Origin of the sequence: Ramlibacter montanisoli (assembly GCF_013087525.1) — a bacterium.
Lineage (GTDB): Bacteria > Pseudomonadota > Gammaproteobacteria > Burkholderiales > Burkholderiaceae_C > Ramlibacter > Ramlibacter montanisoli.
In genome coordinates, this window is the sequence record NZ_JABFCS010000001.1 from 3,166,055 (window position 1) to 3,222,999 (window position 56,945).

General features: G+C 69.2%; 45 protein-coding genes, 6 pseudogenes and 1 riboswitch (2 of these 52 running past the window's edge). Of the genes and pseudogenes, 19 read left to right on the plus strand and 32 right to left on the minus strand.

The window, feature by feature from the left end; genetic code table 11:
- Nucleotides 1-478, plus strand: the 3' portion of a protein-coding gene (locus tag HK415_RS15615) for a fructosamine kinase family protein (RefSeq protein WP_171560981.1). The gene continues 410 nt to the left of window position 1, outside the view; 478 of the gene's 888 nt are visible here — the last part of the coding sequence; its start codon lies beyond the left edge, outside the window; the stop codon is at nucleotides 476-478.
- Between the two features lie 57 nt (nucleotides 479-535).
- Complete coding sequence (locus HK415_RS15620; protein WP_171560984.1) at nucleotides 536-1,129, plus strand: ATP-dependent Clp protease proteolytic subunit; 594 nt, start codon at nucleotides 536-538, stop codon at nucleotides 1,127-1,129.
- Nucleotides 1,130-1,225: 96 nt separating this feature from the next.
- Here HK415_RS15620 and metF read toward each other — a convergent pair whose 3' ends face one another.
- From metF to ahcY, 3 genes are all read right to left on the minus strand, one after another.
- Entirely contained in the window at nucleotides 1,226-2,053 is an 828-nt protein-coding gene (metF, locus tag HK415_RS15625) for a methylenetetrahydrofolate reductase [NAD(P)H] (RefSeq protein WP_171560987.1), read from the minus strand.
- Nucleotides 2,053-2,796, minus strand: a complete 744-nt coding sequence (locus HK415_RS15630; protein WP_171560990.1) for a TlyA family RNA methyltransferase — start codon at nucleotides 2,794-2,796, stop codon at nucleotides 2,053-2,055. Before HK415_RS15630 ends, metF begins: the two co-directional genes overlap by 1 nt.
- A gap of 65 nt (nucleotides 2,797-2,861) precedes the next feature.
- The gene (ahcY, locus tag HK415_RS15635; RefSeq protein WP_171560995.1) at nucleotides 2,862-4,298 is read right to left on the minus strand and encodes an adenosylhomocysteinase; all 1,437 of its coding nucleotides are present in this window, start codon (nucleotides 4,296-4,298) and stop codon (nucleotides 2,862-2,864) included.
- A gap of 61 nt (nucleotides 4,299-4,359) precedes the next feature.
- Nucleotides 4,360-4,432: riboswitch (S-adenosyl-L-homocysteine riboswitch) on the minus strand.
- An 86-nt stretch (nucleotides 4,433-4,518) separates the two neighbouring features.
- On the opposite strand from ahcY, the gene HK415_RS15640 reads away from it, so the two are divergent.
- On the plus strand, nucleotides 4,519-5,592 hold the full coding sequence (locus tag HK415_RS15640; RefSeq protein ID WP_171560999.1) for an ATP-dependent DNA ligase: 1,074 nt from the start codon (nucleotides 4,519-4,521) through the stop codon (nucleotides 5,590-5,592).
- Between the two features lie 7 nt (nucleotides 5,593-5,599).
- On the opposite strand, the pseudogene HK415_RS27180 reads toward HK415_RS15640, so the two are convergent.
- Both HK415_RS27180 and HK415_RS15650 read right to left on the minus strand, forming a co-directional pair.
- Nucleotides 5,600-6,162: pseudogene (locus tag HK415_RS27180) on the minus strand (DNA-3-methyladenine glycosylase I).
- A 35-nt stretch (nucleotides 6,163-6,197) separates the two neighbouring features.
- Entirely contained in the window at nucleotides 6,198-7,259 is a 1,062-nt protein-coding gene (locus tag HK415_RS15650; RefSeq protein WP_216369808.1) for a DNA polymerase domain-containing protein, read from the minus strand.
- A 264-nt stretch (nucleotides 7,260-7,523) separates the two neighbouring features.
- Between HK415_RS15650 and HK415_RS15655 the strand changes: the two genes are divergently transcribed.
- From HK415_RS15655 to HK415_RS15665, 3 genes are all read left to right on the plus strand, one after another.
- Nucleotides 7,524-9,164 carry a peptide chain release factor 3 gene (locus HK415_RS15655; protein WP_253261906.1) on the plus strand — a complete coding sequence of 547 codons (1,641 nt, stop codon included), beginning with the start codon at nucleotides 7,524-7,526 and terminating at the stop codon, nucleotides 9,162-9,164.
- Between the two features lie 63 nt (nucleotides 9,165-9,227).
- The gene (locus tag HK415_RS15660; RefSeq protein WP_171561001.1) at nucleotides 9,228-10,403 is read left to right on the plus strand and encodes a S41 family peptidase; all 1,176 of its coding nucleotides are present in this window, start codon (nucleotides 9,228-9,230) and stop codon (nucleotides 10,401-10,403) included.
- A gap of 24 nt (nucleotides 10,404-10,427) precedes the next feature.
- Complete coding sequence (locus tag HK415_RS15665; RefSeq protein WP_171563487.1) at nucleotides 10,428-11,207, plus strand: HAD-IIB family hydrolase; 780 nt, start codon at nucleotides 10,428-10,430, stop codon at nucleotides 11,205-11,207.
- A 1-nt stretch (nucleotide 11,208) separates the two neighbouring features.
- On the opposite strand, the gene HK415_RS15670 is transcribed toward HK415_RS15665, so the two are convergent.
- Both HK415_RS15670 and HK415_RS15675 read right to left on the minus strand, forming a co-directional pair.
- A complete protein-coding gene (locus tag HK415_RS15670) occupies nucleotides 11,209-11,952 on the minus strand; it encodes a gamma-glutamyl-gamma-aminobutyrate hydrolase family protein (RefSeq protein WP_171561002.1) in 744 nt (247 codons plus the stop codon).
- A 112-nt stretch (nucleotides 11,953-12,064) separates the two neighbouring features.
- Nucleotides 12,065-13,027: a Bug family tripartite tricarboxylate transporter substrate binding protein gene (locus tag HK415_RS15675; RefSeq protein WP_171561003.1), complete on the minus strand. Its 963-nt coding sequence runs from the start codon at nucleotides 13,025-13,027 to the stop codon at nucleotides 12,065-12,067.
- 341 nt (nucleotides 13,028-13,368) lie between these two features.
- Between HK415_RS15675 and HK415_RS15680 the strand changes: the two genes are divergently transcribed.
- Nucleotides 13,369-13,908, plus strand: coding sequence for a porin family protein (locus HK415_RS15680; protein WP_171561004.1), 540 nt, complete (start codon nucleotides 13,369-13,371; stop codon nucleotides 13,906-13,908).
- Nucleotides 13,909-13,971: 63 nt separating this feature from the next.
- Here the strand turns inward: HK415_RS15680 and HK415_RS15685 are convergent, their stop codons facing one another.
- Both HK415_RS15685 and uvrA read right to left on the minus strand, forming a co-directional pair.
- The gene (locus tag HK415_RS15685; RefSeq protein WP_171563489.1) at nucleotides 13,972-14,970 is read right to left on the minus strand and encodes a histone deacetylase family protein; all 999 of its coding nucleotides are present in this window, start codon (nucleotides 14,968-14,970) and stop codon (nucleotides 13,972-13,974) included.
- A gap of 47 nt (nucleotides 14,971-15,017) precedes the next feature.
- Nucleotides 15,018-20,881, minus strand: a pseudogene (uvrA, locus tag HK415_RS15690) (excinuclease ABC subunit UvrA).
- Nucleotides 20,882-21,044: 163 nt separating this feature from the next.
- On the opposite strand from uvrA, the gene HK415_RS15695 reads away from it, so the two are divergent.
- Nucleotides 21,045-21,353, plus strand: coding sequence for a hypothetical protein (locus HK415_RS15695; protein ID WP_171561005.1), 309 nt, complete (start codon nucleotides 21,045-21,047; stop codon nucleotides 21,351-21,353).
- 98 nt (nucleotides 21,354-21,451) lie between these two features.
- Entirely contained in the window at nucleotides 21,452-22,552 is a 1,101-nt protein-coding gene (locus tag HK415_RS15700; RefSeq protein WP_171561006.1) for an ABC transporter substrate-binding protein, read from the plus strand.
- Here HK415_RS15700 and HK415_RS26465 read toward each other — a convergent pair.
- The 8 genes from HK415_RS26465 to HK415_RS15740 all read right to left on the minus strand — a co-directional run bounded on the left by HK415_RS26465 (nucleotide 22,542) and on the right by HK415_RS15740 (nucleotide 29,568).
- Nucleotides 22,542-24,164, minus strand: a complete 1,623-nt coding sequence (locus HK415_RS26465) for a sensor histidine kinase (protein WP_171561007.1) — start codon at nucleotides 24,162-24,164, stop codon at nucleotides 22,542-22,544. The genes HK415_RS15700 and HK415_RS26465 overlap by 11 nt on opposite strands.
- A 64-nt stretch (nucleotides 24,165-24,228) precedes the next feature.
- The gene (locus HK415_RS15710; protein ID WP_171561008.1) at nucleotides 24,229-24,387 is read right to left on the minus strand and encodes a hypothetical protein; all 159 of its coding nucleotides are present in this window, start codon (nucleotides 24,385-24,387) and stop codon (nucleotides 24,229-24,231) included.
- Nucleotides 24,388-24,461: 74 nt separating this feature from the next.
- A complete protein-coding gene (locus tag HK415_RS15715) occupies nucleotides 24,462-26,141 on the minus strand; it encodes an MFS transporter (protein ID WP_253261907.1) in 1,680 nt (559 codons plus the stop codon).
- A gap of 234 nt (nucleotides 26,142-26,375) precedes the next feature.
- Nucleotides 26,376-27,014, minus strand: a complete 639-nt coding sequence (locus HK415_RS15720; protein ID WP_171561009.1) for a 2-hydroxychromene-2-carboxylate isomerase — start codon at nucleotides 27,012-27,014, stop codon at nucleotides 26,376-26,378.
- The gene (locus HK415_RS15725) at nucleotides 27,011-27,232 is read right to left on the minus strand and encodes a DUF1289 domain-containing protein (protein ID WP_171561010.1); all 222 of its coding nucleotides are present in this window, start codon (nucleotides 27,230-27,232) and stop codon (nucleotides 27,011-27,013) included. Before HK415_RS15725 ends, HK415_RS15720 begins: the two co-directional genes overlap by 4 nt.
- Complete coding sequence (locus HK415_RS15730) at nucleotides 27,229-27,732, minus strand: YbaK/EbsC family protein (protein WP_171561011.1); 504 nt, start codon at nucleotides 27,730-27,732, stop codon at nucleotides 27,229-27,231. The genes HK415_RS15725 and HK415_RS15730 overlap by 4 nt, the downstream gene beginning before the upstream one ends.
- Nucleotides 27,733-27,734: 2 nt before the next feature.
- Nucleotides 27,735-28,643, minus strand: coding sequence for a hydroxymethylglutaryl-CoA lyase (locus HK415_RS15735; protein ID WP_171561012.1), 909 nt, complete (start codon nucleotides 28,641-28,643; stop codon nucleotides 27,735-27,737).
- Between the two features lie 4 nt (nucleotides 28,644-28,647).
- A complete protein-coding gene (locus HK415_RS15740; protein ID WP_171561013.1) occupies nucleotides 28,648-29,568 on the minus strand; it encodes a 2-hydroxyacid dehydrogenase in 921 nt (306 codons plus the stop codon).
- Between the two features lie 86 nt (nucleotides 29,569-29,654).
- On the opposite strand from HK415_RS15740, the gene HK415_RS15745 reads away from it, so the two are divergent.
- Nucleotides 29,655-30,596: an alpha/beta fold hydrolase gene (locus HK415_RS15745; RefSeq protein WP_253261908.1), complete on the plus strand. Its 942-nt coding sequence runs from the start codon at nucleotides 29,655-29,657 to the stop codon at nucleotides 30,594-30,596.
- The gene (locus HK415_RS25925; protein ID WP_256373057.1) at nucleotides 30,593-30,724 is read left to right on the plus strand and encodes a hypothetical protein; all 132 of its coding nucleotides are present in this window, start codon (nucleotides 30,593-30,595) and stop codon (nucleotides 30,722-30,724) included. The genes HK415_RS15745 and HK415_RS25925 overlap by 4 nt, the downstream gene beginning before the upstream one ends.
- 124 nt (nucleotides 30,725-30,848) lie before the next feature.
- Here HK415_RS25925 and HK415_RS15750 read toward each other — a convergent pair.
- The 5 genes and pseudogenes from HK415_RS15750 to HK415_RS15770 all read right to left on the minus strand — a co-directional run bounded on the left by HK415_RS15750 (nucleotide 30,849) and on the right by HK415_RS15770 (nucleotide 36,983).
- Nucleotides 30,849-32,838: pseudogene (locus tag HK415_RS15750) on the minus strand (acetyl/propionyl/methylcrotonyl-CoA carboxylase subunit alpha).
- Nucleotides 32,838-33,479: a DUF4126 domain-containing protein gene (locus HK415_RS15755; RefSeq protein WP_171561014.1), complete on the minus strand. Its 642-nt coding sequence runs from the start codon at nucleotides 33,477-33,479 to the stop codon at nucleotides 32,838-32,840. The pseudogene HK415_RS15750 and the gene HK415_RS15755 overlap by 1 nt, the downstream one beginning before the upstream one ends.
- A 1-nt stretch (nucleotide 33,480) precedes the next feature.
- A pseudogene (locus tag HK415_RS15760) lies at nucleotides 33,481-34,267 on the minus strand (enoyl-CoA hydratase/isomerase family protein).
- A 9-nt stretch (nucleotides 34,268-34,276) separates the two neighbouring features.
- Nucleotides 34,277-35,416 (minus strand): acyl-CoA dehydrogenase family protein, encoded by a 1,140-nt coding sequence (locus HK415_RS15765; protein ID WP_171561015.1) that lies wholly within the window; start codon nucleotides 35,414-35,416, stop codon nucleotides 34,277-34,279.
- A 4-nt stretch (nucleotides 35,417-35,420) separates the two neighbouring features.
- Nucleotides 35,421-36,983 carry a carboxyl transferase domain-containing protein gene (locus tag HK415_RS15770; protein WP_216370006.1) on the minus strand — a complete coding sequence of 521 codons (1,563 nt, stop codon included), beginning with the start codon at nucleotides 36,981-36,983 and terminating at the stop codon, nucleotides 35,421-35,423.
- 162 nt (nucleotides 36,984-37,145) lie between these two features.
- Here HK415_RS15770 and HK415_RS15775 point away from each other — a divergent pair, with 162 nt between their 5' ends.
- Both HK415_RS15775 and HK415_RS15780 read left to right on the plus strand, forming a co-directional pair.
- Nucleotides 37,146-38,177 (plus strand): AraC family transcriptional regulator, encoded by a 1,032-nt coding sequence (locus HK415_RS15775; RefSeq protein WP_253261909.1) that lies wholly within the window; start codon nucleotides 37,146-37,148, stop codon nucleotides 38,175-38,177.
- A gap of 97 nt (nucleotides 38,178-38,274) precedes the next feature.
- Nucleotides 38,275-38,712: a hemerythrin domain-containing protein gene (locus tag HK415_RS15780; RefSeq protein ID WP_171561017.1), complete on the plus strand. Its 438-nt coding sequence runs from the start codon at nucleotides 38,275-38,277 to the stop codon at nucleotides 38,710-38,712.
- A 33-nt stretch (nucleotides 38,713-38,745) separates the two neighbouring features.
- Here the strand turns inward: HK415_RS15780 and HK415_RS15785 are convergent, their stop codons facing one another.
- The 3 genes and pseudogenes from HK415_RS15785 to HK415_RS26475 form a co-directional block, all read right to left on the minus strand.
- Complete coding sequence (locus HK415_RS15785) at nucleotides 38,746-39,450, minus strand: anaerobic ribonucleoside-triphosphate reductase activating protein (protein ID WP_309246715.1); 705 nt, start codon at nucleotides 39,448-39,450, stop codon at nucleotides 38,746-38,748.
- Entirely contained in the window at nucleotides 39,410-39,613 is a 204-nt protein-coding gene (nrdD, locus tag HK415_RS26470; protein WP_171561018.1) for an anaerobic ribonucleoside-triphosphate reductase, read from the minus strand. Before nrdD ends, HK415_RS15785 begins: the two co-directional genes overlap by 41 nt.
- Nucleotides 39,614-39,634: 21 nt before the next feature.
- A pseudogene (locus tag HK415_RS26475) lies at nucleotides 39,635-41,661 on the minus strand (ribonucleoside triphosphate reductase).
- A gap of 182 nt (nucleotides 41,662-41,843) precedes the next feature.
- Between HK415_RS26475 and HK415_RS15800 the strand changes: the two are divergent.
- Nucleotides 41,844-43,067, plus strand: coding sequence for an MFS transporter (locus HK415_RS15800; RefSeq protein WP_171561020.1), 1,224 nt, complete (start codon nucleotides 41,844-41,846; stop codon nucleotides 43,065-43,067).
- Between the two features lie 4 nt (nucleotides 43,068-43,071).
- Here the strand turns inward: HK415_RS15800 and HK415_RS15805 are convergent, their stop codons facing one another.
- Nucleotides 43,072-43,647, minus strand: coding sequence for a hypothetical protein (locus HK415_RS15805; protein ID WP_171561021.1), 576 nt, complete (start codon nucleotides 43,645-43,647; stop codon nucleotides 43,072-43,074).
- 461 nt (nucleotides 43,648-44,108) lie between these two features.
- On the opposite strand from HK415_RS15805, the gene HK415_RS15810 reads away from it, so the two are divergent.
- The 3 genes from HK415_RS15810 (at nucleotide 44,109) to nthB (ending at nucleotide 45,632) form a co-directional block, all read left to right on the plus strand.
- A complete protein-coding gene (locus tag HK415_RS15810) occupies nucleotides 44,109-44,288 on the plus strand; it encodes an RcnB family protein (protein WP_171561022.1) in 180 nt (59 codons plus the stop codon).
- Nucleotides 44,289-44,358: 70 nt separating this feature from the next.
- Entirely contained in the window at nucleotides 44,359-44,970 is a 612-nt protein-coding gene (nthA, locus tag HK415_RS15815) for a nitrile hydratase subunit alpha (protein WP_171561023.1), read from the plus strand.
- Complete coding sequence (nthB, locus tag HK415_RS15820; protein ID WP_309246716.1) at nucleotides 44,967-45,632, plus strand: nitrile hydratase subunit beta; 666 nt, start codon at nucleotides 44,967-44,969, stop codon at nucleotides 45,630-45,632. The genes nthA and nthB overlap by 4 nt, the downstream gene beginning before the upstream one ends.
- A 3-nt stretch (nucleotides 45,633-45,635) precedes the next feature.
- On the opposite strand, the gene HK415_RS15825 is transcribed toward nthB, so the two are convergent.
- Complete coding sequence (locus tag HK415_RS15825) at nucleotides 45,636-45,851, minus strand: hypothetical protein (RefSeq protein WP_171561024.1); 216 nt, start codon at nucleotides 45,849-45,851, stop codon at nucleotides 45,636-45,638.
- 74 nt (nucleotides 45,852-45,925) lie between these two features.
- Between HK415_RS15825 and HK415_RS26480 the strand changes: the two genes are divergently transcribed.
- Together HK415_RS26480 and HK415_RS15835 are read left to right on the plus strand one after the other, a co-directional pair.
- Nucleotides 45,926-46,633, plus strand: a complete 708-nt coding sequence (locus HK415_RS26480) for a Crp/Fnr family transcriptional regulator (protein ID WP_171561025.1) — start codon at nucleotides 45,926-45,928, stop codon at nucleotides 46,631-46,633.
- On the plus strand, nucleotides 46,630-46,995 hold the full coding sequence (locus HK415_RS15835) for a nitrile hydratase accessory protein (protein WP_171561026.1): 366 nt from the start codon (nucleotides 46,630-46,632) through the stop codon (nucleotides 46,993-46,995). The genes HK415_RS26480 and HK415_RS15835 overlap by 4 nt, the downstream gene beginning before the upstream one ends.
- Nucleotides 46,996-47,032: 37 nt before the next feature.
- On the opposite strand, the gene HK415_RS15840 is transcribed toward HK415_RS15835, so the two are convergent.
- The 5 genes and pseudogenes from HK415_RS15840 to HK415_RS15860 all read right to left on the minus strand — a co-directional run.
- A complete protein-coding gene (locus HK415_RS15840) occupies nucleotides 47,033-47,392 on the minus strand; it encodes a hypothetical protein (RefSeq protein ID WP_171561027.1) in 360 nt (119 codons plus the stop codon).
- Nucleotides 47,393-47,419: 27 nt separating this feature from the next.
- Complete coding sequence (locus HK415_RS15845) at nucleotides 47,420-49,090, minus strand: response regulator (protein ID WP_171561028.1); 1,671 nt, start codon at nucleotides 49,088-49,090, stop codon at nucleotides 47,420-47,422.
- Nucleotides 49,091-49,097: 7 nt separating this feature from the next.
- Entirely contained in the window at nucleotides 49,098-49,889 is a 792-nt protein-coding gene (locus HK415_RS25335; protein WP_309246717.1) for a response regulator, read from the minus strand.
- Nucleotides 49,781-56,099, minus strand: a pseudogene (locus tag HK415_RS15850) (HAMP domain-containing protein). Before HK415_RS15850 ends, HK415_RS25335 begins: the two are co-directional and overlap by 109 nt.
- A 292-nt stretch (nucleotides 56,100-56,391) precedes the next feature.
- Nucleotides 56,392-56,945: the final stretch of a sensor histidine kinase gene (locus HK415_RS15860; protein ID WP_171561030.1), read on the minus strand. The gene runs 952 nt beyond the window's last position; only the last 554 of its 1,506 coding nucleotides appear in the window; its start codon lies off the right edge, out of view; it ends in the stop codon at nucleotides 56,392-56,394.

Below are 56,945 nucleotides of genomic sequence, written 5' to 3' on the forward strand. Positions count from 1 at the left end.
GCCGCAGCGGAACACGCCGCTGCAGCCGGCGGGCCGGCTCGGCTGGCTGCAGTTCTTCTCGCGCGCGCGCCTGTGTGCCATGCGCGACCGGCTGCCGGAGGGCACCTCGGAGCTGCGCTACGCTGTGGATGCCGTGATCGAGGCACTGCCCGGCCTGTTCGCCGACGGCTACATGCCGCGCCCGGCGCTGATCCACGGCGACCTGTGGCAGGGCAACTGGGACATGCTGGCAGATGGCTCGCCGGTCATCTTCGACCCGGCCGTGTCCTGCTCCGACCCGCAGGCCGAGATCGCGATGATGGAACTCTTCGGCAGTCCGCCGCGCGGATTCCGGCAGGCCTACGAGGAAGCGGGCGGCAGCTGGCCGACGCCGCAGCGCCTGCGCCTGTACCAGCTGTACCACCTCCTGAACCACGTGGTGCTGTTCGACGGCAGCTACCTGCAGCAGGCCTTGCGCGTCGCCCGCACGCTGGCTTGAGCGCCGCGCGGTCGCAGGCCCGCGCTTTCGGGCATCATGCGCGTGCAAGGAGTGAGCATGGAGCATCCCGATCCCGAAACCCCGGCCGGCACGGCCGAACCCCGCAACGCATTTCTCGAAGAGAAAGCCTTCAAGTCCCGCACGGTGCTGCTGTTCGGCGCCATCACGGACCAGTCCGCGGCCGACATCGCCCGGCGGCTGGTCGCGCTCGACGCCGATTCCGCGGCGCCCATCGACATGCTGGTGAGCTCGCCCGGCGGCCACCTGGAGTCGGGCGACGCGATCCACGACATCATCCGCTTCATCACCGCGCCGGTGAACATGATCGGCACCGGCTGGGTGGGCAGCGCCGCCACCCACCTGTACCTGTCCGTGCCCAAGGAGCGCCGCTTCTGCACGCCCAACACGCGCTTCCTGATCCACCAGCCTTCCGGCGGCGCGGGCGGCCCGGCGAGCGACATCGCGATCCACGCGCAGGAGATCATCAAGGCGCGCGAACGCATCGCCCGCACGATCTCGCGCGAGACCGGCCGGCCTCTGGACGGCGTGCTGGAGGACATCGAGCGCGATCGCTGGCTGTCGGCGGAAGAGGCGATCGAATACGGCCTGGTCGGCCGCATCATCAACCACAAGACCGACATCAGGAAATGAATCGGGAGCTGGGGTTCGCTTGCGCTCACCCCAGCCTACGAGTCCCGGCACCTGTGTAGGCTGGGGTGAGGCGCAGCCGAACCCCAGCGCTTCGTTTCAGCAGCGCCCCAGCGCCTCGCACAGGTCCATCGTCGCCCTGGCCTGGTTCATCGTGTAGAAGTGCAGCCCGGGCACGCCCGCCGCGACCAGGCGCCGGCACAGGTCGGACACCACTTCCTGGCCGAAGGCCTTGATCGAGGCCGCGTCGTCGCCGTAGCTTTGCAGGCGCAGGCGGATCCAGCGCGGCACCTCGGCTCCGCACGCGTCCGAGAAGCGCAGCAGCTGGCTCGAGTTGGTGATCGGCATGATGCCCGGAACGATCGGCACCGTCACGCCGCGCCTGGCCGCCTCGTCCACGAAGCGGAAGTAGGAGTCCGCGTTGTAGAAGTACTGGGTGATCGCCGAGTCCGCGCCCGCCCGCACCTTGGTGACGAAGGCATCCATGTCGGATTGCGGGGTCTTCGCCTGCGGGTGCACTTCGGGGTAGCAGGCGACCTCGATGTGGAAGTCGCTGCCGCATTCGCTGCGGATATAGGCCACCAGGTCGCTCGCGTACTGGAACTCGCCGCCCATGCCGTAGCCGCTGGGCAGGTCGCCGCGCAGCGCCACGATGCGCTTGACGCCCATGGCCTTCAGTTGCGCGAGCTGGTCGCACACCTTGGCGCGCGTCGCGCCTATGCACGAGAAGTGGCTGGCCGCGTCCACGCCCTCGGCGAGGATCTCGCTGACGGTGGTGAAGGTGCCGGCGTGGGTGGAGCCGCCCGCGCCGTAGGTGACCGAGCAGAACTCGGGCTTGAGGGCATAGAGCTGCTGGCGCGTGACGCGCAGCTTCTCGCTGCCTTCCGCCGTCTTGGGCGGGAAGAATTCCAGGCTGATGGGAAGCATCAATGGCCTCGGTTCTGTGCGTGGAGGAAGAATTCGCGGTTGCCGTCGCCGCCCGCGATCGGGCTGTCGTGCCAGCCGGTCACGGCCAGTCCGAGCGAGGCGCAGCCATCGCGCAGCCGCTGCTCCACCAGGGGATAGAGCGCGGGATCGCGCACGACACCGCCCTTGCCCACCTGCCCCGGCTGCAGCTCGAACTGCGGCTTGGCAAGCATGAGCAGGTGGCCGCCCGGTTTCAGCAGCGGCGCCAGCGCGGGCAGCACCAGCGTGAGCGAGATGAAGGAGAGGTCGCCGGTCACCAGGTCGAACTCGCCGCCGACCTGCTCGCGCCGGAGATCGCGGGCGTTCAGCTTCTCGATCGCGACGACGCGCGGGTCGCGCCGCAACTTGCCGTGCAGCTGGCCGTGGCCGACGTCGACACCGGTCACCCGCGCGGCGCCGTGCTGCAGCAGGCAGTCGGTGAAGCCGCCGGTGGATTGGCCCACGTCGAGGCAATTCCAGCCGGTGACGTCGAGGCCGGCCGCGCGCAAGGCGCCTTCCAGCTTCAGGCCGCCGCGCGAGACGTAGCGCGACTCCGCGGTGTCCAGCAGCTCGATCCGCGCTGCGTCCGGCAGCTCGTCGCCGTTCTTGGCGACGCGCTTCCAGCCGGCGCCATCGAACCACTGCACGCCCGAGGCGATCAGCCGCTGCGCCTGCGAGCGGGAAACGGCGAGGCCGCGTTCGACGAGGAGCTGGTCGGCACGCATGGCAAATGACTTCGCTGCGCTTCGATGACAAATGACGAAGTCATTCGTCATTCGTCATGCGCAGCTTAGTAGCGGTAGGTATCCGGCTTGTACGGACCGGCCTTGCTCACGCCGATGTACTTCGCCTGGTCTTCGGTCAGTTCGGTCAGCTGCGCACCCAGCTTGGACAGCTGCAGGCGCGCGACCTTCTCGTCCAGGTGCTTGGGCAGCACGTAGACCTTGCCGTTCTCGTAGGCGTCCGGCTTGGTGAACAGCTCGATCTGCGCCAGCGTCTGGTTGGCGAAGGAGGAGGACATCACGTAGCTGGGGTGGCCGGTGCCGCAGCCCAGGTTCACCAGCCGGCCCTTGGCCAGCAGGATGATGCGCTTGCCGTCCTCGAAGATCACGTGGTCGACCTGCGGCTTGATCTCTTCCCACTGGCACTTCTTCTCGATCGTCGCGACGTCGATCTCGTTGTCGAAGTGGCCGATGTTGCAGACGATCGCCTGGTCCTTCATCTTCGCCATGTGGGCGTAGGTGATGACGTCCTTGTTGCCGGTGGCGGTGACGAAGATGTCGGCCTTGTCGGCTGCGTAGTCCATGGTGACCACGCGGTAGCCTTCCATGGCGGCCTGCAGCGCGTTGATCGGGTCGATCTCGGTCACCCACACCTGCGCCGACAGCGCGCGCAGCGCCTGCGCCGAGCCCTTGCCCACGTCGCCGTAGCCGGCCACCAGGGCGACCTTGCCGGCGATCATCACGTCGGTGGCGCGCTTGATGCCGTCCACCAGCGATTCGCGGCAGCCGTACAGGTTGTCGAACTTGCTCTTGGTGACGGAGTCGTTGACGTTGATCGCGCGGAACTTCAGCAGGCCCTTGTTGGACATGTCCTGCAGGCGGTGCACGCCGGTGGTGGTCTCTTCGGTCACGCCGATGATCTGGGCGGCCTTGCGGCTGTACCAGGTCGGGTCTTCCTTCAGCTTCTTGCGGATGGCCGCGTGCAGGATGCGCTCTTCTTCCGAGGAGTGCGTGTCGATCAGGGACAGGTCCTTCTCGCAGCGTTGGCCCAGGTGCATCAGCAGCGTGGCATCGCCGCCGTCGTCCAGGATCATGTTGGGGCCTTCGCCTTCGCTGCCCTTGGCGCCGAAGTCGAAGATGCGGTGCGTGTAGTCCCAGTAGTCTTCCAGCGACTCGCCCTTGATGGCGAACACCGGCGTGCCGCCCGCGGCAATGGCGGCGGCGGCGTGGTCCTGGGTCGAGAAGATGTTGCACGAGGCCCAGCGCACGGTGGCGCCCAGGGCCTGCAGCGTCTCGATCAGCACGGCCGTCTGGATCGTCATGTGCAGCGAGCCGGTGATGCGGGCGCCCTTGAGCGGCTGCGCCTTGGCGAATTCCGAGCGGATGGCCATCAGGCCGGGCATCTCGGTTTCGGCGATGCGGATTTCCTTGCGGCCCCAGTCGGCGAGCGACAGGTCGGCGATGGCGCAGTCCTTGGTGGGGACGGGCTTGAGAACGGCGTTCATGGTGGCTCCGGAACGTGAAGGTGGATCAGCCCACCCTTCCGGAGGTCTCACCGCACGGAAAAGTGGGTGAGCGTCGTTGCATGGATAGCCGAGCCTCGCGTCCGTGGCTGGACGCTGCAACGCTCCTCGGTTGGCCGTGATTCTAAGCGAAAGCCCCGCCGGCAGCCCGGCGGCGGCGGCTATCGCCCCACGGCAACCGATGCAAAGGGTAAAAAGGGGCATGCCTTCCGCCGGACCCCTCGCCCCGCCCATCGAGCCCATGCTCGCCAAGATCGCCGAGGCCCTGCCCTCGGAACCCGGCTTCCTGTTCGAGCCCAAGTGGGACGGCTTCCGGGCGCTGGTGTTCCGCGGCGCGGAGCAGACTTACCTGCAAAGCCGCGACCTGCGGCCGCTGAACCGCTACTTCCCCGAATTGGAGAAGGCGCTGCACGAGACCCTGCCCAAGGGCTGCGTGCTCGATGGCGAGATCGTCGTCGCCGGCCCGCGCGGCCTGGATTTCGACGCCCTGCAGCAGCGCATCCACCCCGCGCCTTCGCGCATCGCGCGGCTGTCGAAGGAGACGCCGGCCGGCTTCGTCGCCTTCGACCTGCTGGCCGCCGGCGGCAAGTCCACCATGGAACTGCCGCAGTCGGAGCGCCGGCTGCGGCTGGAGCGCCTGCTGGGCAAGCCCAAGCCGCCGCTGTATCTGACGCCGGTGACGCGCGACCGCGCCGAGGCGGAGCAATGGCTGGAGAAGTTCGAGGGCGCGGGCCTGGACGGCGTGATCGCCAAGCTGGAGACCGCGACCTACCAGCCGGGCAAGCGCGCGATGCTGAAGATCAAGCACGTGCGCAGCGCGGACTGCGTGGTGGCGGGCCTGCGCTGGTACAAGGACCGCGAGGACGCGGTCGGTTCGCTGCTGCTGGCACTTTATGATGAGGCCGGCGTGCTGCACCACGTGGGCGTGACGTCCTCCTTCACGATGAAGGTGCGGGAGGAGTTGGCGAAGGAGCTCGCACCGCTGCAGACGGGCGTCGAGAGCCACCCCTGGCGCGACTGGGCCGGCGCCCAGGCCGGCGACGCGCAGCGCATGCCCGGCGCGCAGAGCCGCTGGAGCGGCGGCAAGGACCTCAGCTGGGTGCCGCTGCGGCCCGAGCGCGTGTGCGAGGTCAAGTACGACCACCTGCAGGGCGACCGCTTCCGGCACGCCGCGGTGTTCCTGCGCTGGCGGCCGGACAAGCCGGCGCAGGAGTGCCGTTACGACCAGCTGGAGGTGACGACGCCGTTCGCGCTGGCGAAAGTGTTCGGGGCCTGAGGAGGGATCACGACGCCTTCCGGCGGAAGCAGGCGAGCGCGTGGTCGTTCACCATCCCCACGGCCTGCATCCACGCGTACACGATCACCGGCCCCACGAACTTGAAGCCGCGGCGCTTGAGTTCCTTCGAGATCTCCTCGGCCTTCGGGGTGCTCACGGGCACCGAACGGCCGTCGCCGTGCAGCACCTTGCCGCCCGTGAAGGACCAGCAGAAATCCGCGAAGTCCTCGCCCCGCTCCTTCATGTCGCAGTAGATCCCCGCTCCGGCGATGGTCGCGACGATCTTGGCGCGCGAGCGGATGATGCCAGGATCGGCCAGCAGCTTCTCGATCTCCTCTCCACGAACCGGGCCACCTTGGCGGGCTCGAAGCCGGCGAAGGCCCGGCGGAAGGCCTCGCGCTTGTGCAGCACGGTGCGCCAGGACAGGCCGGCCTGGAAGCCCTCGAGCATCAGCATCTCCCACAGCATGCGCGGGTCGTGCTGCGGCACGCCCCATTCCTCGTCGTGGTACTGCGCCATCAGGGCGTCGCCGCCTTCGGCCCAGGCGCAGCGTTGCGGTGGCTTGGTCATGCGTGCATGGTAGGGCCAGGCCCGCAACGACATCGTCACGCCTTCGGCTTGCCCTCGCCGGGAGCCTTCGGCCGCAGGCGCGCCGGCACATGCTCCAGGTTGATCCGCACGCGGTACCACGGCGAGGAACGCCCGCGCATGCGGTCCACCAGCACGTCCTGCGGCTCCAGGTGCGCCGCCGCCTTGGGGTGCTGCGCCTTCCATTGCCCCGCCGCCGCGACCGCTTCCGCTTCGCGCTCGGCACGCGCCACCTCGATCAGCGGCTTCCTGGTCCGCGCCGTGGAAGGCGGTGCCCGCTTCGGTTCGCCCGCGGCCTTGCGGTAGTGCGGGGGCCACGGCGCGTCGCCCTCGCCTGCCGCCTCCTGCTGGCGTGACAGCTCCAGCAGCGGCTCGAGCGAGCAGCGCCAGTCGTCGATCTCCGCGTGCGGATCGCCGATCCTCGCGAAGCGCTTGGGCAGGGTCCAGAGGGTGAAGTCGGCCGGGTTGCACTCGGCCAGCTCCTTCCAGTTCACCGGCGCGGACACGCGCGCGTCGGGCTTGGGCCGCACCGAATAGGCCGAGGTCACGGTGCGGTCCTTGGCGTTCTGGTTGTAGTCGACGAACACGCCGCGGCGCTCCTCCTTCCACCATTTGCTCGTGGCCAGGCCGGGAGCGCGGCGTTCGACCTCGCGGGCCAGCGCGAGCGCGGCCCGCCGCACCTCGTCGAAGGTCCATTTCGTTTCGATGCGCACCAGCACGTGGATGCCGCGCGATCCCGAGGTCTTGGGCCAGCCCTTGAGCCCCAGTTCCGTCAGCACCTCGTGGACCACATCCGCCACCTGCCGGATCTGCGGCCACTCGACGCCGGGCACCGGGTCGAGGTCCACGCGCAGCTCATCGGGATGGTCCAGGTCCTCCGCCCGCACCGGGTGCGGATGCAGCTCCAGGCAGGCCAGGTTCGCCATCCAGGCCAGGTCGGCGGGATGGCGAGGCACCACTTCCTCGGCGCTGCGACCGGACGGGAAGCGGATCTCGGCGACCTCCAGCCAGTCCGGGCGCTTCGCCGGCGCGCGCTTCTGGAAGAAGAACTCCTCGTCGATGCCGTTCGGGTAGCGCACGAGGACGCACGGGCGGCCGCCGGCGCCCTCAGCGCGCCCTCGGCGACGGCGAGGTAATAGTTCACGAGGTCGAGCTTGGTGACGCGCGCGGAAGGGATCAGCAGCTTCGCCGGGCTGGTGATCACGACCTCCCGTCCGCCAATCTCCAGCGTGGTCTCGTCCTTTGCCTGGGCCATGCGGATGAAACTACCCCGCCACGGCACAATACGGGGTCAGACGCGGCCGGCTTTCCAGGCCCGCCCGCCCTCTATTCCCGGAGTCCCCTTGTCCGCATCGCCCCTGGCCGCCGAAGTCCGGCGCCGCCGCACCTTCGCCATCATTTCGCACCCCGACGCGGGCAAGACCACGCTGACGGAAAAGCTGCTGCTGTTCTCCGGCGCGATCCAGATCGCGGGCGCGGTGAAGGGCCGCAAGGCCTCGCGCCATGCCACCTCCGACTGGATGGAGATCGAGAAGCAGCGCGGCATCTCGGTGGCCTCCTCGGTGATGCAGATGCTGTACCGCGACCACGTGGTGAACCTGCTGGACACGCCCGGCCACAAGGACTTCTCGGAAGACACCTACCGCGTGCTGACGGCCGTGGACGCGGCACTGATGGTGATCGACGCGGCCAACGGCGTGGAAGCGCAGACGCGGCGGCTGATCGAGGTCTGCCGCCAGCGCGACACGCCCATCATCACCTTCGTCAACAAGATGGACCGCGAGGTGCGCGAGCCGCTCGACATCCTCGACGAGGTCGAGCGCGAGCTGGGCATGCCCTGCGTGCCCATGACCTGGCCGGTGGGCAAGGGCAAGGCCTTCGGCGGCATCATGAACCTGCGCCGGCAGGCGATGACGGTGTTCGAATCGGGCAGCGAGCGCCGCCCCCAGGACTTCGACACCGTGCCGCTGTCGGACACCGACGAACTGCGCCGGCGCTTCGGCGCCGAGTACGACGCGGCGGCCGAAAGCATGGAACTCGCTTCCGGCGCTTCGCCCGAGTGGGACCACGCGGCCTTCCTGGCGGCCCGGCAGACCCCCGTGTTCTTCGGTTCCGCCGTCAACAACTTCGGCGTGATGGAAGTGCTGGACGCGCTGGTCGACCTGGCGCCGGCCCCGCAGGCGCGCAAGAGCACCGCGGTCGTCAACCGGCAACCGGTCGAGCGCATGGTGGAACCGGACGACACCGCCTTCTCCGGCGTGGTGTTCAAGGTGCAGGCCAACATGGACCCCTCGCACCGCGACCGCATCGCCTTCGTGCGCATGGCTTCCGGCAAGTTCACGCCGGGCATGAAGCTGAAGGTGCAGCGCACCGCCAAGGAGCTGCGGCCCACCTCGGTCGTGACCTTCATGTCGCAGCGGCGCGAAGCGGTCGACGAGGCCTATGCCGGCGACATCATCGGCTTCACCACGCATGGCGGCGTGCAGCTGGGCGACACCATCACCGACGGTTCGGTGAACCTGCAGTACACCGGCCTGCCCTTCTTCGCCCCCGAGCTCTTCATGGTGGTGGTGCTGAAGAACCCGCTGCGCACCAAGCAGCTGCAGCAGGGCCTGGCCCAGCTGGGCGAGGAAGGCGCGATCCAGGTGTTCCGCCCGCAGATCGGCGGCCCGATGCTGCTGGGCGCCGTGGGCCAGCTGCAGTTCGAGGTGGTGCAGCACCGGCTGAAGACCGAGTACGACTGCGACGTGCGGCTGGAAGGCTGCCCGTACACGGGGGCCCGCTGGATCACCGCCGACACGCCGGCGGAACTGAAGGCCTTCACGGACGCTTATCCGCAGCGGCTGGCGCTGGACGCCGCCGACGCGCTCGCCTTCCTGTGCACTTCGCCCTATGACGTGCGCCTGGCGCAGGAGCGCTTCCCCAAGATCCACTTCCACCTGCTGCGCGAACATGCGGGGCTGGCTTTACAAAGCGCCAACTGAGCCGGCACCCGCGCGCTTGCCGCACACGGCAAAATCCGCGGGTCGCTGGGTTGGAAGAACACCATGAAGAAGTCGTCCGTGTCGCGCTCGCTGGCTGCCGTCCTCGCCAGCACCCTGCTGCTCGCCGCCTGCGGCGGCGGTGGCGGTGGTGGCCCGCGGCCGCCATCGTCGGCCCGGTTCTCCGAGGCCGTGGCGGGCTGCGCCGTGCCCACGCAGCGGCAGTTCCTGCGGACCTACCTCGACGAGGTCTACCTCTGGTACCGCGAGATCCCCGCGGTGGACCCGAACCAGTTCACCACCGTCGCGAGCATCAACGACTATTTCGACGCGCTGACCAACCTGCCGCAGGACCGCTTCAGCGACGCGATCTTCACCGGCCAGAGCGCGGCGGTGCAATCCTCGACGCCGCTCGCGCAGCTCGACGCGGGCCAGCTGCTCGCCTCGCATTCCGTCCCCACGGCACCGACCGTGACCACCACCACGGGCGGACGCAAGGTGGGCTACCTGCGGCTGGCGAACGCGGCCGAGGGCTCCCAGGACGAGGTGATCGCCGCCTTCCTGCAGTTGCAGCCGCAGGGCATCCAGGACCTGGTGCTGGACCTGCGCGACAACACCGGCGGCTTCGTCTACACGGCGCTCACGACGGCGTCGATGATCACGGCCGCCGCGAACAACGGACGGGTGTTCGAGCGCCTCGTGTTCAACGACAAGCGTGGCGAGACCAGCCTCCTGTTCTCCGGCCAGGTGCAGTTCCCCGATGGCGCCAGCCCGCGTTTCCCGGTCGGCACCGCCCTGCCGCAGCTCGCGCTGCCGCGGGTGTTCGTGCTGACCGATCCGAACACCTGTTCGGCCAGCGAGTCGATCATCAACAGCCTGCGCGGCATCAACGTCGAGGTCATCCGCATCGGCGACACCACCTGCGGCAAGCCCTACGGCTTCACCGAGAAGCAGAACTGCGGCTACTCCTTCTTCGCCATCGACTTCCAGGGCTTCAACGCCGCGGGCTTCGGCGACTACCAGGGCGGCTTCGCGCCGATCTGCCGCGTGCCTGAAGCCGGCGTGCGCGGAACCGCCACCGACGCCGTGCTGAACGCCGCCTTGTTCTATGCGGACAGCAATTCCTGCCCGACCGGCACCGCGACCGGTGCGCAGATGGCGTCCTCCCCGATCGTGAGCGCGCCGCGCCAGCCGCCCGCCGGCGCCGCCCGCATCCTGCTGCCGGAGATGCTTCCCCGTTGACGGCCACCGGCCCCATGCTCCCCCCTGCGCGCGTGGCCCGCGGCCGCGCGCGCCCGCATCGCCGGCGTCCTCACCGACATCGACGACACGCTCACCACCGAAGGCGCGGTCACGCCCGACGTGCTGCGCTCGCTCGCGGCGCTCGCGCAGGCCGGCCTGCACGTCATCCCGATCACCGGCCGCCCGGTGGGCTGGAGCGAACCCTTCGCGCTGGCCTGGCCGGTGGATGCCATCGTGGCCGAGAACGGCTCGGTGGCGCTGGCGCGAACCGCGCCGGGACAGCTGCGCAAGCTCTACACGCAGGGCGAGGCCGAACGCACGGCCAACCACGCGCGCATGCAGCAGGTGGCGCGGCGCATCGTGCGCGAGATCCCCGGCGCCGCGATCTCCCGTGACAGCGGCGGACGCGAGACCGACATCGCGATCGACCACAGCGAGTTCACGCACCTGCCGCAGGATGCCATCGACCGCGTGGTCGCGCTCATGCGCGCCGAAGGCATGCAAGCCACCGTCAGCTCGATCCACGTCAACGGCTGGTACGGCGGCCACAACAAGCTGGAAGGCGCGCGCTGGGTGGTGCGGGAGCTGCTGGGACGCGAGCTGGAGGACGAACTCGATCGCTGGGTCTATGTCGGCGACTCCACCAACGACGTGCTGATGTTCGAGCACTTCCCGCACAGCGTGGGCGTGGCCAACATCCGGCGCTTCGAGGACCAGCTCGCCTTCAAGCCGCGCTACGTCACCGACGGCGAACGCGGCGCGGGCTTCGCCGAGGTGGCGCAGGCGATCCTGCAGGCGCGCTGACTCAGTCCGCGTCCCGCAGCTTGCGGTGCCCGCGGCAGGCCTGGGCGAAGGCCTCCAGCGTGCGCTGGTAGAAGGGATGCTGCTCGTGCCGCCACTCCGGATGCCACTGCACCGCATAGGCGAATGCGGGCGCGCCCATGACCCGCACGCCCTCCACCAGTCCGTCGGGCGCGTGCGCTTCCGCGACCAGGCCTTCGCCCAGCCGGCGGATGCCCTGCCCGTGCAGCGAATTCACCAGTGCGCGCTGGCCCCCGGCCCAGTGCGCGAACGCGCTGCCCGGTTCCAGCAGCACCTCGTGCCGCTCCGCGAACTGCACGGCAAGGTCCTCGTCGCGCGGCTCGCGGTGGTCCATCATCCCCGAGTGTTCGTGCAGGCTCTGGTACAGGCTGCCGCCCAGCGCGACGTTGATTTCCTGCAGGCCCCGGCACACGCCGAACAGCGGCACCGCGCGGTCCAGCGCCTCCCGCACCAGGCGCATGGTCAACTGGTCGCGGCGCGGATCGAGCAGGTCGGTGGGCAGCGCCGTCTCGCCGAAGTGCGTGGCCTCCACGTTGGACGGCGAACCGGTGAGCAGCACGCCATCCACCAGCGGCAGCAGGCAGGGGATGTCCCCGGCCTCGGCCATGGGGAACAGCACCGGCTGCAGCCCCAGTTGCGTGACGGCCGCCGCGTAGCGATCGGCCAGCACGGTGTAGCCGCCGGGATCGTCGAGATCGAGGTGGCGATGGCAGGCGGGGAGCCACACCAGTGGCTTGTGGGGATCTTGGGCATGCGCGATCTTCGCCGCCCATGGTGCCTGCGCCCCGGCGGCCCGGCTGGCCGCCGAGGCGCCTCCGCGCGTCGGACGTGGCCGACGCTCAGTTGGGCTTGGCCAGGCCCAGCTTCTCGACCAGCGCCTTTTCGCGCGCGAAGGTTTCCTGCGCGAACTTCGTGTAGCCGGCGGAGCTCATGTACATCGGCACCATGTCGTAGCGGGCCAGCGCCTGCACGTAGCTCGGTTCCTCCATCGCCTTCTTGAACGCGTCGTGCAGGCGCTTCACCACCGCGGGCGGCGTGCCCTTGGGCGCGCCGATGCCGAAGGGCGAGTTCTGCACGATGTCCAGGCCCAGCTCCTTGAGCGTGGGCGCGTCGGGGAATTTCTCCAGGCGCTTCTCGCCCCAGGTGTTCAGCACGCGCAGCTTGCCGGCCTGCACCAGCGGCGCGAAGCCGGTGGAGTCGGCCGCGGCCATGAGGTGGCCGCCGGTGATGGCCTGCGCCAGCTCCGAGCTGCCCTTGTACGGCACGTGCAGCAGCTGCAGTCCCAGCTTCTGCGCGATCAGCTCCGTGGTGAGGTGCGGGCTGGTCAGGGTGCCGGTGGAGCCGTAGGTCAGCTTGCCCGGATTGGCCTTGGCCCAGGCGACGAAGTGCGTCCACGTGGTCAGCGGCGAGTCCGCCGGCACGACGATGCCAAAGGCATAGCCGGTGACGTTGAGGACGTAGTTGATGTCCTTGACCGGGTCCCAGCTGATCCTGGTCGTGTACGGCAGGCGGAACACGCCCAGCGGGATCTGCGCCAGCGTGTAGCCGTCTGCGGGCGATGTCTGCAGCAGCTGCGCCGGCAGCGTGCCGCCCGCGCCCGGCTTGTTCTCGACGATGACCGGCTGGCCGAGGATCTTGCCGGCGTTGTCGGCCAGCTGGCGCATGGTGATGTCGGTCGGACCGCCCGCGGGGAAGGCGATGACCAGCTTGATGGGCTTGGCCGGGAAGGCCTGGGCATGGACACCCACGCTCGCGGCGGCCAGCGTGGCGACGGCGAACTGGATGAGATGGCGACGGCGCATCGATGCTCCTGGAGTTGTGCGAAAGAGGAAGCGCACATTGGACCGCGGCGCCGCGCCGCGTGCATCGGGAGCGACCCTCCGGCAGTAACGTGGGAGACATGCGCGGGGCGCGTCAGGGGCGCGTCAACATGTGCAAGTCACGGCCCATCTCTTTACGCTCCCTACACGTGTGTGCAACATCTCGTCACCTCTCATGTTGATCGAGCGCAGAAGACGCGCAGGGATGTGGCGCGAGCGACACGAACACACCCCTCCGGAGGTTGACGCACGCCGCGCGGGCCCGCGACACTCGATGAGGCCCCACCAAAGGGGCCACCAACGAACCAATCCAAGGGGAATAAATGAAACGTCTCGCCATCGCGGCTGCCTCCGTTCTTCTCATGCTGGGCACCGCCCAAGCGCAATCCCGTGCCCCGCTGTATGGCGAACTGGGCTATTCGTTCCTGGAATTCAAGGCCGACGGCTTCAAGACCAAGCCGCATGCCCTGCGTGGCATCGTCGGCTACGAGTTCCATCCGAACGTCGCCGCGGAAGGCATGCTGGCCTTCGGCGTGCGCTCCGACGACGTCAACGTCGGCGGCGTGAACGTGGACACCAAGCTCAAGCACGCCTTCGGCGTGTTCGTGAAGCCGAAGTACAACTTCGGCCCGGCCGAAGTGTTCGCCCGCGTCGGCTATGCGCGCGTCAAGATCAAGGCCACCGCCTGCGCCGCCGGCGTCTGCGCCAGCGACAGCGATGCCGACGGCGATTTCGCCTGGGGCTTCGGCGCCAACTACAACATCAACCCGCGCATGTACGTCGGCGCGGACTGGATGCGCCTGAACGACAACGACGGCGGCAAGATCCAGGGCCTGACCGTCAACTTCGGCTACCGCTTCTGATCCCTCCAGGATCCGCAAGCTTGAAAGCCCGCCGCAAGGCGGGCTTTTTCATGGAGACCGCGCTCAGCCCGGGACGCGCTGCGCGAAGCCTTCCAGCACGTTCGCCGCGTTGACCCCCACCTGCGCGACCGCATAGCCGCCTTCGAACACGAACAGCGTCGGCAGGCCGGCCGCCGCCAGGTCCTCGCCCACCCGCAGGTAGTCCTCGCTCGCCAGCGTGAAGCCCGCGATCGGATCGCCGGCGAAGGTGTCCACCCCCAGCGAAACCACCAGCGCTTCCGCGCCGAAGGCGGAGATGGCCTGCAGCGCCTGGCGCAGCGCTTCGCGCCAGCGCGGGAAGCCGGTGCCGCGCGGCAGCGGCAGGTTGAGGTTGCAGCCCGCGCCGGCGCCGCTGCCACGCTCGTCCGCGTAGCCCAGGTAGTACGGGTACTCGGTGTGCGGATCGCCGTGGACGCTGGCGAAGAACACGTCGGCACGCTCGTAGAAGATGGCCTGCGTGCCGTTGCCGTGGTGGTAGTCGATGTCGAGCACCGCCACCTTCGCGAGCCCCGCATCCCGCAGCACCTGCGCTGCGACCGCCGCGTTGTTGACGAAGCAGTAGCCGCCGAAGAAATCGTGCCCTGCGTGATGTCCCGGCGGCCGCGACAGCGCGAACGACACGCGGCTGCCCTGCAGCAGCTCGCGCGCGCCCGCCACCGCGCAGGCCGCGCCGTGCTCCGCGGCTGCCCAGGTGCCGGCCGTGAGCGGCGAGCCGGCGTCGAAGGAGAACAGCCCCAGGCGCGCGGGAAAGCTCGCCGGCAACACGTCGCTGCGGAAAGTGCGGATCGGCCAGTACGAAGGCAGCGCGTCGCGCTGCGCATTGGCCGGGTCCAGGGCCACCCACTCCTGCCAGGCGGTGGACAGGAAGGCGAGGTAGCGCGGCGCATGCACGCGCTCCAGCACCGACCTCTCCACGGCGGGCGGCGAAGCGATGGTGCCCAGGCCGCGCCGCTGCAGCTCCTGCAGAACGAAGTCGGCGCGCGCGGGCACCTCGAAACAGGGCACGAGCTCGCCGCGGAACATCTCGTGGCGCCCGTGGTGCAGGGCGTGGCGCTCGTTGAAGAAGATCTTCACGCGCGCTCCAGCACCGGCTGCAGCACCTTGCCGGTGTGCGTGCCCAGCCGCACCACGTCCTCCGGCGGCGCGGCCGCCACCACCTTGCCGCCGGCGGAGCCGCCGTCCGGCCCGAGGTCGATGATCCAGTCGGCTTCCGCGACGACGTCGAGGTCGTGCTCGATCACCACCACGCTGTGGCCGCCGTCCACCAGCCGGTGCAGCACGCGGATCAGCTTCTCCACGTCGGCCATGTGCAGGCCCACCGTGGGTTCGTCCAGCACGTACAGCGTGTGCGGCGCCTTCTGCCCGCGGCGCGTGATGTCGTCGCGCACCTTGGACAGTTCGGTCACCAGCTTGATCCGCTGCGCCTCGCCGCCCGACAGCGTGGGCGAGGGCTGGCCCAGCGTCAGGTAGCCCAGGCCGACGTCGCGCAGCAGCTGCAGCGGGTGGCTGATGTTCTGCATGGTGGCGAAGAACTCCACCGCCTCGTCCACCTCCATCTGCAGCACGTCGCCGATGCTCTTGCCGCGCCAGGTGACCGCCAGGGTCTCCGGGTTGAAGCGCGCGCCGCGGCAGGCCTCGCAGGGCACCTTCACGTCCGGCAGGAAGCTCATGCCGATGGTGCGCATGCCCTGCCCTTCGCACAGCGGGCAACGGCCCTCGCCGGTGTTGAAGGAGAAGCGGCCCGGCCCGTAGTAGCGCGCGCGCGCGCCTCCAGCGTGTCCGCGAACAGCTTGCGGATGGTGTCCCAGAAGCCGATGTAGGTGGCGGGGCAGGAGCGCGGCGTCTTGCCGATCGGCGTCTGGTCCACTTCCAGCACGCGGTCGATCGTCTCGTAGCCGGCCAGCGACTTGCAGCCCACCCACTTCGGCCGCTTGCCGGCCGCGTCGGCGTCGCGTCCCGCCTTGGTGGAGCGCTGCTGCACCACCGCCTGCACGTTGTGCAGCAGAACGTCGCGGGCGAGCGTGGATTTGCCGGAGCCCGACACGCCGGTGACCACCACCAGCCGGCGCAGCGGCACGTCCACGTCCACGTCGTCGAGGTTGTGCAGGTCGGCGCCCTTCAGGCGCAGGAAGCCGGTGGCCGCGCCCGTGTGGTCGGCCGGCAGCGCGGACGCCATCTGCGCCAGCAGCGAGCGCGGCTTCTTCTTCGCCTTGGTGACCGCCGCCGCCGATTCCGCCACCGGGATGCCCACCGGCTCGCGATCGTGCATGGCATCGATCAGGCGGCGCGGCTTCACCGGGTGCTTCATCGCGTGCAGCAGGTAGCGGCCGGTGAGCGACTCGCCGACCTGCGTCACTTGGTCCGCCGTGCCCTGGGCGACGACGCGGCCGCCGCGCTTGCCCGCGCTGGGACCGATGTCGATGATGTGGTCGGCGCGGCGGATGGTGTCCTCGTCGTGCTCCACCACCACCAGCGTGTTGCCCTTGTCGCCCAGCTTGTGCAGCGCGTCCAGCAGGATCTGGTTGTCGCGCGCATGCAGGCCGATGGTCGGCTCGTCCAGCACGTAGCACACGCCCTGCAGGTTGGAGCCGAGCTGCGCGGCCAGCCGGATGCGCTGCGCCTCGCCGCCCGACAGGGTCGGTGCGCCGCGGTCCAGCGTCAGGTAGCCCAGGCCCACCTCCTCCAGGAACTCCAGGCGCGACTTGATCTCGGGGATCAGGTCGCGCGCGATCCCCTGTTCGCGCACGGTCAGCACGTCGCGCACTTGCAGGCTCTCCACCCACCGGCGCACGTCGCGCACCGAGAGCGCGGCGATGTCGGCGATGCCGGTCTGGTCGAAGCGCACCGCGCGCGCCTGCGCGTTCAGGCGCGAGGCGCGGCAGGTGGGGCAGGCCTCGTCCGACACGTCCTCCACCTCGGGTTCGGCGAAGGTCCGCTCGCGGCCCTTGTCCTCGTCGCTGGCCACCGTGTCGTCGAAGGCGCGGCGCTGGTCGCGCGTCAGCTTCACGCCGGTGCCCACGCAGTCCGGGCACCAGCCGTGCTTGCTGTTGTAGGAGAACAGGCGCGGGTCGAGCTCCGGGTAGCTGGTCGCGCACACCGGGCAGGCGCGCAGCGTGGAGAACACCTCCAGCTTGCCGATGCCCGCGTGCGTGGCCTGCCCGGCGCTGAAGGCCGTGCGCAGCCCGTCCAGCGGGGCGAGCACGTGCACCACGCCCTTGCCGTGCTCCAGGGCCAGCGTGAGCTTCTCGCGCAGCAGCGCCTCGTTGGCCGGCGTGACGTCGAGGTCGCACACACCGGCAGCTCGATGGTGTGCTCCTTGAAGCGGTCGATGCGCGGGAAGCCGGTGGTGGGCAGGAAGTTGCCGTCCACGCGCAGGTGCGTGTAGCCGCGCGGCCGCGCCCAGTCGGCCAGCTCCGTGTACACGCCCTTGCGGTTGACCACCAGCGGCGCCAGCAGGCCCACGTGCTGGCCGCGGTAGCTTCATGACCTGCGCGACGATGCTGTCGGGCGTCTGCGGCCGCACCTCGGCGCCGTCGTTGACGCAGTGCTGCACGCCCAGCTTCACGTACAGCAGGCGCAGGAAGTGCCAGACCTCGGTGGTGGTGCCGACCGTGGACTTGCGGCCGCCGCGCGAGAGGCGCTGCTCGATCGCCACCGTCGGCGGGATGCCATACACCGCGTCCACCTCCGGCCGGCCCGCCGGCTGCACGATGGAGCGCGCATAGGCGTTGAGCGACTCGAGGTAGCGCCGCTGGCCCTCGTTGAACAGGATGTCGAAGGCCAGCGTCGACTTGCCCGAGCCCGACACCCCGGTGATCACGCTGAACTTGTTGTGCGGGATGTCGACGCTGAGGCTCTTGAGGTTGTGCTCCTTGGCGTTGACGATCTGGATGGCGTGCGGCCGCTCGGCGTTGCGCGCCGTGCGCGCGGCGTAGTCGGCCGCGGTCTTCTCGCTCACGGCCAGGCCTTCGATGCCCAGGGTCGCGTCGTAGTCGCGCAGCGCCTTCGCCGTGTGCGAAGTGGCATGCAGCTTCACTTCCTCGGGCGGCCCTTCGGCCACCAGCAGGCCGCCGCCGTCGCCGCCTTCCGGCCCCAGGTCCACCAGCCAGTCGGCCGCGCGGATCACGTCCAGGTTGTGCTCGATCACGACCAGCGAGTTGCCGCCTTCGAGCAGCTTGCGCAGCGCGCGCATCAGCTTGGCGATGTCGTCGAAGTGCAGGCCCGTGGTGGGCTCGTCGAACATGAACAGCGTGCCCTTCTTCGCCACGCCCTGGCGGGTGTGGGTGGAGGAGCGCGCGGCCTCCGCGAGGAAACCCGCGAGCTTGAGGCGCTGCGACTCGCCGCCGGAGAGCGTCGGCACCGGCTGCCCCAGCTTCACGTATTCCAGGCCCACGTCGATGATCGGCTGCAGCGAGCGGATCACGTCGCGGTCGTTGGCAAACAGCGCGGCGGCTTCGCTCACCGTCAGGTCCAGCACGTCGGCCACGTTCAGCACGCGCGGCGCCACGGCACCCACCGGCTGGCGCTCGATGGTCACCTCCAGGATCTCCGGCCGGTAGCGCTTGCCGTCGCAGTCCGGGCAGCGCAGGTACACGTCCGACAGGAACTGCATCTCGACGTGCTCGTAGCCCGAGCCGCCGCAGGTCGGGCAGCGGCCGTCGCCCGAGTTGAAGCTGAACTTGGCGGCGGTGTAGCCGCGCTGCCTGGCCAGCGGCGAGGTGGCGAAGATCTCGCGCACGCAATCCCAGGCACCGACGTAGCTGACCGGGTTGGAGCGCGCCGTCTTGCCGATCGGCGACTGGTCCACGAACACCACGTCGGACAGGTGGTCCGCGCCCAGCACGCGGTCGTGCGCACCCGGTGTCTCGGTGGCGCGGCCGAAGTGCCGCAGCAGCGCGGGCGCCAGGATGTCCTGCACCAGGCTGGACTTGCCGGAGCCCGAGACGCCGGTGACGACCACCAGCCGCTGCAGCGGGAACTCCACCGCCAGGTCCCGCAGGTTGTGCTCGCGCGCGCCCTCGACCACCAGCCGCGGCGTGGCCTCGGTGACCGCGCGCTTGAAGCCCATGCCCACGTGCTTGCGCGCACCGAGATAGGCGCCCGTGAGCGTGTCCGCGTGGCGCAGGTCCGCGGTGGTGCCGTCGAACACGATCTGCCCGCCGCGCTCGCCCGGCCCCGGGCCCATGTCGATGATGCGGTCGGCGGAGACCATCACCGCCGGATCGTGCTCCACGACGACCAGCGTGTTGCCGGCGTCGCGCAGGCGGTGCATGGCCTGCACGATGCGGTTCATGTCGCGCGGGTGCAGGCCGATGCTGGGCTCGTCGAGCACGAACAGCGTGTTCACCAGCGAGGTGCCCAGCGCCGTGGTCAGGTTGATCCGCTGCACCTCGCCGCCCGAGAGCGTGCGGCTCTGCCGGTCCAGCGTGAGGTAGCCTATGCCCACGTCCACCAGGTACTTCAGGCGGGTGTTGATCTCCTCGAACAGCAGCTTGAGCGCCTGCAGTTCGCCGCCGCCGGCATGCGCTTCGGCTTCCGGCTCCACCTGGTCGAAGAAGCGGCGCAGCCTGTCGATCGGCAGGATCATCAGGTCGTGCAGCGACAGGCCGGGCAGCGCTTCCAGCTGCGCGCGCGTCCACTGCACGCCCACCGGCAGGAAGCGGCGTGCCGGTTCCAGCACCGCATCCGCATCCGCCTTGCTGCCCAGGCGCCACAGCAGCGACTCGGTCTTCAGGCGCGCGCCGCCGCAGGCCTCGCACGGGGTGTAGCTGCGGTACTTGGACAAGAGCACCCGGATGTGCATCTTGTAGGCCTTGCTCTCCAGGTACTGGAAGAAGCGCTTCACGCCGTACCACTGGCGGTTCCAGTTGCCCTCGCGGTAGTTGGGCGCGCCGTGGAGCACCCAGTTTTTCTGCTCGGTGGTCAGCTTGTACCAGGGCGTGTCGCGCGGGATGCCGGCCGCTTCGGCGTGCCGCATCATGTCGTCCTGCGACTCGGACCAGGCCGGCGTCTGGAAGGTCTTGATCGCGCCCGCGCGCAGCGTGAGCTTGTCGTTCGGGATGACCAGGCCGTAGTCCACGCCGATCACGCGGCCGAAGCCGCGGCAGGTCTCGCACGCGCCCACCGGCGAGTTGAAGGAGAACATCGAGGGCACCGGGTCGCCGTAGCGGATGTCGCTCTCGGGGCAGTGCAGGCCGGTGGAGAACTTCCAGACCTCCTTCGCCTCCTCGTCGCCCGCATACACCGCCAGCCGCCCGGTGCCGCGCTTGAGCGCCACCTCGATCGCCTCGATCGCGCGCGCCTTCTCCACGCCCTGGATGCGGAAGCGGTCGGCGACCACGTCCAGCACCTTGCGCGGCCCGGTGGGCGTGGCGACCTCGCGTTCCGCCTGCACGCGCGTGAAGCCGCTGGCCGCCAGCCACTGCTCCACTTCCTCGGGCGTGGTGCCGCCGGGGAGTTCCACCGGGAAGGTCACGACCAGCCGCGGGTCACCGGCGCGCGTGCGCTCCATCAACTGCTCGTAGATGGTTTCCGGCGAGTCGTGTCGCACCTGCAGGGCGGTCTGGCGGTCGAACAGCTGCGCGGCACGCGCGAACAACAGCTTCAGGTGGTCGTTCAGCTCGGTCATCGTCCCGACCGTCGAACGCGAGGAGCGCACCGGGTTGGTCTGGTCGATCGCGATCGCGGGCGGCACGCCTTCCACGCGGTCCACCGCGGGCTTGTCCATGCGTTCCAGGAACTGGCGGGCGTAGGCCGAGAAGGTCTCGACGTAGCGGCGCTGGCCTTCCGCGTAAAGCGTGTCGAACACCAGGCTCGATTTGCCGGAGCCGCTGGGGCCGGTCACCACCGTCAGTTCACCGGTGCGCAGGTCGAGGTCGAGATTCTTGAGGTTGTGTTGTCTGGCGCCGCGGATGCGGATCGATCCCTGGGACATGGAGGCCTTCTGCAAGCAAGGCCCGACATTCTAGGGAGGGGGTGGAGTCCCTGCCGCCCGGCTGCACCATGCCCCTGTCCTACCACGGCCATCAACCTTGTCCTACAAAAACAGCTCAGCCGCAGAACCTATCGTGCCCTTCCCGCCCCACTCCGGACCGCCTATGGCCTCGTGGCAGCAATGGCTGCACAGCTCGCCCTTCGAATGGGAGTTCCGCCCCGTGCAGGCCGGCGTCGAAGCGGTGCGGCAGCAGCTGCTGTCCGTGCTGGACGACTGCGAAGGTTTCGAGTGCGATCGCCTGCGCTGGCGGCTGCACACCGCCGAATGCGCACAGGAACTGTGGCTTCTGCGGGACGCCGTCTACCAGGTGGTGGCCAGCCAGCACTGCCAGACGCAGGCCGCGGAGCGGATCAACGGTGTGGTTCCGGCGTTCCAGCGGATCCTGCCGGCGAGAGTGTTGCACCGCGTGTAATTCTTACGATTCCGCGGCCCGCCGCCTGTAGCTTTACCGCCCAGCTCCTCTTACACTTGGTCACGTTGGGGGCCGAGCACGGCCAGAGGAGACGGACCATGAAGAAGTGCATCGTTGCGGCGCTGGCCGCTCTGGCGCCTGCGCTGGCGCTGTCGCAGATCCTGATCGGTCAGACCGCCGGCTTTTCGGGGGTGGTCGCGGCCGGCGTCAAGGAAACCACCGAAGGCGCCAAGCTCTGGATCGACCACATCAACGCCAAGGGCGGGGTGCACGGCCAGAAGATCGAGCTGGTGCAGATGGACGACAAGTTCGACCCGCCCATCGCCAAGGCCAACGCCAAGGTGCTGATCGAGGAGAAGAACGTCCTGGCGATGTTCCTCAACCGCGGCACGCCGCACACCGAAGCCATCATCCCGCTGCTGGAAGCCAACGGCGTCGCCCTGGTCGCGCCGTCCACCGGCGCGATGGTGCTGCACTCCCCGGTGCGCAAGCAGATCTTCAACGTGCGCGCGACCTACCAGCGCGAAGCGGAAAAGGCCATCGCCCACCTGCACACCATGGGCATGACGCGCATCGCCGTCGTGCACGCGGACGACTCCTTCGGCCTCGACGGCCTGGAAGGCGCCAACAAGGGCTTCAAGAAGGCCGGCTTCCAGCCGGTGGCGGTGATCAAGGCGGATCGCCAGAAGCCCGACTACAAGTCGATCGTGCCCGCGATCACCGGCAAGGACTCGCAGGCCATCCTGTGGATCGCCTCCGGCAACGCGGTGGCCGAGGGCGTGAAGGCGCTGCGCGCGACGAAGTCCGCGGCCCAGGTGGTCACCCTGTCCAACAATGCTTCCGGCGGCTTCATCAAGAGCCTGGGCGAGCACTCGCGCGGCGTCGTGGTGACGCAGGTATTCCCCTACGAGCGCTCCTTCGCCTACGGCTTCATCAAGGAAGCCATGGTCCACGCCAAGGAGAAGAAGGTGGAACTGAGCCCGGCGATGCTGGAGGGCTACACGGCCGCCAAGGTCCTGGTCGAGGGCCTGCGCCGCGCCGGCCCGAATCCCACGCGCGCCAAGCTGATCGCCGCGCTCGAGGGCATCCGCAATTTCGACCTCGGCGGCCTGGAAGTGAGCTACGGCCCGGAGGACCACACCGGCCTGGACTTCGCCGACCTCTCCATCATCGGCCTGGACGGCAAGTTCAAGCGCTGATCGCGGCGCAGGGCAGGTAGATCTCCACGGCGGGGCCGGCCGGCACGATGCGGCCGGCCATGGCCTCGATGCGGCCGCGCGCCGACTCCAGCCGCGGGTCGCCCACGGGGAACACGCAGCCGGCATTGCCGGATGCGCAGCTGCCGCTGATGCGCACCGTGATCTCGCCCTCGCGCTGGCCTGTTTCCACCGCCAGCCGCGCGCCGGTGGTGCCGCAGGACTGGCAGCCCTGCTCGAAGGCCTGCAGCAGTCCCATCAGCACTTCGGTCAGGTGGTCGGGAACGCCGCGGCAGGCGGGCAGCCCTGGCTGCAGGCGCAGGTCGATCGGCGTGCCGTGGAAACGGCGGTCGAAGTACAGGAAATCGCACACCGACTGCACGAGCGCGTTGATGTCCAGCTCCTCGGGCGTGTCGCGGCCGGCGCTGGCGAAGTCGTTGATGCGGCGCGTCATGTTCGCGATGCGCGCGGTCTGCTCCACGATCATGCGCGGGAACTCGGGGTTGAGGTCGGCCGGCTCGCGCCACTGCCCGATCTCCTCGGCCAGCCCGGAGATGATGGCCAGCGGGTTGCCCACCTCGTGCGAGATGTTGGCCGCCATAGCGCCCATGGTGGCCATCTTGTCGCGGTGCCACTCCTGTTCGCGCAGCGCGGCCTGCTCGCGCAGGCGCGCGTCGCGGTCGATCATGCCCTGGCCGCGGCGCACCAGCAGCAGCAGTGCCGCGTAGGTCAGCACCAGCAGGCCGATGATGGTGAGGATGAAGCGGTTGGAAGCCGTTTCCACCGCCTCCTGGTTGCGCGCCGTCCCCTCGCCCATGCGTTCCTGGTTGCGCGCGCCCACCGCCGCCGTGCGCGCCGCCGCCGCATCCAGCTGCTGCAGCATGGGCGTGACGTCCGAATAGATCTCGAACACGCCTGCCAGCGCCCCGCCCGGCGCCGTGACCGGGATGTAGCTCTGGATCAGGTCGCGGTCGTGCACCACGCCCTCGAAGGCGCTGAACTGGTTGCGGTGCACCAGCTCGCTGGCCACCTTGCCCGCGGCGGCCGCCTTCCAGCCGGCGTTCTCCACCTTGTCCTCGCCGACCTGGGCGAGCTCGGACGAATACACCGTGAGGCCGCGCAGGTCGTAGACCTTGATCTTGAAGACGGCCGTGCCGCGCATCATGGACCGCACGGGTGGGTCGACCTGCGCGAAGGCGGGCAGCGCCATGATCCGCGCGTGCACCTTTTCGATGCAGGCTTTCTGCGCGTCCTGCACGGCGGGGCCCGGGCCCGCGCGTCCCTCCGTGGGGCGGCAGGGTTCGATGGCCACGGACTGCGCCTGCGACACCAGCGGCGCGAAGTGCGAGGCCCAGAGCGCGTTGGCGAACACGCGCGTCAGCGTGACATGCCCGGCCTCGTGCACCGACACGAGGTTGGCGCGCGCCGCGTCGCGCTGCTCCTGCAGCAGTTCGGCCTGCACCCTGGCGAAGAAAGCGGTCTGCTCGCGCTGCACCGCGTCGAAGTATTTCTCTTCGCCGCGCTGCAGGAAGAATAGCGCCGCCCCCAGCACGGCGAAGGCCGCCAGGCTCGTCAGGGTGAAATAGCGGGTGAGCTGGAAGCGCTGCGAGGCCACCAAACCAGTCTAGCCCGCCCCCGCCCGCCCAGCAATCGCCAAGGGGCGGGGCACTTGCGCCAGATCAGTGCTTGGCGCCGGAAGCGGGGGTGCTGCCGGCAGCGGGCGTGACGGCCTCGGTGCCGTGCTTCTCACCGCTCATGTCGACCTTGTCGCCGGCCTGGAAGATCACGAACAGCGAGATGGCGGCGAAGATGGCGAAGCCGACGGCGAGTTTCCACATGTGAGTCTCCTGGGGATCCGGGTTGCTTGGCAAAGGGCCCCCCCTTGGAAGGGCCCTTCACCCAGCAGGCTGGATCAGTCGCGGGCGTAGATGTCCACGTCCTTGGTTTCCTTGATGAAGATCGTGCCGATCACGACGGTCGCGCCGGCGATGATGATCGGGTACCAGAGGCCGTTGTACATGTTGCCGGTCTGGGCCACGATGGCGAAGGCGGTGGTGGGCAGCAGGCCGCCGAACCAGCCGTTGCCGATGTGGTACGGCAGGCTCATGGAGGTGTAGCGGATGCGGGTGGGGAACAGTTCCACCAGCATGGCCGCGATCGGGCCGTACACCATGGTCACCAGGATCACCAGGTACACCAGGATGGCGATCACCATCAGCTTGTTCATCTTGGCGGGATCGGCCTTGGCGGGGTAGCCGGCGGCGCGCAGGCCATCGGTCACTTCCTTCTTGAAGGCGGCGATCTTCTTCGTGCTGTCCTCGTCGAACTTGCTGTTGGCGACCACGGCGGTCGGGGCCACGATCACCTTGTCGCCGATGGTGATGGTCGCGGGCTTGCCGCGTTCGCCGACGGCGTTGTCGTAGCTCACCGAGTTCTGCGCCAGGTAGCGCTTGGCGATGTCGCAGGAGCTGAAGAAGTCGATCTCGCGCGCCACCGGGCTGCCCTGGAAGGAGCACTGCGCGGAGTCGGCGGTCACCACCACCTTGGCGTTGGCTTGCGCGGCGGCCAGGTCGGGGTTGGCGGCCTTGGTCAGCGCGCCGAACACCGGGAAGTAGGTCAGCGCGGCCAGCAGGCAGCCCGCCATGATGATCGGCTTGCGGCCGATCTTGTCGGAGAGCGCGCCGAACACGATGAAGAAGGGCGTGCCGATCACCAGGGCGGCGGCGATCATCAGGTTGGCGGTGGCGTTGTCCACGCGCAGGGACTGCGTCAGGAAGAACAGCGCGTAGAACTGGCCCGAGTACCAGACCACGGCCTGGCCGGCGGTCAGGCCGACCAGCGCCAGGATCACGATCTTCAGGTTCTTCCACTGGCCGAAGGACTCGGTGAGCGGCGCCTTGGAGGTCTTGCCCTCGGCCTTCATCTTCTGGAAGGCGGGGGATTCGTTCATGGACAGGCGGATCCACACCGAGATGCCGAGCAGCAGCACGGACAGCAGGAAGGGAATGCGCCAGCCCCAGTCACCGAAGGCCTGCTCGCCCATGGCGGTGCGCGTGCCCAGGATGACGATCAGCGACAGGAACAGGCCCAGCGTCGCGGTGGTCTGGATCCAGGCGGTGTAGGCACCACGCTTGCCGTGCGGTGCGTGCTCGGCGACGTAGGTCGCGGCCCCGCCGTACTCGCCGCCGAGGGCCAGGCCCTGCAGCATGCGCAGCGCGATCAGGATCACGGGGGCGGCGACACCGATGCTGGCGTAGCTGGGGAGCAGGCCGACGATGAAGGTCGACAGGCCCATGATCAGGATGGTGACCAGGAAGGTGTACTTGCGGCCGATCATGTCGCCCAGGCGGCCGAACACGATGGCGCCGAAGGGACGCACCAGGAAGCCGGCGGCGAACGCGAGCAGCGCGAAGATGAAGGCGGCGCTGGGATCCAGGCCGGAGAAGAACTGCTTGGCGATGATCGCGGCGAGCGAGCCGTACAGATAGAAGTCGTACCACTCGAACACGGTGCCGAGGGAAGAGGCGAAGATCACCTTCTTCTCTTCCGCCGTCATCGGGCGGTTGGCGGCTGCGGGAAGGACTGCGGCCATGTCTTGTCTCCTGGGGTCGGGGGTGAATGAGCGGCGGATTCTTTGGGCACGCTCTGACCCTGCTCTGACGCGTAGCCAACGTTGACTTGCGTCAAACTTGCGGCGGCCTGACCGTTTCAGGTGAAACCCGCGCAGTTGGTTTCACGATGCGGATTCCAGCGCGTCCTTGGCCCCGATCGCGCGGGTTAACCCGCGCCCGGCGTGCAAGGGAATCTCCTCGGTGTTTTCCCGTAGTCAGGAGCGCGTCTTGCCCGCCGGCACGCCGGCAGCGGCTTCCCAGGCCCCCGAAGCGAACCAGGCGTGGCCTTCGAGGTACTCCCGCAGCATCGGCAGCCCGTCGAAGCCCCAGAACAGCCTGCCGTCCACCTCCATCGTCGGCACGCCGAACAGGCCGCGGGCGATGGCGGCATCGGTGTTGGCCTTGAGTTCGGCCTTCACTTCGGCGCTGTCGGGATCGCGCTGCGGCTGCAGCTCGGCGCGCAGCTGCGCGAGGCGCTGCGCATCGGCGGCATCGGCCCCGCCGCGCCACACGTGGCGGAACACGCTCTCGGCCACGTAGCGGTTCACGCGCCCTTCGCTGCCGCAGGCCAGCGCGAGCCGCAAGGCACCCAGCGGGTTGAAAGGGTGCGCCGCCGGCATCTGCAGCGGGATGCCGTGCGCGTGCGCCAGCCACAGCACCTGGCGGTAGGTCCAGTCCCGCTTGGGGGCGATCTCCGCCGGACCCAGCTGCCCGTGGTGCTTGAGGAAGCCGGCGAACAGCACGGGCCGGTACTCGACCTCGTAGCCCAGGCCCTTGAGCGCCTCGGGCAGCTTCTCGAACGCGAGGTAGGCGTAGGGCGAGATGAAGTCGAACCAGAAGGTGATGTGCTTCATGCCCCTTGCGCCCTTTCGACCAGCAGCTTCCAAACCGCGCGCTTCTCCTCGTCGGAGGCCATGGCCCAGGAGGCGACCTCGTCCAGCGTGCGGAAGCAGCCTTCGCACAGCCCGCTGGACGCGTCCATGCGGCACACCGAGATGCACGGGGACGGCACGAAGCCGCCGGCTTCGAGTTCACGCGCGTGTTCCAGCAGCAGCTCGCGCGCCGAATTCATGCGGCGTCCTGCCGCACCACGTCGGCCACCGGCGCGCCGGTCAGCTTCTCCAGGTCCTGCGGCCGCAGCTTGAACACGCCGTGCGGATGGCCGGCCGCCGCCCAGATCTCCTCGAAGCGGAACAGCTCGCGGTCGATCAGGGTCACGGGCGCCTGCGCGTGCGCGATCGGCGACACGCCGCCGATGGAAAAGCCGGTCCTGGCCTTCACGAACTCGGCGTCCGCGCGGCCGGTCTTGCCGACGATGGCATCGACCTTCTTCTCGTCGACGCGGCGATCGCCCGAAGCGATCACCAGCACGGCGGCGTCGTCGGACTTGCGGCGGAAGATGATGCTCTTGGCGATCTGCCCGACCTGGATGCCCAGCGCGTCGGCCGCCTGCTGCGCGGTGCGCGCGGCGTCATCCAGCATGCGCGGCGCATGCGGATGGCCGGCATCCTGCAAGGCCCGCGCGACGCGCTGCACGCCTTCGGGAAGGGAGCTGAGTTCGGCGCCGCACATCGTCAGCCGGCGCGCTTGTTCAGGATCGCCGTCGCCGCCCGCGAGTTCGGCTTGCGGCCCAGGTAATCGCTGATGTACTTGCCGGCGTCGATCAGCTTGTCGAGGTCGATGCCGGTGTCGATCTCCATCCCGCGCAGCATGTACACGACGTCCTCCGTCGCCACGTTGCCCGTCGCGCCCTTGGCATAGGGGCAGCCGCCGAGGCCGGCCACCGAGGAGTCGTACTGCCAGATGCCCAGTTCCAGGCAGGCCATGGTGTTCACCAGCGCCTGGCCGTAGGTGTCGTGGAAGTGGCCCGAGAGGTCGTCGATCGCGTAGTGCCTGAGCGCCGCCTCCATCGCGGCCTGCACCTTGCGCGGCGTGCCGACGCCGATGGTGTCGGCCACGCCGCAGTGCTGCACGCCGATTTCCTTCATCAGCCGCGCGACCAGTTCCACGCCCTGCGGGTCCACCTCGCCCTGGTAGGGGCATCCCACCGCGACCGAGATCGCGCCGCGCACGAAGATGCCCTGGGCGCGCGCGGCCTGCACCACCGGCGCGAAGCGTTCCATGCTCTCGGCGATCGAGCAGTTGATGTTGCGCTGGCTGAAGGCCTCGCTGGCCGCGCCGAACACCACGATCTCGTCCGGCTTGCTCGCCACCGCGGCCTCGAAGCCCTTCATGTTGGGCGTCAGCACCGAGTAGCGCACGCCCGGCTTGCGGCGGATGCCAGCCATCACCTCCGCGTTGTCGGCCATCTGCGGCACCCACTTGGGCGACACGAAGCTGGTGACCTCGATCTCGGTCAGGCCGGCGTCCTGCAGGCGGTGCACCAGTTCGATCTTCACCGCGGCCGGCACCGGCTCCTTCTCGTTCTGCAGGCCGTCGCGCGGGCCCACGTCGACGAGCTTCACTTTGCTGGGGAATTTCATGGCTTCAGTATCCTTTGTCCCGGTCAACCACGCCGGCAATGGGTTCTCCGCGCTCCAGCGCGCGGATCTTGCGCGCGATCTGCGCGATGCTCTCGTCGCGCAGCGTGCGCGCCGAGGTGTGGGGCGTCACCACGACTTTCGGGTGCTGCCAGAAGGGGTGGCCGGCGGGCAGCGGCTCCTCGCGGAACACGTCCAGCACCGCGCCGGCCAGGTGGCCGCTGTCGAGCAAGGACAGCAGGTCCTCGTCGACCAGGTGCGCGCCGCGCGCGACGTTGATGACGAAGCCACCGGGCTGCAGCCGCGACAGCACTCGGCGGTCGAGGATGTTTTCGGTCTCGGGGGTCAGCGGCAGCAGGTTCACCAGCACGCGCGTGCCGGAAAGGAAGGCATCGAACTGCCCTTCGCCCGCGAAGCACTCCACCCCCGCGACCTCCTTGCCGGAGCGGCTCCAGCCACGCACCGGGAACTCGAAGGCCGCCAGCGCCTGCGCCACCCGCTGGCCCAGCACGCCCAGGCCCATCACGCCGACGGGGAAGCCGGCGCGCGAGCGCGGCTTGCGGAAGCTCCACTTGCCGGCCGCGGTATCGGCCTCGTAGCCGTCGAGCTCGCGGAACTGGCGGATCACGTAGTGGCAGACGAACTCCGCCATCTGCGCCGACATGCCGGCGTCGTCCAGCCGCACCAGCAGCGCGCCGGGCGGCAGGCGCAGCTTCATGAGCGCGTCGACGCCGGCGCCGATGTTGAAGATGCCCTTGAGCCCCGGCTGCTCGTCCAGGAACCGCTGCGGCGGCGCCCAGACCACCGCATGGTCCGCCTGCGGCGCGCCCGGTTGCCATTCGGCGACCTCCGCGCCGGGCAAGGCGGCGCGCAGGCCTTCCAGCCAGGGCGGGATCTTGGTGTCGGTGCAGCAGACGGTGAGGCGCATCGTCCTTATTGTGGAGGAGTCTTGACGCTGGGGCGCCGGGAGTGCGAAGCTGGGACGGCTGCATTTCCACCCAGACAGGAGACAACATGAAGCGCTTCCTCCCGCGCGGCCTCTGGCTCGCCCTTGCCTGGCTGCTGTTCGCCTTCCAGGCGATCGCTGCCGATTACCCGGCGCCCAGGCACGGCGTTTGGACGGTGAAGGACTTCCGCTTCCACACCGGGCAGGTGCTGCCCGAACTGAAGCTCGCGTACAGCACGGTCGGCGAGCCCACGGGCGAACCGGTGCTGGTGCTGCACGGCACCACCGGTTCCGCAGCTTCCATGCTGAACCCCAACTTCGCGGGCGAGCTGTTCGGCGCCGGCCAGCCGCTGGACGCGAGCAAGTACTTCATCATCCTGCCGGATGCGATCGGCACCGGCCGCTCCAGCAAGCCCTCCGACGGCCTGCGCATGGGTTTCCCCAAGTACAACTACGAGGACATGGTAGAGGCGCAGTACCGCCTGGTGCGCGAGCACCTGGGCGTCAAGCACCTGCGGCTGGTGATCGGCAATTCCATGGGCGGCATGCAGACCTGGATGTGGGCGCAGAAGTACCCGGGCTTCATGGACGTGGCGGTGCCGATGGCGTCGCTGCCCACCGGCATGTCGGGCCGCAACTGGATGCTGCGCCGGCTGCTGACCGAAGCGATCCGGCGCGACCCGGCCTGGAACAACGGCAACTACACGACCCAGCCGCCCAGCCTGCAGTTCGCCTCGGTGTTCTTCGCCACGGCCACCAACGGCGGCAACCACTCGTACATGCGCAACGGGCCGAACCGCGAGCGGGCCGACGCCGCGCTGGACGCGCGGCTGAAGGGCCCTTCAACGGCGATGCCAACGACCACCTGCTGCAGTGGGAATCGTCCGCCGACTACAACCCCTCGGGCGGCCTGGAGAAGATCACGGCGACGCTGCTGGCGATCAACTCCGCCGACGACGAGCGCAACCCGGTCGAACTCGGCATCCTGGACCGCGAGATCAAGCGCGTGAAGAACGGACGCGCCTACATGATCCCGGTGAGCGAGCAGACGCTGGGGCATGGCACGACGGCGAATGCGAGGTTCTGGAAGCAGGAGCTGGAAGCGGTGTTGAAGGCGGCGCCGCGGATCGGGATGTAGCTGGGGTTCGCTTCGCTCACCACCAGCCTACGAACGGATCTCCCCGTAGGCTGGCGGTGAGGCGCACGCCGAACCCCAGCGCATGTAGGTCGGGGTGAGCGGCGAAGCCCGAACCCCGACATTCTCAAGCCGCCAGCTTCAGCAGCTCCGCCCCCTCCGCCACCTGGTCCCCCGGCGCATACAGCACCTCCGCCACCGTCCGTCCGTCCGCCGGCGCGGCGATGGTGTGTTCCATCTTCATCGCCTCCATCACGGCCAGCGCCTGGCCCTTGCTCACCTTGTCGCCCGCCTTCACCGCGAAGGAAACCACCTTGCCCGGCATCGGCGCGGTGAGTCGGCCGCTCTCGGCGGCATGGTCGCCGGCATGCGCGAGCAGGTCGATCGCCACGATCTGCGCCGCGCCCGCGGCGGTGAACACGTGGTCCGTCTCGCCCAGCGTGTACACCACCGCGCGGGTGTGCTGGTTGCCGTAGCGCACCTCGATCGCCTCGCCCGCCACGCGGAAGGACAGCCGCGACGGCTGCCCCTCCACCGCCAGCAGCAGCGAGCCGTCGTGCAGCGTGGTGAGCTCCGCCTTGGTGTGGCGGCCGTGGAAATCGAATTCCAGCCGCCGCACGGCCGTGCCGTGCGAGCGCCAGGCATCGCGCCGGCTGAACGGATCGTCGCCCGCCTGCGCGCGTTCGTCGCTCAGCGTCTTGGCCACCGCAGGCCGCGGCGAGCTCGAAGCCCACCGGCTGCTGGTGGAACAGCACCGCCGCCTCCCGCTGGATCAGCGCCGTGTCCAGGTCCGCCTGCGCGAACGAGCGGCTCTTCACCACCTGGCGCAGGAACTGCACGTTGGTGCTCAGGCCCACGATGTGGGTCGCGGCCAGCGCCTCGTCCAGGCGGGCCAGCGCTTCCTCGCGCGTGGCGCCGTGCACGATCAGCTTGGCGATCATCGAGTCGTAGAAGGGCGAGATCGCATCGCCCTCGCGCACGCCGTCGTCCACCCGCACGCTCCCGCGCAGGAAGGCCGCGGCCGGCGGCTTGCGGTACACGTGCAGCGTGCCGGTGGCGGGCAGGAAGTTGTTGTCGGGGTTCTCGGCGCAGATCCGGGCCTCGATCGCGTGGCCGCGGATGCGCAGGTCCTCCTGGCGCAGCGGCAGCGGCTCGCCGGACGCCACGCGCAGCTGCCACTCGACCAGGTCGAGGCCGGTGATCGCTTCCGTCACCGGATGCTCCACCTGCAGGCGGGTGTTCATCTCCATGAAGAAGAAGTTCATCTCGCCATGGCGCTGCTCCACGATGAACTCCACGGTGCCGGCGCCGACGTAGCTCACCGCGCGTGCCGCCGCGACGGCGGCCTCGCCCATGCGGCGGCGCATCGCTTCGGTCATGCCCGGTGCCGGCGCTTCCTCCAGCACCTTCTGGTGGCGCCGCTGCACCGAGCAGTCGCGCTCGAACAGGTACACGTAGTTGCCCTGGGTGTCGCCGAACACCTGGATCTCGATGTGGCGCGGTCGGGTGACGTACTTCTCCACCAGCACGGCCTCGTCGCCGAAGCTGTTGCGCGCCTCGCGCTGGCACGAGGCCAGCGCCGCGGCGAAGTCCTCGGCCTGGTCCACCGCGCGCATGCCCTTGCCGCCGCCGCCGGCGCTGGCCTTGATCAGGACCGGGTAGCCGATGCGGTCGGCCTCGCGCTGCAGCAGCGCGGGATCCTGGTCGGCGCCGTGGTAGCCGGGCACCAGCGGCACGCCCGCCTTTTCCATCAGCTGCTTGGACTCCGCCTTCAGGCCCATGGCCTGGATGGCGGAAGCCGGCGGGCCGATGAACACCAGGCCCGCTTCCGCGCACGCGGCGGCGAAGCCTTCGTTCTCGCTCAGGAAGCCGTAGCCCGGATGGATCGCCTGTGCGCCCGTGGCCTTGGCCGCCTCGATGATCCGCTCCCAGCGCAGGTAGCTGTCCTTGGGCGCGCTGCCGCCGATGTGCACCGCCTCGTCGCAGGCCTGCACGTGCTTGGCGTGCGCGTCGGCGTCGGAATACACGGCGACCGTCTGGATCGCCATGCGGCGCGCCGTGGCCGCGACGCGGCAGGCGATTTCGCCGCGGTTGGCGATGAGAATTTTCCTGAACATCAACCCAGCTCCCGCGGCAAGGGCCGCCCCTTGAAGAACTCACCCAACCCGCGCACCACCGTGCGCAGGAACTTGAACAGCACCACGAGCAGGATCACCGCGAGCACGATGCTGATCACCAGCACCATCGCGAAGATCACCGGGTGCGTGGCCGACAGCCACAGCATGAACACCACCAGCCCGTCTTCCAGCAGCGACACGCCGATGTTCGAGAAGGGCTCGGGCGAGGTGTTCACCGCCGCCCGCGTGGTCATCTTGGTGGCGTGGCTGGTCGCGGCCAGGCTGCCGCCCAGCAGCGCCGCGATCCAGGTCATCGCCTGGCTGTCCGCACCCAGCGCGCCGGCCGCCAGCGCGGCGCCGGCCGGGATGCGGATCACCGTGTGCACCGCATCCCACATGGAATCCACCAGGGGGATCTTGTCGGCGAAGAACTCCGCGAACAGCATGAAGCCGCTGGCGAACAGCACGCCGGGATGCTGCAGCACCTGCAGGCCCGGCGGCAGCGGGATCCATCCGAGCCAGCCGGCCATGCCGGTCAGGAACACGGCGGCATAGAGCCGGAAGCCGCTCGCCCAGCCGAGCGCCGCCGCCAGCGCAACGAGCTGCGGCGTGTCGACCAGGTTGCCGAGCGATTCGAGCATCTCAGCTTCCCAGCAACCAGTTGGGCTTGCGCTTGCCCAGGAAGGACTGGATGCCTTCGCGGCCTTCGTCGCTGGCGCGGATGTCGGCGATGCCTTCCACCGTGCGGCGCACCAGTCCCGCGCTGATCTCGTGGCCGGCCACGTCGTGCAGCAGCTTCTTGCAGGCCTTCACGGCCTCGGGGCCGGCGTTCACCAGCGCCTGCGCGATGTCCGCGGTCTTCGCGTCCAGCTCCTCCGCCTTCACCACCTCGTGCACGAAGCCGATGCGCAGCGCCTCGGCAGCGCCGAAGCGCTCGGCGGTCAGGAAATAGCGGTGCGCGGCGCGCGCGCCCATGGCACGGATCACGTAGGGGCTGATGGTGGCGGGGATCAGGCCCAGCTTCACTTCGCTCAGGCAGAACTGCGCGCTGTCCACGGACACCGCCATGTCGCAGGCCGCCACCAGCCCCGGTGCCGCCGGCGTACACGTCGCCCTGCACCTTGGCGATGGTGGGCTTGGGGCAATGGAAGATCACTTCCAGCATGCGCGCGAGCTGCGAGGCGTCGGCCAGGTTCTCCTCGCGCGTGTAGCCCGCCATGCGCTTCATCCAGTTCAGGTCGGCGCCGGCGCAGAAGGCCGGCCCGTTGGCCGCCAGCACCACGCAGCGCACTTCCGCGCGCTTGCCGAGCTCGGCGAACACCGCCGTGAGTTCGGCGATGACCTCGTCGTTGAAGGCGTTGCGCACTTCGGGCCGGTTGAGCGTGACGGTCTCCACGCCGCGGTCGAACTGCAGTTCCAGGTGTTTCATCGGTACTTCCTAATAGCGCTTGGCGACTTCTTCCAGCATCACTTCGGTGGCGCCGCCGCCGATGGCCAGCACGCGCGCGTCGCGCCACAGCCGCTCGATGGCGGTCTCGCGGATGTAGCCCATGCCGCCATGGAACTGCTGGCAGGCCTGCACCACCTCGTTGACCAGCTCGCCCGTGAGCGCCTTGAGCATGGACACATCCTGCACGATCTCGTGCCCTTGCGTGACGCGCCAGGCGCAGTGGTACATGAACTGCCGGGCTGCGCGCGTCTTCGCGTCCAGCATCGACAGCCGCTGCCGGATCACCTGCTGGTCCCACAGCGGCCCGCCGAAGGCCTGCCTCTGCCGCACGTAGTCCAGCGTGAGCTTCAGGGCCTGCTGGCAGTGGCCCACGGCCATCGCGGCCAGGGCGATGCGCTCGGTCTGGAAGTTCTTCATCACCGAGTAGAAGCCCCTGCCTTCCTCGCCCAGCAGGTTGGCCGCGGGAATCCGCACGTTGTCGAACACCAGCTCCGCGGTGTCCGAGGACAGCCAGCCGGACTTCTTCAGGGCGCGCCCGACGCTGAAGCCCGGCGTGCCCTTCTCGACGATGAACATCGAGACCTCGCGCTTGCCCGGCCCGGATTTCGCGGCGACGAAGTACAGGTCCGCGTGCACGCCGTTGGTGATGAACATCTTGCTGCCGTTCAGCACCCAGTGATCGCCCTCGCGCCGCGCGCTCGTGCGGATGCCCGCCACGTCGGAGCCCGCGCCGGGCTCGGTGATCGCCACCGCGCAGATCTTCTCGCCCGCCGTCACCTGCCGCAGGTACCTGTCCTTCTGCGCCGCGCTGCCCGCATGGTGCAGGTGTGGCCCGGCCATGTCGGTGTGCACCAGCACGGTGATGATGAAGCCGGCAAAGGTGGACTGCGACAGGGCCTCGGCGAACACCACATTGGTGAGCGCGTCCGCGCCGCCGCCGCCGTAGGCCGGCTCGAACATCAGGCCGAGCATGCCGGCCGCGCCCATGCGGCGCAGCACCTCGCGCGGCACGAAGCCCTGCTCCTCCCACTGCTGCCCGTGCGGCTCGACCTCGCGGGCGATGAAGCGCGCCACCTGGTCGCGCAGCAGCTCGTGCTCGGGGGTGTCGTAGATCGAGGCGTTGCTCACCGCGTCACATCCGGAACACGCCGAACTTCGGCTCGCCGATCGGCGCGTTCATGGTGGCCGACAGGCCCAGCGCGAGCACGCGGCGGGTGTCGGCCGGGTCGATCACGCCATCGTCCCACAGGCGCGCGCTCGAGTAGTAGGGATGCGACTGGCGGCCGAACTGGTCGAGGATCGGCTGGCGGAAGGCCGCTTCCTCCTCGGCGCTCCACTGGCCGCCGCGCGACTCGATGCCGTCGCGCTTGACCGTCGCCAGCACGCTGGCCGCCTGCTCCGCGCCCATCACGCAGGTGCGCGCGCTCGGCCAGGTCCAGAGGAAGCGCGGCGAATAGGCGCGGCCGCACATGCCGTAGTTGCCGGCGCCGTAGCTGCCGCCGATGATGATGGTGAACTTGGGCACGCTGGCCGTCGCCACCGCCGTCACCATCTTGGCGCCGTGGCGCGCGATGCCCTCGCTCTCGTACTTGCGGCCGACCATGAAGCCGGTGATGTTCTGCAGGAACACCAGCGGCACCTTGCGCTGGCAGCACAGCTCGATGAAGTGGGCGCCCTTCTGCGCCGACTCCGAGAACAGGATGCCGTTGTTGGCGATGATGCCCACCGGCATGCCTTCCACGTGCGCGAAGCCGCACACCAGGGTGGTGCCGTAGCGCGCCTTGAACTCGTGGAACTCCGAGCCGTCGATGATGCGGGCGATGATCTCGCGCACGTCGAAGGGCTTGCGGTTGTCGGTGGGGATCACGCCGTAGAGCTCGCGGCCCTCGTACTTCGGCGGCTGCGGCTTGCGCAGCTGCACCGGCGGCTGCTTGGCGCGGTTGAGCGTGGCCAGCACCTGGCGCGCCAGCGCCAGCGCGTGCTCGTCGTTCATCGCCAGGTGGTCGGCCACGCCGGACAGGCGCGTGTGCACGTCGCCGCCGCCCAGGTCCTCCGCGCTCACCACCTCGCCGGTGGCGGCCTTCACCAGCGGCGGGCCGCCCAGGAAGATGGTGCCCTGCTCCTTGACGATGATGGTCTCGTCGCTCATCGCCGGCGGCACGTAGGCGCCGCCGGCCGTGCAGGACCCCATCACCACCGCGACCTGGGCGATGCCCTGCGCCGACAGGTTGGCCTGGTTGTAGAAGATGCGGCCGAAGTGCTCGCGGTCGGGGAAGACTTCGTCCTGGTTCGGCAGGTTCGCGCCGCCCGAGTCCACCAGGTAGATGCAGGGCAGCCGATTCTGCGCGGCGATCTCCTGCGCCCGCAGGTGCTTCTTCACCGTCATCGGGTAGTAGGTGCCGCCCTTCACGGTGGCGTCGTTGCACACGATCATGCAGTCCACGCCGCTCACGCGGCCGATGCCCGCGATGATCCCGGCGCAGGGGGCGGCCATCACGCCGTCCTTCTCCAGGTACATCCCGTGCCCGGCCAGCGGCCCGATCTCCAGGAAGGGCGTGCCGGGGTCCAGCAGCATCTGCACGCGCTCGCGCGGCGGCAGCTTGCCGCGCGCCTCGTGCTTCCTGCGCGCCACCTCGCCGCCGCCGGCCGCGTGCAGCGCCACCTGCGCATTCAGGTCGTCGACCAGGGCCTGCATGGCGGCCGCGTTGGCCTGGAAGTCGGCGGAACGGGGATTGAGTTGGCTCTCGATGACGGGCACTGCGGCAGTCTCCTGGTGTTGGCCGGAGCTTAAGCCACTGCTGCCGTTCCGCTACTGCCCGGTGGGTTGCAAATCCTGCCAGCGCGCTAGACTTGCGCCATGCCCACCGCCGCCCGCCAGCGCACCCACACCGCCGCCACGCCGATGGCGTTCGCACGAGCCATAGCGGCAGCCTACCGGCGGCATGGGGCGAGCCCCGACGCGGCCCTGCAGATGGCACAGATCACGCCAGCCCAGCTGCAAAAGGCGGACGGGCGGATGACCGCGCGCCAGATGGAGATCCTCTCCGGCGCGGCCATGCAGGAACTGGACGACGAAGGGCTGGGCGCCTTCGGCCGACGCCTGCCCTGGGGCAGCTACGGCATGCTGGCGCGCGCCTCGCTGACCGCGCCCAACCTGGGCGTCGCGCTGGGCCGCTGGTGCCGCCACCACGGGCTGCTCACGGACGACATCCGCCTGGCGCTGGCGGTGAACGGCAGCGCCGCGGAGATCACGCTGGAAGAAAGGCAACGGCTGCCGGCGGAGGTGCGCGAGCTGGGCATCGCCTTCATCCTGCGCAACATCCACGGCCTGGCCTGCTGGTACATCGATTCGCGCATCCCGCTGCAGGGCGCCTTCTTCCCCTTCCCGCAGCCGGCGCACGCCGATGCGTATGCGCACATGTTCCCGGCCCCGCTCGCCTTCGACGCCCCGCTCGCGGGCGTGCGCTTCGACGCCCAGTACCTGCGCCTGCCGCTGCGGCGCGACGAGAAGGCGCTGGCGCAGATGCTGCAGCGCGCGCTTTCGATCACGGTGCTGCAGTACCGGCGCGACCGGCTGCTGGTGCCGCAAGTGCGGCAGGCGCTGGCGGCCCATCCGGAACGCAGCCACAGCGCCGAGGCGCTGGCCCAGCTGCTGCACGTGTCGGCGCGCACGCTGCACCGCCAGCTCAAGGAGGAAGGCGCGAGCCTGCAGCAGCTCAAGGACGAAGTGCGCCTGGAGCGCGCGAAGGACCTGCTGTATCGCAGCAGCCGGCCGGTCAAGCAGGTCGCCGCAGCGGTGGGCTTCCGCAACGAGAAGAGCTTCGCGCGCGCCTTCCGTGCCTGGGCTGGCGTCAGCCCCGGCGAGTTCCGCGCCCGCTCCGCCGCGTAGCCGGTAGGCCGCCGACTACATGAAGCGCCGACGCCGCTTGCTCGTGTCGCACGGCAGGGCGCGCTAGCGTGGTGGCTTCTCACGAACGGACCACACCATGCCCCAGCAAGACGCCTGCACCCTGCTCGACGAAGACCACAAGAAGGTCGAGCAACTCTTCAAGGAATACCAATCGGCCGACACCGCGCGCAAGCAGCAGCTGGCCCAGACGATCGCCCAGGAACTGAGCGTCCACATGCAGATCGAGGACGAGATCTTCTACCCGGCCTTCCTGGACGCCACCGGCGACGACGACATGATCGAGGAAGCCGAGGACGAGCACGACGAGGCCCGCGAGCTGATCGCCAGGCTCGAAGGCGGCAAGGCCGACGACGAAGTGATGAAGGATCTGCAGAAGGCCATCGAGCACCACGTCGGCGAGGAGCGCCGCGAGATGTTCCCCAAGGCGCGCGAGACTTCCGGCCTGGACCTGGTGAAACTCGCGCAGGAGCTGGAAGCGCGCAAGACCGAGCTGATGTCCGACCACCCGGCATGAAGCTGGCGACGGCGCCGTGGGCGCAGGGCCGCGTCAGGCCGCGCGCAGCTCGAAGCGTTCGAAGCGCGCGCTGAACGCGGCGATCTCCTGCGCCCCCGGCGGTGCCGCAGGTGAGGGGCCACGGCACTGCTGCAACGCCCAGTGGCGGACACCCAGGCTGGCCAGCTGCTCCGACAGCGCGTGCAGCTCGCCGACGGCGAACAGCTCCTCGCCCCAGGTCGTGCGGCACTCGAAAGCCACGCCGCTGTCGATCAGGTGGCACAGCGAGGCCTTCACGCGCGGCGAGCAGCCGCGCGTGCCGGTGATCTCGTCGATGCGTTCCCAGGGGCCCTTGATGTCCAGCCCCACCCAGTCCAGCCGCGGCAGCAGCTGCGCCAGGCGCTCGGGATACATGCCGCCGGTGTGCAGGCCGGTCTCGAAGCCCATGCTCCGCACTTCGTCGAGCGCGTCACACAGGCCCGCCTGCAGCGTGGGCTCCCCGCCGGAGAAGACGACGCCATCGAGCAGGCCGCGCCGCGCCCGCAGGAAATCGCGCACCTCGGCCCAGGGATGCCGGCCCTCGTGGGTGGCATCCAGCAGCTCGGGGTTGTGGCAATAACTGCAGCGCCACGGGCAGCCCTGCAGGTACACCACGGCCGCCAGCCGGCCGGGGAAGTCGATGCTGGTCCAGCGGGTCAGCCCGCCGATCCGCAGCCGGTCAGCTGCGCTCGGCAAAGAACTGGCGCTCGCGGTGTTCACCCTTCTTGCCGGTGTTGAAGCTCGCGACCGGGCGGTGGTAGCCCATCACGCGCGTCCACACCTCGCAGGGCTGGCGCTCTTCGTCCGAAAGCTCCACGCATTCAGGTGCGAGCTCGACGAGGTCGGCGAAGTCGGAGTCGTTGGCAGGGGCGGGAACGTTCATGTCTTCTCCTCGGGTCGTTGTTCAGGCAATGGCGGCCAGGCCGGCGCGCTTGCGCGCGAGCCGCTCCTCGTCGCACTTGGGGCAGAAGGCGTGCTCGCCATCCAGGTAGCCGTGCGTGGGGCAGATCGAGAAGGTCGGCGTGACCGTGATGTAGGGCAGCCGGAAGCGCGTCAGGGCGCGCTGCACCAGCGCCCGGCAGGCTTCGGCACTGGACAGGCGCTCGCCCATGTACAGGTGCAGCACGGTGCCCCCGGTGTACTTGGACTGCAGCTGCTCCTGCCGCATCATGGCCTCGAAGGGATCGTCGGTGAAGCCCACCGGCAGCTGCGAGGAGTTCGTGTAGTAAGGCTGCGTGTCGCTGCCGGCCTGCAGGATGTCGGGCCAGCGCTTGCGGTCCTCGCGCGCGAAGCGGTAGGTGGTGCCTTCGGCCGGCGTGGCTTCCAGGTTGTACAGGTGGCCGGTCTCCTCCTGGAAGGCGACGATCTGCTCGCGCACGTGGTCGAGCAGGCGCAGCGCGAAGGTCTCGCCCCATTCGCTGGTGATGTCGTGCTCGCCGCCGCTGAAGTTGCGCACCATCTCGTTGATGCCGTTGACGCCCAGCGTGGAGAAGTGATTGCGCAGCGTGCCCAGGTAGCGCTTGGTGTAGGGGAACAGGCCCTGGTCCATCAGGCGCTGGATCAGCTTGCGCTTGGTCTCCAGGCTTTCCTTGCCCAGCACCAGCAGGCGGTCGAGCGCGCGCAGCAGGCCGGCTTCGTCGCCGCGGTGCAGGTAGCCCAGGCGCGCGCAGTTGACCGTCACCACGCCGAGGCTGCCGGTCTCCGCTCCGCGCTGCCGAACAGGCCGTTGCCGCGCTTGAGCAGCTCGCGCACATCCAGCTGCAGGCGGCAGCACATGGAGCGCACCATGTTCGGCTCCAGCTCGGAGTTGATGAAGTTCTGGAAGTACGGCAGGCCGTACTTGGCCGTCATCTCGAACAGGCGCATCGCGTTCTCCGACTCCCAGGGGAAGTCGGGCGTGATGTTGTAGGTGGGGATGGGGAAGGTGAAGACGCGGCCCTTGGCGTCGCCCTCGGTCATCACCTCGATGAAGGCCCGGTTGATCATGTCCATCTCGCGGGACAGGTCGCCGTAGCAGAAGGGCATCTCCTCGCCGGCGATCACCGGCACCTGCTCCTTCAGGTCGTCGGGGCAGGTCCAGTCGAAGGTGAGGTTGGTGAAGGGCGTCTGCGTGCCCCAGCGCGAAGGCACGTTCAGGTTGTGCACCAGTTCCTGGATGCACTGGCGCACCTGCGCATAGGTCATCGCATCCTTGCGGATGAAGGGCGCCATGTAGGTGTCGAAGGAGGAGAAGGCCTGTGCGCCCGCCCACTCGTTCTGCAGCGTGCCCAGGAAGTTCACCACCTGGCCGACGGCCGAGGACATGTGCTTCGCCGGGGCCGCCTCCACCTTGCCCGGCACGCCGTTGAGGCCCTCGTGCAGCAGCGTGCGCAGCGACCAGCCGGCGCAGTACCCGGAGAGCATGTCCAGGTCGTGGATGTGCAGGTCGCCGCTGCGGTGCGCCTCGCCGATCTCCGGCGTGTACACGTGCGACAGCCAGTAGTTGGCCGTGACCTTGCCGGCCACGTTGAGGATCAGGCCGCCGAGCGAGTAGCCCTGGTTGGCGTTGGCGTTGACGCGCCAGTCCGAGCGCGAGAGGTATTCGCCCATCGACGCCTCGACGTCCACCACGGTCTGGCGGCCGCGCCGCAGGGCCGCGTGCTTCTCGCGATAGACGATGTAGGCGCGGGCGGTCTTGAGGTGGTTGGCCGCGATCAGAGTCTGCTCCACCACGTCCTGGATCTGCTCGATGTGCGGTGCCTGCCCGTTGAAGCGGAACATCAGGACCTTGCGCACCTGGGCCGAGAGCAGCGCGCCCTCGTCACCGTCGAATTCACCGGTGGCGGCACCGGCGCGCTGCAGCGCGTTCTCGATCTTCCTCGCATCGAACGGGGCGCGCTCGCCGTTGCGCTTGATCACCTCGCGCGGGGCGAGTTGCATGGGGGTGTTCATGGGTCCCTCCTTCTTGTCCAACACACTACATATAGGGCCCGGAGTATGTTTGGACCCCATATGTAGTGTTTGACGCCGGTCAAGGTTCCGCCGCCGCGCAGCCGGATGCGGGTTTCCACCTGCAACCAAGGTCCTACGGCGTGGTCGCTACACTCGAAGGCGCATTCCACCCCCGTGCCTTCTTGAAACTCTTCTACGGCTGGCGCATTTCCTTCGCGGGCGCCGCGCTCCAGTTCCTCCACTCCGCGCTGCTGGTGCAGGCTTTCGGGGCCTACGTGGCCATGCTTTCGGAGGAGAAGGGCTGGAGCAAGACGGCGCTGTCCGGCGCCGCGGCGCTGCAGTCGATCGAGGGCGCGCTGCTCGGCCCCGTGCTCGGCTGGCTGGTGGACCGCTTCGGCCCGCGCGCCATGGTGCAGGTCGGCGTGGTGCTGCTGGCCCTCGGCTACTTCGCGCTGAGCGCGGTCGGATCGCTCGGCGACTTCTACGGTGCGGTGCTGGTCATCGCGGTCGGCGCCAGCCTGTGCGGCTACTTCCCCTTCTCGGTGGCGCTGGTGCACTGGTTCGAGCGGCGCCGCGCGCGTGCGCTGTCGCTCATGAGCCTGGGCCTGGCGGCGGGCGGGCTGGCCGTGCCGCTGGTGGGCTGGGTGATGCAGAACCACGGCTGGCAGCGCATGGCGCTGTACTCCGGCGCCGTGCTGCTGGTGCTCGGCCTGCCGCTGGCGCGCATCATCCGGCGCAATCCGGCGGAGATCGGAGAGACCATGGACGGCCTGCCGCCCGCGCCGCCGCCCGAACCCACGTTGGGCGGCACCCTGCCGGCACCGGCGCGCTCCTTCACCGCCGGCGAGGCGCTGCGCACGCGCGCCTTCTGGCTGCTCGGGCTGGGCCACGGCTTCGCGCTGCTGGTGGTCACCGCCGTCAACGTGCACGCGATCTCGCACATGAAGGAAGGCCTGGGCTACACGCTGCCGCAGGCCTCGCTGGTCATCATGCTGATGACCATGGCGCAGGCATGCGGCGTGCTGCTGGGCGCGGCGATGGGTGACCGCTGGAACAAGCGCCACGTGGCCGCCGGCTGCATGCTGGCGCACGCGCTCGGCCTGCTGATGCTGACGTGGGCGGTGCACCCGGTGATGCTGGGCGCCTTCGCCGTGCTGCACGGCGTGGCCTGGGGCCTGCGCGGCCCCTTCATGCAGGCGCTGCGCGCGGACTACTTCGGCCTGCAGGCGATCGGCATGATCCTCGGCCTGTCGGCGATCATCATCTCGCTGGGACAGGTGGCGGGGCCGCTGATCGCGGGCGCCTTCGCCGACGTGACCGGCAACTACCGTGCGGGCTTCACGCTGCTGGCGCTGGTGGCGGGGTCGGGATCGGTGCTGTTCCTGCTCGCGCGCAAGCCGCGCTGAGCGTTCAGCGGCGGCAGCGCAGCGGCTTGTCGCGCGCCACCGGCGTGAGCTCGCGCTCCACGCACAGCAGCGTGAGCGGGGACGGCGTCACGCGCCGGTCCGCATCCACCACCGCCTGCACGCGCCGCGCGCCGTTTTCGGCCGTCACCCAGTAACGCTGCGGCGCGCCGGTGAGGTCGGGATTGGGTTGCGAGAGCGTGACCTGTCCGCTGGCCTCGGGCCCGAGCCAGGACTTCACGCCCGCATCGGCGATCACGAAACGCGTGATGCGTGCCTCCTCGGCGATGCGCTCGTCCTCCTGCCGTTCCCAGGTCATGCCGCTGGCGAACAGCAGGATCACCATGGGCACCACGATCAGCAGGATCTTGTGCTGGCGCCAGGGGTCGTGCCGCCGTTCGCGCGACACCATGATCGCCTCGGCGAACATCAGCGTCATGAAGCAGGCGGGCACCGCGCCGACGGACCACCAGAGCAGGGCGCCGGTGGGCTCCGCAGGCGCGACCGGCTGCGCCAGCAAGGCGTAGCCGATCAGCAGCCACAGCGGCAGCAGCCCGAGGCCGCCGTACAGGAGGAAGCCCATCCACGCAGTGTAGCCACGCCGGCGGGGGTCCGCACGGGGAAACCCCTGCCCCGGCGTGCCAGCCGCGCGCGACCTTCCCGACGCCGTGTCGCTCGCAGGTCCTACACCGCGCCGGCGCTGGCTGCCGAATAGTTGGGCTGACAGTCACTGGAGCCCAAGACATGAACACCTCGAAGAAGACTCTCCTTGCCGCCCTGCTGGCCACCATGGCGCTTTCCCCCGCGTTCGCGGACAAGGGCGGCCACGGCAAGGGGGCGGCAAGCACGACCGCGTGGAGCACGTCAGCGCCACAACGACCGCCACGACGGCGACCGGCTTGAGCGCCATGGCCGCGACGGCCGGTTCGACCGCGACGACCGCGTCGTGATCCTGGACCGCCACCACGACCGCAGCTGCCCGCCCGGACTGGCGAAGAAGCACAACGGCTGCCTGCCCCCGGACAGGCGAAGAAGGCCAACCGCGTGATCATCGGCCAGGCGCTGCCGCCGGGCGCCGTGTTCACCGTGCCGCGCCGCACCCTGTCGACGCTGCCGCCGCCGCCCGTGGGCTACCGCTACGCCGTGGTGAACAACCAGGTGGTGCTGGTCGGCAACAACAGCAACATCGTGGTCGACATCATCCTGCGCAGCCTCCTGGGCTGAGGACGCTCCGGCAGTGGCGCCGCGCTGAAGGGCCTTGAATCCCCGTGGGCGCAGCGGCACACTGCCGCGGATGGCCCAGGATCACGATCACGACCACCCACACAGCGAGCTGGACCCCACCGAGCTGCGCGTGCGGGCGCTGCAGAGCGTGCTCACGCAGAAGGGCTACATCGACCCGGCCGCGCTCGACGAGATCATCGACACCTACCAGACGCGCATCGGCCCGCGCAACGGCGCGCAGGTGGTGGCCAGGGCGTGGAGCGACCCGGCCTTCTTCGACTGGCTGGTGCGCGACGCCTCCGCGGCCATCGCTTCGCTGGGATACACCGGCCGGCAGGGAGAGCACATGGTGGCGCTGGCCAACACCGACGCCGTGCACAACATGGTGGTCTGCACGCTGTGCAGCTGCTATCCCTGGCCGGTGCTGGGCCTGCCGCCGGTCTGGTACAAGAGCGCGCCCTACCGCTCGCGCGCGGTGCGCGACCCGCGCGGCGTGCTCGCCGATTTCGGCGTCACGCTGCCGCCCGGCCAGGAGATCCGCGTCTGGGACTCCACCGCCGAGGTGCGCTACCTGGTGATCCCGCAGCGCCCACCGGGCAGCGAGGGCCTGGACGAAGCGCAGCTGGCCGCCCTGGTGACGCGCGATTCCATGATCGGCACCGGCCTGCCGAAGTCGCCATGAGCCTGCCCTATCGCAGCCAAGCGGACCTGGGCGGGCAGCTCGGGCACGGACCCGTGGTCCCGGAGCCGGAGGACGTGCGCTTCCACGAGAGCTGGGAACCGGCGGCCCTGGCGATCGTGCTGGCCATGGGCGCCACCGGCAGCTGGAACATCGACATGAGCCGCTCGGCACGCGAGACTTTGCCGGACTACGAGCGCCTCAGCTACTACCGCATCTGGCTGGCCGCGCTGGAAAAGCTGATGGCCGAGCGCGGCCAGGTGCTGCCCGGGGAGGTCGACGCGGGGCAGGCGCTGCACGCGCCGGTGCCGGTCGCGCGCGTGCTGCATGCGGGTGATGTCGCCGCGGCACTGGCCAAGGGTTCCCCGACCTGGCGGCCCGATCCCGCGCCGCCGCGCTTCGCCGTCGGCGACCGGGTGCGCACGCGCGCCCAGGCCGTGCCGCATCACACTCGCCTGCCGGGCTACGCCCGCGGCAAGGTCGGCACCATCGCGCGCGTGCACGGCAGCCACGTGTTCGCCGACACGCACGCGCATGGCCAGGGCGAGCAGCCGCAGCCGCTGTACACGGTGGTGTTCGACGCGGGGGAGCTGTGGGGCGAGGGCGCGGCGCCGGGCCTGCGCGTGTCCATCGACGCCTGGCAGCCTTACCTCGCGCCGGCCTGAGGCTCAGCGCCGGGTCGCGAGCAGCGCGCGCAGGCGCTCCGCTTCCTGCTGCATCAGCGCCATGCACCGGCGCAGCAGGTGCAGCACCAGGTCGCCCCCGGGGTCCTCATCCGGATGCGGCAGGCGTGCGCCATGGCGCGCCAGCACTTCCTCCAGCCGCTGCAGCGCGGTCCGCAACTCTTCGCGCGTGGGCAGGGCGCTGTGTGCGGATTCGGACATGGAGCGCACTATAGGTGACGCGGAGGGGCTATAACGACACCCCCGGTGCAAAAAGGGATCAAGGGATGGACAGCGTGCAATCCGACCTGCGGGCCAATCGCCTGCTGGCCCTGCTCGACGACGCCACGCTGCATGCGGTGGCGCCCGCTCTGGAGCCGGCGCGCCTGGAGCTGCGCCAGCTGCTGTGGGAGGAAGGGCAGCCGATGGAGCACGCCTGGTTTCCCGCGGCCGGGGTGCTGTCGATGCTCGGTGCCGTCGCGAGCGACACCAAGATCGAGGTCGGCACCATAGGGAGCGAAGGCGTGCTGGCCGTGCCCATGCTGCTGGGCGCACAGCGCAGTCCCGGCATCGTGTTCGTGCAGGTCGAAGGCGCCGGCTGGCGCATGCCCGCGGCAGCGTTCGCGGCCGCCGCGCAGGCGCACCCGGGCTTCCTGCGCGTGATGCACGCCTACACCCATGCCTTGTTCGTCCAGGTGTCGCAAGGGACCGCCTGCAACCGCGCGCATGCAGTGGAGCAGCGCTGCGCGCGCTGGCTGCTGCAGACGCACGACCGCGTGCGCGGCAATGCCTTCGACCTCACGCAGGAGTTCCTCGCGCACATGCTGGGCGAGCGGCGCGCGACGGTGAACCAGGTCGCCTCCATGCTGCAGCACCGCGGCCTGATCCGCTACACGCGCGGGCACATCGAGGTGACCGACCGCGACGGCCTGGAGGCGGCCGCCTGCCCGTGCTACCGCTTCGTGCGCGACGAGTACGAGCGCATCCTGGTGCCGCAGGCATGAACCCCTTCCACGAATTGCCCGGCCTGCCGCGCGACGGCGAAGGACCGGTGTTCGGCGCGCCCTGGCAGGCCCAGGCCTTCGCCATGACGCTGGCGCTGTACCGGCACGGCCTGTTCACCTGGCCCGAGTGGGCGCAAGCCCTCGCCGAGCGGATCCAGGCGGCGCCGGCGCAGCCCGGCGAAGACGCGGGCGATGCCTACTACCGCCAGTGGCTGGAAGCGCTGGAGCACCTGGTGGCCGCCAAGGGTGCGAGCTCCGCCGTCGAACTGCACCGCTACCAGGAGGCCTGGGACCATGCGGCCGACCGCACGCCGCACGGGCAGCCGATCGAACTGCGGCCGGACGACTTCGGCGCTGCCTAGGCAGCCTGCACCGCCGGCGGACGCGCAGTCCCCTTGCTCAATCGATCGCGAAGGCGCTGCGCAAGGCCTCGCAGAAGGCCCGCGTGCCGCTCAGCGTGAGGCTGAGCGTGATGCGCGGCGCGGCGGGCGCCGCATCGTGCAGGTCCAGCCCGCCCGCGCCGTACTGCACGCGCAAGGGCGTGCTGGTCTCGCGCGTCCCCTGCAGTTCGTAGTCCCACTCGCCGCCTTCGTCCAGTGCGGCCGCGGGCCCGAAGGAGCGCTCGGCCCAGCCGAGCACGCGCAGCACTTCCGCCTGCAGCGCGGCGAACTGCGCCGGCGCCACCGAAGCCATCGCATCGAAGCTGCCCCGGCCCTCGGCGTCGCCGCTGGATTCGAAGTCCAGGTACTGGAGGCTCATGGCCGGACCGACGCCGCGGATGACACGCTAGCTGCCGGCCTCGGCGACGCGCGCATCGATCAGCTTCACCAGCTCGCCGATGTCCAGCGGCTTGACCATGTGGCGGTCGAAGCCCGCGTCCCGCGCCTTCTGCACGTCCTGCGGCTGGCCCCAGCCGGTGACCGCCACCAGCGTGCGCGCGGTGCCCGAAGCCTGTGCCCGGATGAGGCGGCAGGTTTCGTAGCCGTTGAGCTTGGGCATGCCGATGTCCAGCAGCACGAGGTGCGGGTCGAAGCTTTCCGCCTCCAGTACCGCGGCCTCGCCATCATGCACCTGGCGCACCTCGTGTCCCATCACCTCCAGCAGCACCCCCAGCGTCTCGGCGGCGTCGTGGTTGTCGTCCGCCACCAGGATGCGCAGGCCCACCGCGGCCGTGGCGGCGGCGGGCGCCTGTGCCGGCTGCGTCTCGGTCGCCGGCTCGCTGCCCACGACGGGAATCCGCACCAGGAACTCGCTGCCCTTGCCCAGGCCCTCGCTGCGCGCGGTGACGTTGCCGCCGTGCAGCTGCACCAGCCTGCGCGTGAGGGCCAGGCCGATGCCCAGGCCACCCTTGGACCGCGACAGCGCCGGCTCCTCCTGCGAGAACATCTCGAACACTTCCTCCAGCCGGTGCGGCTGGATGCCCATGCCGTTGTCGCGCACGGCCACCAGCGCGGTGCCGCCCTCGGCCACCACGCGCACCTCGATCTGGCCGCCCGGGTCGGTGTACTTGGCCGCATTGCTCAGCAGGTTCATCAGGGCCTGGGACAGACGCGCGGGGTCGGCGTCCACCAGCAGCCGGGCCGGCGGCTGCACGATCGTGAGCTTGTGGCCCGAGCCGTCGATCTGCGGCTGGATGGTCTCCACCGCCTCGGCCAGGATGGCGTCCAGTGCCACCTGCTTGCGGCGCAGCTCGATGCGTCCCTGGTTGATGCGGCTGATGTCCATCAGGTCGTCGATCAGCCGGCCCAGGCCGTGCACCTGGCGGTCGATCACTTCCGAAGCCCACTGCACATCGGACGTGCCGGGCCCGCGCAGCTTGAGGAAATGGATCGCGTTGCGGATCGGCGCGAGCGGATTGCGCAGTTCGTGCGCGAGCGTCGCCAGGAATTCGTCCTTGCGCCGGCCCGCTTCGCGCAGCAGTTCCTCGCTGGCCTGCAGGGCCGCGGTGCGTTCGGTCACCCGCTGGTCCAGCGAGGCGTTGAGCTCGCTCAGGCGCTCCTCGGCGCGCCGCCGCTCCGTCACCTCCGCCAGCAGCATGCGGTTGGCCCGCTCCAATTCGCGGCCCTTCTTGTGCAGCTCGGCGAACACCGACACCTTGGACTTCAGCACCGCCGGGTTCACCGGCTTGTGCAGGTAGTCCACGGCGCCGGAGCCGTAGCCTTCGAGGATGTGCTGGTCCTCGTTGTAGAAGGCGGTGAGGAAGATGATCGGGATGCGCGCGGTCTTCCTGCGCTCCTTCACCAGCTGCGCCAGCTCGAAGCCGGTCATGCCGGGCATCTGCACGTCCAGCACCAGCAGCGCGAACTCGTCGGCCATCAGCGCCAGCAGCGCTTCGTCGCCCGAGGTGGCCCGCACCAGCCGGTAGCTCGGGTCGTCCAGGATGGACTCCAGGACCGCGAGGTTCCTCGGCTCGTCGTCGACGATGAGGATGTTGACTCTTTCGATGGTGCTGGTCATGGTTTGCTCACCGGAACAGCCACACGCGCATCAGCGACAGGAGCTGGTCGGTGTTGACCGGTTTGGAGATGTAGTCGCTGGCGCCCGCTTCCAGGCATTTCTCGCGGTCGCCCTTCATGGCCTTCGCCGTCAGCGCCAGGATCGGCAGGGTGCGGAACGCGGCGTCCTTGCGGATCTCGCGCATGGTCTCGTATCCGTCCATCTCCGGCATCATGATGTCCATCAGCACCATCTCCAGGTCCGGCGTGTTCTTCAGGATGTCGATCGCCTGGCGGCCGTTGGTGGCGCTGACCACCTCCACCTCGTGGTTCTCCAGCACCGAGGTGAGCGCGAAGATGTTGCGCGCGTCGTCGTCCACCACCAGCACCTTGCGCCCGCGCAGCACCTCCGAGGAGTTGTGCAGCCGCTCCAGCATCGCCTGCTTCTCCTGCGGCAGCTGGGTGACGACACGGTGCAGGAACAGCGCGGTCTCGTCCAGCAGGCGCTCCGGCGACTGCACGTCCTTGAGCACGATGCTCTTGGCCATGGTGTTCAGGCGGCCCTGTTCGTCCGGGCTCAGGTCCTTGCCGGTGAACACCACCACCGGGACGCTGGAGAGCGCGGCCTGCTCGCGCATCTGCTCCAGCAGCTCGAAGCCGCTCATGTCCGGCAGCCGCAGGTCCAGAACCACGCAGTCGAAGGGCTGGCGCCTCATCGCCGACAGCGCCGCCTCGCCGCTGCCGGCGGTGGCGATGTCGATGTCGTCGTAGCCCAGGAGTTCGACCACGGCGTCGCGCTCGATCTCGTTGTCCTCCACCACCAGCAGCCGCTTGGTGCGCGGTACGGTGAATTCCTTGAGGCGTCGAAGGCCGCTTCCAGGCCCGCGGTGGTCGGTTCCTTGAGCAGGTAGTTGAAGGCGCCGTGCGACAGGCCGTGCTGGCGCTCCTCCTCCATGGTCACGATCTGCACGGGGATGTGGCGCAGCGCCGGGTCGAGCTTGAGCTGGTTGAGCACCGTCCAGCCCAGCATGTCGGGCAGGAAGATGTCCAGCGAGATCGCCGAGGGCTGGTACTGGCGCGCCAGCGACAGGCCGATCGCGCCCTTGGTCGCCACCAGCCCCTTGAAGCCCTTGTCGCGCGCCAGCCCCAGCAGGATGCGCGCGTAGTGCGGGTCGTCCTCGATCACCAGCAGCACCGGGTCGCCCGGCTGGATCTTCTCGCGGTCGTCGGGGATGTGTTCCTCACGCACCATGGGCAGCGTGATCACCGTTGCTTCCTGCTTCGCCTTGCGGTTGGTGACCGTCGCGGACTCGGGACCGGAGTAGTGCAGCGGCAGGTAGAGCGTGAAGGTGCTGCCCTGCCCCGGCACGCTGTGCAGCCGGATCTCGCCGCCCAGCAGGTAGGCCAGTTCGCGGCTGATCGCCAGGCCCAGTCCGGTGCCGCCGTACTTGCGCGAGGTGCCGGCGTCGGCCTGCTGGAAGGCTTCGAAGATCAGGCGCTGCTTCTCGATCGGCACGCCGATGCCGGTGTCTTCCACCGCGAAGGCGACCACGTTCTGCGCCTGGCCCAGGACCGGGTGGTCCGGGCTCCAGCCGCTGGTGGCCAGGCCCACGCGCACCTCGACATGGCCGTGCGCGGTGAACTTCACCGCGTTGGACAGCAGGTTCTTCAGGATCTGCTGCAGGCGCTTGGGGTCGCTGTCCATGGTGCGCGGCAGCTGCTCGGCGAACTTCAGCAGCAGCGGCAGGTTCTTCTGCTCCGCCACGTGCCGGAAGTTGCGGTCCAGGCTCTCGCGCAGGCCGTGGAAGGGGATCTCCTCGATGTCCACCGTCACCGTGCCGGACTCGATCTTCGACAGGTCCAGGATGTCGTTGATCAGGTTCAGCAGGTCGGAGCCCGAGGAATTGATGTTGCGCGAGAACTCCACCTGCTTGGTGGACAGGTTGCCCGCGCTGTTTTCCGCCAGCTGCTGCGACAAGATCAGGATGGAGTTCAGCGGCGTGCGCAGCTCGTGCGACATGTTGGCCAGGAATTCCGACTTGTACTTGGAGGTAAGCGCCAGTTCGGACGCCTTCTCCTCCAGCGCGCGGCGGGCCTGCTCCACTTCCGAGTTCTTGCGTTCCACCTCGGCGTTCTGCTCGGCGAGCAGGCGCGCCTTGTTCTGCAGTTCCTCGTTGGTCTGCTGCAGCTCGATCTGGCGCGACTGCAGTTCGGCCGTCAGCTGCTGCGACTGCTTGAGCAGGCCTTCGGTCCGCATGGTCGCCTCGATGGTGTTGAACACCGCGCCCAGGCCCAGCGCCAGCTGGTCGAGGAAGTTGAGGTTCACCGCCGTGAAGGGCTGCAGCGAAGCGAGCTCGATCACCGCCTTGGTCTGGTTCTCGTACAGCACCGGCAGCACCACCACGCTCAACTTGCTGGCTTCGCCCAGGCTGGAGGAGATGGTGACGTACTCCGCCGGCACGTCGGCCAGCAGGATGCGCCGGTTCTGCAGCGCGCATTCGCCGACCAGGCCTTCGCCCAGGCGGATGGTGGGCGACAGCTGCATGCGGTCGGTCTGCGCGTAGGTGGCCAGCACCAGCAGTTCGCCGTCGGTGCCGTCGGCGATGTTGCTGTGGTAGATGCTGCCCTGGTGCGCGCTGACCAGCGGCGCCAGTTCCGACAGCAGCATCTTGCCCACGGTGTTCAGGTCGCGCTGGCCCTGCAGCATGCCGGTGAAGCGCGCCAGGTTGGTCTTCAGCCAGTCCTGCTCGCGGTTCGATTCCGTGGTCTCCCGCAGGTTGGAGATCATGGTGTTGATGTTGTCCTTCAGCTCGGACACTTCGCCCTTGGCGTCCACCTGGATCGAGCGCGTCAGGTCGCCCTTGGTCACGGCCGTCGCCACTTCCGCGATCGCGCGCACCTGGGTGGTGAGGTTGGCCGCCAGCAGGTTCACGTTGCCGGTCAGGTCCTTCCAGGTGCCGGCCGCGCCGGGCACGTTGGCCTGGCCGCCCAGGCGTCCGTCCACGCCCACTTCGCGCGCCACGTTGGTCACCTGGTCGGCGAAGGTCGCCAGCGTGTCGGTCATGCCGTTGATGGTGTCGGCCAGCGCCGCCACTTCGCCCTTGGCCTGCACCGTCAGGCGCTGCGTCAGGTTGCCGTTGGCCACCGCGGTCACCACCTTCACGATGCCGCGCACCTGCTCGGTGAGGTTGGAGGCCATGAAGTTCACGTTGTCGGTCAGGTCCTTCCAGGTGCCGCCCACGCCGGTCACCTGCGCCTGGCCGCCCAGCTTGCCTTCGGTGCCCACTTCACGGGCCACGCGCGTCACCTCGTTGGCGAAGGAGTTGAGCTGGTCCACCATCGTGTTGATGGTGTTCTTCAGCTCCAGGATCTCGCCCTTCACGTCCACCGTGATCTTGCGGTTCAGGTCGCCGCGGGCCACGGCGGTCGTCACTTCGGCGATGTTGCGCACCTGCGAGGTAAGGTTGGCGCCCATGGTGTTGACCGAGTCGGTCAGGTCCTTCCAGGTGCCGGCGACGCCCGGCACCACGGCCTGCACGCCCAGGCGGCCTTCGGTGCCAACCTCGCGCGCCACCCGCGTCACCTCGGAAGCAAAGCTTCGCAGCTGTTCCACCATCGTGTTGATGGTTTCCTTCAGCTGGAGAATTTCACCGCGCACGTCCACGGTGATCTTCTTGGACAGGTCGCCGTTGGCCACCGCGATCGTCACTTCCGCGATGTTGCGCACCTGGTTGGTCAGGTTGGACGCCATCGAGTTCACGTTGTCGGTCAGGTCCTTCCAGGTGCCGGCCACGCCGGGCACCTGCGCCTGGCCGCCCAGCTTGCCTTCGGAGCCCACCTCGCGCGCCACCCGCGTCACTTCGGAGGCGAAGGCCGAGAGCTGGTCCACCATGGTGTTGATGGTTTCCTTCAGCTGCAGGATCTCGCCCTTCACGTCCACCGTGATCTTGCGGCCCAGGTCGCCCCGCGCGATGGCGGTCGCCACGTCGGCGATGTTGCGCACCTGGCCCGTGAGGTTGTTGGCCATGGAGTTGACGTTGTCCGTCAGGTCCTTCCACGTCCCGGCGACGCCCGGCACCTGCGCCTGGCCACCGAGCTTGCCTTCGGTGCCCACCTCGCGCGCCACCCGCGACACTTCGGCCGCGAAGGCGTTGAGCTGGTCCACCATGGTGTTGATGGTTTCCTTGAGTTCCAGGATCTCGCCGCGCACGTCCACGGTGATCTTCTTGGAGAGGTCGCCATTGGCCACCGCGATCGTCACTTCCGCGATGTTGCGCACCTGGTTGGTCAGGTTGGAGGCCATCGAGTTGACGTTGTCGGTCAGGTCCTTCCAGGTGCCGGCCACGCCTTCCACCGCCGCCTGGCCACCGAGCTTGCCCTCGGTACCCACTTCGCGCGCCACGCGGGACACCTCGCCGGCGAAGGAGTTCAGCTGGTCCACCATGGTGTTGATGGTCTGCTTCAGCTGAAGAATTTCACCGCGCACGTCCACCGTGATCTTCTTGGACAGGTCGCCGCGGGCGATGGCCGTGGCCACGTCCGCGATGTTGCGCACCTGCGCCGTGAGGTTGGACGCCATGAAGTTCACGGAGTCGGTCAGGTCCTTCCAGGTGCCCGCGATGCCGGGCACCTGCGCCTGGCCACCGAGCTTGCCTTCGGTCCCCACTTCCCGCGCGACGCGCGTCACCTCCGAAGCGAAGCCGTTCAGCTGGTCCACCATGGTGTTGATGGTGTTCTTCAGCTCCAGGATCTCGCCCTTCACTTCCACCGTGATCTTGCGCGAGAGGTCGCCGCGCGCCACGGCCGTCGTCACTTCCGCGATGTTGCGCACCTGGCCCGTGAGGTTGTTGGCCATCGAGTTGACGTTGTCGGTCAAGTCCTTCCAGGTGCCGGCGACGCCGCGCACCTGCGCCTGTCCGCCCAGCTTGCCTTCCGTCCCCACTTCCCGCGCCACCCGCGTCACCTCGCCGGCAAAGCCGTTGAGCTGGTCCACCATGGTGTTCAGGGTGTTCTTCAGCTCCAGGATCTCGCCCTTCACGTCCACCGTGATCTTTTTGGACAGGTCGCCGTTGGCCACCGCAGTCGCCACGTCCGCGATGTTGCGGACCTGCGCCGTCAGGTTGTAGGCCATCGAGTTGACGTTGTCGGTCAGGTCCTTCCAGGTACCCGCCACGCCCGGCACCTGCGCCTGGCCACCGAGCTTGCCTTCGGTGCCCACCTCGCGCGCCACCCGCGACACCTCGCCGGCGAAGCCGTTCAGCTGGTCCACCATGGTGTTGATGGTGTTCTTCAGCTCCAGGATCTCCCCGCGCACGTCCACGGTGATCTTCTTGGACAGGTCGCCGCGCGCCACGGCGGTGGTCACTTCGGCGATGTTGCGCACCTGGTCGGTCAGGTTGGACGCCATCGAGTTGACGTTGTCGGTCAGGTCCTTCCAGGTGCCCGCCACGCCCGGCACCTGCGCCTGGCCACCGAGCTTGCCTTCGGTGCCCACCTCGCGCGCGACGCGCGTCACTTCGGAAGCGAAGCCGTTCAGCTGGTCGACCATGGTGTTGATGGTGTTCTTCAGCTCCAGCACCTCGCCGCGCACGTCCACCGTGATCTTGCGCGAGAGGTCGCCCTTGGCAACGGCCGTCGTCACTTCGGCGATGTTGCGCACCTGGCCGGTGAGGTTGGAGGCCATGAAGTTCACGTTGTCCGTGAGGTCCTTCCAGGTACCCGCCACGCCCGGCACCTGCGCCTGCCCACCGAGCTTGCCTTCGGTGCCCACCTCGCGGGCCACCCGCGTCACTTCGGATGCGAAGCCGTTGAGCTGGTCCACCATCGTGTTGATGGTTTCCTTCAGCGCCAGGATCTCGCCCCTTCACCTCCACGGTGATCTTGGAGGAGAGGTCTCCCTTGGCGATGGCGGTCGCCACGCCGGCGATGTTGCGCACCTGCGCGGTGAGGTTGGACGCCATGGAGTTCACGGAGTCCGTCAGGTCCTTCCAGGTGCCCGCGATGCCCGGCACCTGCGCCTGACCACCGAGCTTGCCTTCGGTACCCACTTCCTTGGCCACGCGCGTCACTTCGGAAGAGAAGCCGTTCAGCTGGTCCACCATCGTGTTGATGGTTTCCTTCAGCTGCAGGATCTCGCCGCGCACGTCCACCGTGATCTTCTTGGACAGGTCGCCGCGGGCGATGGCCGTGGCCACGTCCGCGATGTTGCGCACCTGCGCCGTGAGGTTGGACGCCATGAAGTTCACGGAGTCGGTCAGGTCCTTCCAGGTGCCCGCCACGCCCGGCACCACGGCCTGGCCGCCGAGACGCCCGTCGGTGCCCACCTCGCGCGCCACGCGCGTCACTTCCGAGGCGAAGGAGCGCAGCTGGTCCACCATGGTGTTGGTTGCTTCCTTCAACTGCAGGATCTCGCCGCGCACGTCCACCGTGATCTTCTTGGACAGGTCGCCGTTGGCGACCGCGATGGTCACGTCGGCGATGTTGCGCACCTGCGCCGTGAGGTTGCCGGCCATCTGGTTCACCGAGTCGGTGAGGTCTTTCCACACGCCCGACACGCCCTTCACCTTGGCCTGGCCGCCCAGCTTGCCTTCGGTGCCCACTTCGCGCGCCACCCGCGTCACCTCCGAGGTGAACACGGACAGCTGCTCGATCATCGTGTTCACCAGCTTGGCGGAGCGCAGGAACTCGCCCTTGAGGTGCCGACCGTCCACCTGAAGCTCCATCGACTGGCCCAGGTCGCCCTTGGCCACCGCGCCGATGGTGCGGGCGATGTCGGTCGTCGGCCGCACCAGGTCGTCGATCAGGGTGTTGAGCGAGTCCACCTGCGCCGCCCAGCTGCCCAGCGCGCCGGGCGCGGAAATCCGTTGCGCCAGGCGCCCTTCCTTGCCGACGGTGTTGGACACGCGCGCCGCTTCGCTGGTGATGCGGTCGGCGTTGGCAATGGTCTGGTTGAAGGCCTCCGAGATCCGCGCATCGACGCCGGACCATTCGGCCGGCAGGCGGACGCTGAAGTCCCCCGAGGCGAAGGCCATGAGCGCGGCCAGCACCTGGCGCGAACGCGCCTCGGCCACTTCGGCCGCAAGGGTGTGGATGGGGGAATCTGGACGGGAGCTGCCGCCTTGGCCGGCCCCGGGGCCTTGGCCGTGTTCGCGCGAGCGGAGGGCTTGGCGGACTTTTTCTTGGTGGATGCGGTGACAGCCTGGTCCATGGAAGCTCCGTATTCCTGTGCAGCGCGGCAAGTGTCGACGCGAACATCCAATGCTGTCGTAGGACGCCGCCGACACAGCGAGCTCAAGGCCGAGCAGGCCGCCGAACTGTGGCGAATTAACGGTCCGACAGCGGCAAGCGCACGGTGAAGGTGCTGCCGCGGCCGACGCCGGCGCTGTCCGCCTCGATGGAACCGTGGTGCAGCTGCACCAGCTTGCGCACCAGCCACAGGCCGATGCCCAGGCCGCCATGGCCCGTGCCGTTGGCGCCCTGCCCCTGCGCGAACATGTCGAACACCTGCGGCAGCAGCTCGGGCGGGATGCCGCTGCCGTTGTCCTGCACCTCCACCACCGCCTGCGTGCCTTCGACGCGGGCGCGCACTTCGATGCGGCCTCCGGGCGGCGTGTACTTGGTTGCGTTGTTCACCAGGTTGCTGAACACCTGCGCGAGACGCGTCAGGTCGCCGTGCACGGGAACCGGCTCCTGCGGCATCTGCAGCGACAGCGCATGGCCCGCGGCGGCCACGGCCGGCTGGCAGGCTTCCAGCGCATCGGACAGCACCCGGTCGAGGGTCAGCGGCTCCAGCCGCAGTTCCAGCTTGCCGCGGCTGACGCGCGACACGTCCAGCAGGTCGTCCACCAGCCGCACCAGGTGCGTGAGCTGGCGCTCCA

Excerpts from the sequence above, each read along its gene's own strand:
- HK415_RS15845 (WP_171561028.1), bottom strand. The coding sequence starts at position 49,090 with ATGACCAGCACCATCGAAAGAGTCAACATCCTCATCGTCGACGACGAG.
- HK415_RS15700 (WP_171561006.1), top strand. The coding sequence starts at position 21,452 with ATGAAGAAGTGCATCGTTGCGGCGCTGGCCGCTCTGGCGCCTGCGCTG.
- HK415_RS15825 (WP_171561024.1), bottom strand. The coding sequence starts at position 45,851 with ATGTCCGAATCCGCACACAGCGCCCTGCCCACGCGCGAAGAGTTGCGG.
- HK415_RS15745 (WP_253261908.1), top strand. The coding sequence starts at position 29,655 with ATGAAGCGCTTCCTCCCGCGCGGCCTCTGGCTCGCCCTTGCCTGGCTG.
- HK415_RS15735 (WP_171561012.1), bottom strand. The coding sequence starts at position 28,643 with ATGAAATTCCCCAGCAAAGTGAAGCTCGTCGACGTGGGCCCGCGCGAC.
- HK415_RS15755 (WP_171561014.1), bottom strand. The coding sequence starts at position 33,479 with ATGCTCGAATCGCTCGGCAACCTGGTCGACACGCCGCAGCTCGTTGCG.
- metF (WP_171560987.1), bottom strand. The coding sequence starts at position 2,053 with ATGCTTCCCATCAGCCTGGAATTCTTCCCGCCCAAGACGGCGGAAGGC.
- HK415_RS15725 (WP_171561010.1), bottom strand. The coding sequence starts at position 27,232 with ATGAATTCGGCGCGCGAGCTGCTGCTGGAACACGCGCGTGAACTCGAA.
- HK415_RS15770 (WP_216370006.1), bottom strand. The coding sequence starts at position 36,983 with ATGCAGGCCCTGGTCGACGACCTGAATGCGCAGGTGGCGCTGCACGCG.
- HK415_RS15780 (WP_171561017.1), top strand. The coding sequence starts at position 38,275 with ATGCCCCAGCAAGACGCCTGCACCCTGCTCGACGAAGACCACAAGAAG.
- HK415_RS15680 (WP_171561004.1), top strand. The coding sequence starts at position 13,369 with ATGAAACGTCTCGCCATCGCGGCTGCCTCCGTTCTTCTCATGCTGGGC.
- HK415_RS15720 (WP_171561009.1), bottom strand. The coding sequence starts at position 27,014 with ATGAAGCACATCACCTTCTGGTTCGACTTCATCTCGCCCTACGCCTAC.
- HK415_RS15685 (WP_171563489.1), bottom strand. The coding sequence starts at position 14,970 with ATGTTCCGCGGCGAGCTCGTGCCCTGTTTCGAGGTGCCCGCGCGCGCC.
- HK415_RS15675 (WP_171561003.1), bottom strand. The coding sequence starts at position 13,027 with ATGCGCCGTCGCCATCTCATCCAGTTCGCCGTCGCCACGCTGGCCGCC.
- HK415_RS15775 (WP_253261909.1), top strand. The coding sequence starts at position 37,146 with ATGCCCACCGCCGCCCGCCAGCGCACCCACACCGCCGCCACGCCGATG.
- nrdD (WP_171561018.1), bottom strand. The coding sequence starts at position 39,613 with ATGAACGTTCCCGCCCCTGCCAACGACTCCGACTTCGCCGACCTCGTC.
- HK415_RS15620 (WP_171560984.1), top strand. The coding sequence starts at position 536 with ATGGAGCATCCCGATCCCGAAACCCCGGCCGGCACGGCCGAACCCCGC.
- HK415_RS15710 (WP_171561008.1), bottom strand. The coding sequence starts at position 24,387 with ATGTGGAAACTCGCCGTCGGCTTCGCCATCTTCGCCGCCATCTCGCTG.
- HK415_RS15835 (WP_171561026.1), top strand. The coding sequence starts at position 46,630 with ATGAACCCCTTCCACGAATTGCCCGGCCTGCCGCGCGACGGCGAAGGA.
- HK415_RS15630 (WP_171560990.1), bottom strand. The coding sequence starts at position 2,796 with ATGCGTGCCGACCAGCTCCTCGTCGAACGCGGCCTCGCCGTTTCCCGC.
- HK415_RS15715 (WP_253261907.1), bottom strand. The coding sequence starts at position 26,141 with ATGGCCGCAGTCCTTCCCGCAGCCGCCAACCGCCCGATGACGGCGGAA.
- HK415_RS15840 (WP_171561027.1), bottom strand. The coding sequence starts at position 47,392 with ATGAGCCTCCAGTACCTGGACTTCGAATCCAGCGGCGACGCCGAGGGC.
- nthB (WP_309246716.1), top strand. The coding sequence starts at position 44,967 with ATGAGCCTGCCCTATCGCAGCCAAGCGGACCTGGGCGGGCAGCTCGGG.
- HK415_RS15640 (WP_171560999.1), top strand. The coding sequence starts at position 4,519 with ATGCCTTCCGCCGGACCCCTCGCCCCGCCCATCGAGCCCATGCTCGCC.
- ahcY (WP_171560995.1), bottom strand. The coding sequence starts at position 4,298 with ATGAACGCCGTTCTCAAGCCCGTCCCCACCAAGGACTGCGCCATCGCC.
- HK415_RS15740 (WP_171561013.1), bottom strand. The coding sequence starts at position 29,568 with ATGCGCCTCACCGTCTGCTGCACCGACACCAAGATCCCGCCCTGGCTG.
- HK415_RS15660 (WP_171561001.1), top strand. The coding sequence starts at position 9,228 with ATGAAGAAGTCGTCCGTGTCGCGCTCGCTGGCTGCCGTCCTCGCCAGC.
- HK415_RS15805 (WP_171561021.1), bottom strand. The coding sequence starts at position 43,647 with ATGGGCTTCCTCCTGTACGGCGGCCTCGGGCTGCTGCCGCTGTGGCTG.
- nthA (WP_171561023.1), top strand. The coding sequence starts at position 44,359 with ATGGCCCAGGATCACGATCACGACCACCCACACAGCGAGCTGGACCCC.
- HK415_RS15695 (WP_171561005.1), top strand. The coding sequence starts at position 21,045 with ATGGCCTCGTGGCAGCAATGGCTGCACAGCTCGCCCTTCGAATGGGAG.
- HK415_RS15730 (WP_171561011.1), bottom strand. The coding sequence starts at position 27,732 with ATGTGCGGCGCCGAACTCAGCTCCCTTCCCGAAGGCGTGCAGCGCGTC.